The organism is Streptomyces sp. NPDC001634, from assembly GCF_040298185.1.
Taxonomy (GTDB): Bacteria; Actinomycetota; Actinomycetes; order Streptomycetales; family Streptomycetaceae; genus Streptomyces.
Window position 1 is genome coordinate 1 of record NZ_JBEOZU010000056.1, and the last position, 54,198, is coordinate 54,198.

Consider the following 54,198-nt stretch of genomic DNA (forward strand, 5'->3'; position numbering starts at 1 on the left):
CTCAGACAACGTGATCGACACTGCGGAAGGCCCCGGATGCGACACCCGAAAAGAGTAGCAACTTACCCGTGTGATTTGCGGCGCACGACACTAGCCCTCCCCCACGGGCACCCGCCATATCAGTGTGGTGCCGCCGTCCGCCGGGCTGGACCACTCCATCCTTCCACCCAGTTGTTGCGCTCGCTCAGCCATGTTGCGCAGGCCACTGCGGCGACCGTCGGGCGGGATACCCACGCCGTTGTCGGAGACCGTCAGCCACACCTCGCGCCCGTCGGTCTCGAGCCCGACCTCGGCGCGGTCGGCGTGCGCGTGCCGGGCGATGTTGGTCAGGGACTCGGAGAGGACGGCCACCACATGGTCGGCGATGTCCTTCGGCACCTCGGTGTCCAGCAGGCCCTCCATGCGCACGCTGGGTGCGAAGCCCAGAACCGGCGCGGCCTCGCCCACCGCCCGCACCACCCGGGCCCGTAGGCCGGCTCCGGCGGCGCCGTGGTCACGCGACCGCAGACCGAAGATCGTCGACCTGATGATCTTGATGGTCTCGTCCAGGTCGTCCACCGCCCGCAGCACGCGCTCGGAGGCCTCCGCATGCTCGATGAAGCGGCCCGCGCTCTGCAGGGTCATACCGGTGGCGAACAGCCGCTGAATGGCCAGGTCGTGCAGGTCCCGGGCAATGCGGTCACGGTCCTGGAGAACCGCTATCTGCTCGGCGTCCTTGCGGCGCTCCGCCAGCTCCATGGCGACCGCGGCCTGCGCGGCGAATCCCTGCAGCGGCTCGGTCTCCTTCTCGGAGAACACGCTCTGGCCGGCCGTACGGACCAGCAGCACAACGCCTCGCACGCCGTCGCCGGAGCCGATGGGAACGGCCACGGCAGGGCCCAGCCCGGCGAAGCGCGACGGAGCAGCCGAGACTTCCCCCCGGCCTTCGGACGGGAGGATCCCTGCCTCGCCGCGGGAGACATCCGGATCGGTGACCGGCGAAGCGGTGGAGAAGGCCTGTCCTATCAGGTTGTCGTCCACGGGCACCACGAGCCCGCGGTGCGCCTCCGCCTTGTGCCCCACGGCGAGTTCCGCAGTGAGCGCGTCGGTGTCCTCCATCGGAATCGCGACCACTGCCAAGGCCGCCGAGGTGATCTCCCTCGCCCGTTCGGCGATCAGCCCGAGGACCTCGGCCCGGTCACTGCCCGACATGAGGCTGTGGGTGATCTCCGCGCTCGCCCGCAGCCAGCGTTCACGCAGCCGGGACTCCTCGTACAGGCGGGCGTTGTCGATGGCCACGCCGGCGGCGACGGCCAGGGTGGACAGGACGGACTCGTCCTCCTCGTCGAACTGGGCCCCGCCCCGCTTCTCGGTCAGGTACAGGTTGCCGAAGACCTGATCACGCACCCGGATCGGCACCCCGAGGAAAGTGCTCATCGGCGGGTGGTGCGGCGGGAAGCCGTACGAAGCGGTGTGTTCGGAGAGCTTGTTCAGGCGCAGTGGTTCGGGGTGCCGGATCAGCTCGCCCAGGATGCCGTGGCCCTCCGGGTACGGGCCGATCCGGGCGATCTGCTCCTCGCTGACGCCGACGGTGAGGAAGTCCGACAGGCGTTTTCCGTCCGGGCCGATCACGCCCAGGGCCGCGTACTCGGCCTCGACCAGGACCGCCGCGGCCTCCACGATGCTGCGCAGCGCCTGCTCCAGGTCCAGCTCCCGGCCGACGGAGAGCACCGCCTCCAGCAGACTGTGCACCCGGTCGCGAGTGCCGCGGGCCGCATCCAGGCGGGCCTGCAGCTCCTCCAGCAGATCGTCCAGCCGCAGCTGCGGCATCCGCACCCGGGCGCTCTCGGAGCCTCCCACCAGCGATTCCTCCAAGCCCCTCAACCCGCCGAGGACCGACCGTCCTCGTCCGGGCCACGGTATACGGGCCGCGTCAGGAGACGGTACGGGGTCCGGCTCATTGGCCGGGGACGGGGGCGTGGCGGGCGATGGTGGAAGGGACAAACCCCCACCCGCCCTGTGACTTCAGTGCCCTTCCTGCCTCTGCCGGTCCTGGACCTGGGTGGCGATGACGGCGGCCTGGATACGGCGCTCCACGCCGAGCTTGGCCAGCAGGCGGGAGATGTGGTTCTTCACCGTCTTCTCGGCCAGATACAGCCGCTGGCCGATCTGGCGGTTGGTCAGGCCCTCTCCGATCAGGGCCAGGATCTCCCGTTCCCGGCCGGTCAGGCCTTCGAGTCCGTCCGGCTCCTGCTCCTCTTGCCGGCCTCCGCGCAGTCGCGCCATCAGCTTGGTGGTGGCACTGGGATCGAGCAGGGACTGGCCGCCGGCCACGGTGCGCACGGCGGACACCAGGTCCGAGCCCTGGATCTGCTTCAGGACATAGCCGGAGGCGCCGGCCATGATCGAGTCGAGCAGGGCTTCCTCGTCGTCGAAGGAGGTCAGCATCAGACAGGCCAGCTCCGGCATGCGCGATCGGAGCTCCCGGCAGACGGTCACACCGTCGCCGTCGGGCAGACGGACATCGAGCACCGCCACCTGTGGACGCAACGCGGGGACGCGCACCAGTGCCTGCTCCACCGTGCCGGCCTCACCGATCACATCGATGTCCGGCTCGTCGTTCAGCAGGTCGCGCACGCCGCGCCGTACCACCTCGTGGTCGTCCAGCAGGAAGACCCGGATCGGACTTCCGGCGCCGGGCTGCTCGCTGTCGGCCATCAAACTGCTCCCTGGTTCCGCGTTCCGCACCGATGTCCGCTCGTATGACGGCATCGGCCTCCGTGCCGAGATCTTTCCTGTATCCGGGCCGATGGGCCAGGGCCGGTCGGCCCTGTTTTCCACTCACTGTGACTGCCGGGAACCGATTGCAGCCACCACCCGGGCGAAGGTCCCGGTGGCCCCGCTCCTGGGGCCTGACGGCCCTGGGCCAGGACCGGTCCTCGTAGAAGTCTGGAGCCGCTGCGAAACGATCACAAGGAGCGGACAACATGACTGCCAACGACACCGGCGTCCCCGCCACCACCACCGTCGCCGTACAGGTGCGAGTGGAAGGCGATGTGGACGAGGAAGCCGTCGGGTACGTCCGGGAAAAGGTCCTCGCGGCCCTCGGTCGGCCGGGGGCTCCAGCCGTGAGCGGTGAGGTGAGGGTCGCCAGGGCGGTGGCGCACCACGCCGAGCGGCCCTGGTCCGCCGGGGCCGAGCTCGTCGTGGGGAACACCCTCGTGGTCGTTCATGCCCAGGAGGCCACGGCACATGAACTGGCGGACCGGTTGCAGGACAGGCTGCGCAGCCAGATGGACCGGGTTCTGCACCGCAAGGAGGCGGTCCGCAGGTCGGCCACTCCGCCTCCGTGGCGCGGCGGCCGGACCGGCAACGGTCGGGTTTAGGGCCTCATGGTCCCCGGTGGTAGACGGGTCGCCCCCGATCAAGGGCCGAACGGCCCTGGCGCGAGGAGCTCCGGTGCCGTTCCAATGACCTGATCGAGCCTGTCCGTGGCTTCCGCCTCGCCGGCTGCCACGGACGGGCAGCCTCCCACGTGTTGAAGGGACGACGCACATGCCGCACCGGCGCACCGGCCGTCACCACGACGACAGGCCGCGTAACCGCCTCGCCGCGCCGGCCGAAGACGCACAGCAGTGAGCAACGAAACCGCACGGAAGCCCCTCATGACCTCCGACACCCCACAGCCCCTCATCGCCGGGCCGCGCCGAAGCATCGAGCTGGACAGCGACGAAGCATTGCGGCTGCTGGGCAGCGTGTCCTTCGGAAGAATCGTCTTCACCCGCCACGCGCTGCCGACCATCCGTCCGGTCAACCATGTCCTGGACAACGGCGACATCGTCATCCGCACTCACGAGGGCGCGGCCCTGACCGCGCGCGCCGGGCAGGCCGACGGCCAGGGCGTCGTCGTGGCATACGAGGCCGACGCCATCGACCCGGACACACACCTCGGCTGGAGCGTGGTGGTCACCGGTTACGCCCACCTGGTGACCGATACGGAGGAACTGGCCCGCTACCAGGCTCTGCTCAGTCCCTGGGTGAAACAGACCATGGACTACGCGGTGCGCATCCGCGTCGACCTGATCACTGGCGTCCGGCTCATCGCCGACGATGGGGCCAACGATGGGGCCGACGACACCTGATCACGGACCGCGGAGCCGCCACGGGCACGCCGCGCAGCGCCTGTCACGCAGGCGAACCCTGTCAGTCGTGCGGAACCACCGCGACCGGTGCCCCCGCGTGGTGCAGCACAGCTTGGGTGACCGGGCCGACGGCGGCACCGACAGGCATCCGGCGCTCGCGCCGACCGACCACGATCAGGGACGCGTCGCGCGAGGCCTCCGACAGGTGCGAGCCGGCGCTGCCGATCACGGCCTGTTCCGTCACCTCGACGCCGGGGAACTTGTTCCGCCAGGGATCCAGAGCCTGGGCCGGCATGCCCCTGGTCGGCTCGGCGCGCAGTTCGGCGTTGAGGGCGCTGTCATTGCCGTCATAGGACAGCGCCGGGCTCCAGCCGTGGACGACGCGCAGCCCCGCCGCACGGCGTGAGGCGGCGTCGAATGCGAACCCGATCACCGTGTCGTTCGGGGCCGCCAGGTCAAGGCCGAGAACGACGTCGCGGAACGGTGTGGTCCCGGACGCGCTGTCGAAAGCGACGGGCAGCTGTTCGTACCCGGGGCGCAGGCCGTCCCGCACGAGAACGACGGGCCGGCGGCTGCCTGCCACGACCGCGAGAGCGACGGACCCGACCAGGAACCCGGCGACGCCGCCGAGGCCGCGCGAACCCAGCACCAGCAATTCGGCCTCTTCGGCCGCCGAGAGCAGGGCAGGGACGGGCTCCTCGCAAACACGGTCGACCGTGATCCGCAGGCCGGGGTGGCGGTGCGCGATCTTCGCTTCGGCCTCGCGCAGCATGTGATCCGCCCAGCGGCCCTGCGCGTCAGGGCGCAGAGCCGGCTGAGGAATTCCGCCCAGGGGCGCGTACATGTACGGCTGCCACCGAAGAGCGTGGACCAGGCGCAGCGGGACGTCGCGCAGCAGGGCTTCCCGAGCCGCCCAGTCGGCGGCGGTGAGGCTCTCGGGGGAGCCGTCCAGGCCTGCGGTGATGGTGCGGGGCATCTCCGACCTCCTTTACAGGTACGAATTCAGTGTCGACGCCCGGCAGTTGGGGCAGGAGAGGCCTCAGGTCCCTGCGTGGGGGCCGGATGGCCCAGGCGGGGGCGACCGTGCGGCGCAGGTGAGCCGACGCGCCATCTGGCGATCAGCGAGCGTCCTCGCCACCGTTGAGCCGAGTCGGCCGACGCAAGCGGGGGAAGAGCTGATGCCGGACACCCAGCAACGCCTGGATGACCTCGACGAGGCAGCGCGGCGCATGCTCGAGGAAAGCCGCCGCATCAACAGCGATCACGCGGACACAAGCCGACTGTCAACACCGCCTCGCCCATCCCGGCCGTGCTGCTCAAACCCCTGATCGACGACTTGGCGAAAGGGCTGAGAGCCGCACGCGAGGAGCGGCTTGGAAAACTCCTCGACGCCATCCACGAACTTCCGAAACCGCCACTCCGCATCAACCCGGCCAAGCGCGTGCATGAGCAGGGCACCCGTCTGGGGAACCGCCGGCCCGGTACCGGGCTCATCCCGTAAGGGCGTTCCGACAGCAGCAGCTGCTTGCCCCCACAGGCCGGCTCACAGTGCCCGCAGACCGTGCTCTCGCAACTGTTCCCGGACCCGTTCCGTCAGCTCCGGATCGGGCACGGGGGTGTCGCCCAGCGGGAAGTCGATGCCGAGAGCGTCGTACTTGTGGGCGCCCAGTTTGTGGAACGGCAGGACGTCCACCCGGTCGACGTTGCCCAGCCCGGCCAGGAAGGCACCGAGGCCGTCCACGGCGGACGGGTCGTCGGTCCAGCCGGGGACGAGAACATAGCGGATGTACACGGGGATGCCCAGCGCGTCCAGCCGGGTCGCGAAGCTGAGCGTGGGGGCGAGGTTGCCGCCGGTCAGCCGTCGATAGGTGCCGACGTCGAAGGATTTGATGTCGAGGAGCACCAGGTCGGTGTCGGCGAGCAGCGCGTCGTCCGCGCGGGCTCCCAGGAAGCCGGAGGTGTCCAGGGCCGTGTGCAGGCCCAGTTCCTTGCAACGGCGGAGCACCGCGCCGGTGAACGAGGGCTGGAGCAGAGGCTCTCCACCGGTGATGGTCACTCCCCCGCGCGCCGTGGTGACGAAGGCCCGGTACTTCGTGATCTCCGCCATCACCTCGTCGACGGTGGTCTCCCGGCCGTCCCGCATGTGCCAGGTGTCCGGATTGGCGCAGTACAGGCAGCGCAGCGGACAGCCACTGACGAACAGCACGAAGCGGGTCCCGGGACCGTCCACGCCCGTGGACAGGTCCCAGGAGTGCACCTGGCCGGTGAGCGGTCCCGACGCCGGGACCGCCCCGCGTGCCGCCGGGTTCGCCGCGGGGTTCACAGCGATCCGTGGAAGGTACGGCTGATCACGTCGAGCTGCTGCTCGCGCGTCAGGCGGACGAAGTTGACGGCGTACCCGGAGACCCGGATCGTCAACTCCGGGTACTTCTCCGGGTGTTCCATGGCGTCCTCGAGCGTCGCCCGGTCCAGGACGTTGACGTTCATGTGGAATCCGCCCGAGCTCATGTAGGCGTCGAGGATGCCGACAAGGTTCGCGGCGCGCTCGGCCGGGTCGTGGCCGAGTCCCTCGGGGGTGACGGTCGAGGTGAGGGAGATGCCGTCGCGGGCCTGCTCGTACGGGATCTTGGCCACCGAGAGCGCGGAGGCGACCATGCCGTGCCGGTCGCGGCCGTTCATCGGGTTGGCACCGGGCGCGAAGGGGGCTCCCGCGGGGCGGCCGTCGGGCGTGCTGCCCGTGTGCTTGCCGTAGACGACGTTGGAGGTGATCGTCAGCACGGACTGGGTGTGTTCGGCGTCCCGGTAGGTCGGGTGCTTGCGCACCTTCGCCATGAAGGACTCCACCAGATCGACGGCGATGGCGTCCGCGCGGTCGTCGTTGTTGCCGTACGCCGGGTAGTCGCCCTCGACCTCGTAGCCGACGGCCGGCCCGCCGGTGGCGTCCCGTATCACCCTCACCCGCGCGTGCCTGACGGCGGACAGGCTGTCGACGGCGACCGACAGTCCGGCGATGCCGCACGCCATGAAGCGGTGGACGGGGTGGTCGTGCAGCGCCATCTCGACGCGTTCGTAGGCGTACTTGTCGTGCATGTAGTGGATCACGTTGAGTGCGTTGACGTACGTCTCCGCCAGCCAGTCCAGCATCCGGTCGTACGCCACCCACAGTTCGTCGTAGTCCAGGTACTCGCCCGTCAGCGGGGGCATCTCGGGCGCGACCTGCTCGCCGGTCATCTCGTCCCGGCCACCGTTGATCGCGTACAGCAGGGTCTTGGCGAGATTGACCCGCGCCCCGAAGAACTGCATCTGCCTGCCGACCGCCATGGCCGACACACAGCAGGCGATGGCCGTGTCGTCGCCGGTGCGCGGGCGCATCAGGTCGTCGGACTCGTACTGGATGGAGCTGGTGTCGATCGAGACCTGGGCGCAGAACCGCTTGAACCCCTCCGGCAGCCGTGGCGACCACAGCACGGTGAGGTTCGGCTCCGGGGCAGGCCCGAGGTTGTACAGGGTCTGCAGGAAGCGGAAGGAGGTGCGGGTGACCAGCGTGCGACCGTCCGTGCCGATGCCGCCGATGGACTCCGTCACCCAGGTCGGGTCGCCGGAGAACAGCGCGTCGTACTCGGGCGTGCGCAGGAAACGCACGATCCGCAGCTTGATCACGAAGTCGTCGACCAGCTCCTGAGCCCGGTTCTCGTCGATCGTCCCGTCGTCGAGGTCCCGCTGGAGGTAGACATCAAGGAATGTCGAGGTGCGGCCCAGCGACATCGCCGCGCCGTTCTGCTCCTTCACGGCGGCCAGGAAGCCCAGGTAGAGCCACTGGATGGCCTCGTGGGCGGTGGCGGCGGGGCGGGAGACATCGCAGCCGTACGAGGCGGCCATCCGCGTCAGCTCGCCCAGCGCGCGGATCTGTTCCGCCAGCTCCTCGCGGTCACGCATGACGTCCGGGACGGAGGGCCGCTTGTCCAGCAGGGCCCGCTCGGCCCGCTTGGCCTCGATCAGCCGGTCGGTTCCGTACAGCGCGACGCGCCGATAGTCCCCGATGATCCGGCCGCGGCCGTAGGCATCGGGCAGCCCGGTGATGATCCCCGCCTTGCGGGCGGCCCGCATCTCGGGGGTGTAGGCGTCGAAGACGCCGTCGTTGTGGGTCTTGCGGTAGGTGCCGAAGACCTTGGTCACGAACGGGTCGGGCTCGTAGCCGTACGCCTTCAGCCCGTTCTCGACCATCCGGAGGCCGCCGCCCGGCATGATCGCCCGCTTCAGCGGGGCGTCGGTCTGCAGCCCGACGATCAGCTCACGGTCCCGGTCGATGTATCCGGGAGCGTGCGCGGTGATCGTGGAAGGGGTGGCTGCGTCGACATCGAGGATGCCCTTGCGCCGCTCCTCGGGGAACAGGGCGCTGACCTTCCGCCAGACGGCGAGAGTGCGTTCGGTCGGACCCGTGAGGAACTCCGGGCCGCCCTCGTACGGTGTGCAGTTGGCCTGGATGAAGTCACGTACGTCGATGGTGTCACGCCAGCGTCGGCCGGCGAAGCCGCGCCAGGCCTCGGCGGATGCATCCACGTCTGGGCGGGTTGCCACGGTCATCACTGCCTCCGCATCGTTCGCGACACCGCCCACGGAAGGCCCCGGGCGGCTCCGCTGACGATGCTCCTCGCCCGTTGCCGACCGGGGCAGGGCCTGCGGGAACCCTCCCCGCGCCGTCCGGCCCTCGCGTCGTGGGGCCGTTCGGTCCATGTCACATTCGGCGGTGCCCGGTACTCGAACGTGAGGGGCCACCGTTCCCGGCCTGACCGGAGAGCGGCCCGGGGAGGCGTGGCGGTGAAGGGGACCGTCCGGCCCTTCCGCCGCGCCCACCGGCCCGGATTTCCTCGGACCATGGCCCAAACTCCCCTCAGGTCCGAGCCCCGCCACACCGAAGGTGCCGTCGGCGGGACGACCGTCGTCGAGCTGCGCGGTGAGATCGACATCCTCACGGCACCGGCCCTGGGGGCGCACCTCGACGACCTGTCGGCGGCCGCCCGCCCCGACCTCGTGCTGGACCTTCACGCCGTGTCCTTCATCGACTGCGCGGGGCTTCGGCTGTTGTGCCGGGCGCGGAACCGCGTCATGGAACGGCACGGCCGGCTGCGCCTCGTCACGGACAGCGACCGATTCCTGCGCATACTGAGCGGCGCGGGACTTGATGGCGTCTTCGAGTTGTACGACCGCCTGCCGGAAGCCCTCGCTGCCGTGCCCGGCGGGGGCCTCTCCGCCGCTTCCGCTTGAGCGGCTTCGGCGAGTTCGGCTCGAACGTTCGACGAAGCGGCCTGCTGGAGCACGGGAACCGGCTGGGCCGAACGGCCCAGCACCCGCCTGTACTTGGCCCGAACGGCCCCCGGCCTCCGTCTCGTCGGCCCATGTCACGGCACCGCTCGGGCTGCCACCTTCCTGTTGTGGCAACGAGGAGGTGCGGAGAGATGCGCAACGGCAAGCTCGCGAAGAGGAAGCGCAGGCGAACGAAGGTCCGGCTGTGGCGGTGGCGGAGCAACCCGATCCGGCGACGCGACGACGTCCTCGAGGCATGGCTCCTGCTGGCGATATGGGCGCTCATTGCGGTGGGCGGCACAGTGGCCGGCATGGTGACCGCCCATGCCGCCGACCAGGTCTTCGCCCAGCAGCGGGCGGAGCGGATCCCCGTCCGCGCTGTTCTCCTCAGCGATGTCCCGCGCACCGTGACCTCGGGCATCGGAAGAGACCTGATCTCGGCAAGGGTCCGCTGGACGACCTCGGACGGCGCCACGCACAACGGCATGACGCTGGTGAGCACTGGGAAGAAGGCCGGCTCCACGGTCAGGATCTGGATCGACGGCCAGGGGAAACCGAGCACCCAGCCGCCGGCCCCCGCCAAGGCGGCCGTCGAGTCGGCACTCATGGGAGCCTCGGCTGCCCTCGCCCTGAGTGGCGTGGTGTTCGGCGTCGGGAGCGCCGGGCGCTGGTACCTCGACCGACGGCGCATCGAGCAGTGGGACAGGGAGTGGAACGTGATCGGCCCACGGTGGGGGCACAAGACCAGCTGAGCATGGCGACTGGGCCACCGTGCAGCTCGCACTTGGATGCGCGGCCGATGCCCGGCTCGGCCTGAGTGCGATGACGGACGCCGGACCCCCTCGGCTCCCCCACCCGTTTCGGACTGCCTTCGGCCCAGCTCAAGTGACCGGACGTCCGGAAGGCCGCGCCCCACCCGTACTCATGTCGGGCAGGGCGCTCGCCGGTCGCCGGATCCTCCGTTGCTGAAACGACTGAAGGGCAACGTCACCGCCTGGTCGGGGTCGCCGCTTCAGTCGTCCGACTGAAGCGCGAGCGGTACGCCGGTAAGGCCACCTACCGGCTGGACTGCGCGGTGCCGTTCATCTTCGCCTGGTTCTGCGCGAGGAGCGCCTGCACCTCCTGTTCGACCTCTTTCGGGTCGACGCCGAGGGCACGTCCCATATGTGCCGACCACACCTCCGAGCGGATGTTGGTCTCGAAGTCCAGGTCGGCGCGAATCTTCTCGCGGGCCGCCTGGCGGTTCTGGCTCACCATCACGAAGGTGGACAGAAAGATCGCCTCAAGGCTGACGATCATCGTGAGCAATCCGAAGGGATACGGGTCCCAGACCGCCGAGTGGCCGAACAGCCCCTCGTTGAAGGCGATCCAGACCATGAACCACACCGCGTGGATGTAGACGAACAGCATGGTTCCGGAGAAGGTGGTGATCGCGTCCGCGAGCCGGTCCTGGGTACCGCGCATCCGCGCGACGATCTCCTGCTCGTTCCGGAGCCAGATGTTCGACCCATTTATCGCAGAGCCCATGATCACTCCTCGGTTCGCTGTCCACGAGATTCCGCTGGCAGCGTACGCGCCGCGCGATCGTCGAACGTACGTCAATCAACTGCGAACGACGCCGCATGCGTAGGGGCAAGCCACGCGTTGAGGCGTTTGACGGAAGTGGGCCGAGTCACACCGCGGCAGGGTAAGGGCTGCGCCGCCTCGGGCCCCTTCCGCCGCGGGCGGGTAGTCTCCGAACGAGAAGGCCACGAGCATGGCCAAGTCGACGGCCCCCCTCTGCTCCGGCGAGGGCTCCTGGCCGTAGTCGTGGGAGTCGTCGCGTTGGCGTGGCCCGGCATCACCCTGGCGGTGTTCGTCGTCGCCTTCTCCGTCTACGCCCTCCTCGCCGCCGGTATCGATCTCAGGCGCGCCTTCAGCAGTGACCGCGCCGGCCCGGCCCTCGGACATCTGCTGCTGGCCCTGCTGTCCTTTGTCGCGGCCTTCGGCGCACTGACGTGGCCGGGGGTCACGGGGCCGCACCGGCTTGGTCCTGCCGATCGTCTCGAACGTCCGGTCAAGGCGCTCCAGCCGGAGCATCTCCGCCTCGGTGATGTCCCAGACGTCCAGGACTCCACCGCAGCGCGGCAGGGTGAGGGGCAGCGTAAATGACAAGGCCGGCCCATGCTGCGATACCTACCCCGGCGGGTGTCAAGCCCCCTCAGTACGACCCGAAGCGCGCGGGAAGGCCGCGCATCCTGACGTACGGCCACGCGCGCGGCGCGCGGTGATCCGCCGGGTCCCGCTCGGCGGCTAGGTGGGAGTCCGGGGCCCGGAGCCCCGCGAGTTGAGCCGAATTGATGGTTCCCCACCGAGAACTCACGGGGGCGTTCCTGCCAAGGCCGGGGTCCGACGCATAGGATCTGGGGAACCGGCGGATGCATGGCTCGGCTTCTGTCTCCACAACTTCCGTGTCACCGGTTACCGGTAGCGGTTGTCCCGCCAATGCTGATCGCACTCACGCGCGACATCATGATCATGAGATCTCAGGACCGCCTGGAGTCCCCATGACCGCATCGCCCGCCCCCGAGCGTCCCACCTTCACCCCATCGGCAGAGCTGTTCCCCTTCACTTCCAGGTGGTTTGCCAGCTCGGTGGGCCGTGTCCACTACGTCGACCAGGGACAGGGACGGCCCATCCTGTTCCTCCACGGCAACCCAACCTGGAGCTTCTTGTACCGCGGGATCATCACCCGGCTACAAGACCGGTTCCGCTGCGTGGCCGTGGACTACCCCGGCTTCGGTCTGTCCGATCGACCGAGCGGGTACGGCTATACCCCCGCTGAGCACATGCAGGTGGTCGGCGAACTCGTCGACCACCTTGGGCTCGAGGACCTGATCATCATGGGCCAGGACTGGGGTGGGCCGATCGGAGTGGCCCTCGCCACCACCATCCCGGAACGGGTGAGCGGCTTGGTGTTGGGCAACACCTGGTTTTGGCCGGTCGACCTCCCGGCGACCCGGATCTTCAGCCGGGTCATGTCGAGCCCGCCACTGCAATGGGCCATCCTGCAGCGCAACTTCTTTGTGGAGCGGCTGATCCCGGCCGGCGCCGCGCGCCGGCTCACGTCCGCAGAGATGGACCACTATCGGGGGGTTCAACCGAGCCCGCAGGCGCGCGTTGGCGTGGCCGAGTTCCCACGGCAGCTGCTGGCGGCCAGGCCGTGGCTGGCAAAGCTCGCCGCCCAAGCGCCGGCCCTGCTTTGGGCCAAGCCGGTGCTTCTGGTCTGGGGCATGCGCGATGTGGCCTTCCCGCCCAAGGCCGCACTGCCCCGTATGCGTGCCACGTTCAGCGACGTGGTACTGGTCGAGCTGCCCAGGGCGCGGCATTTCATCCAGGAAGATGCGCCGGAGGAGATCGGCAGGGCTGTCCTCGAGCGGTTCGGCTGATTGACTGGTCGATTCTCCACCCCATGCGCTTCGATCACGTGTCGTGTCGCTGGGCCCCCAGAGAGCCGGTGCCGCAGGCAGGGTCGACCAGGCGTATGCCCGCGGCGATACCGAGGCGGTCGAGCAGCGCATCGTCAGCGTCAGGATCGGTGCCCTGGTTGCGGTCGTCCAAAGCGACGACAACCGGGCTGCCCAGGCCGATGCCGAGTGGACATGGTGGGCCCGCCGGACCCGGCGGAACGGCCGTCGGAACACACGGGTTGCGACCTCTTGGCGGAGAGTACTGAGTTCGCGTTTCGGGCCGATGGACAGTCAGCTTGTGCTTGGGTGAGTCCAATCGGCAACACACCTCTCAGCCACAAGGAGCGAGCGCCGCGATGCGGAAGTCGTAGTACGCAGCACACGTCTAGCTGGCCCTGGGCATGCTGAGCTTCCTGGCGCTCGACAAGCAGTTCCAGCTTTCCGGGACGCGGCTGTTCACGTTGTTCTTCTGGTTCTACAACGCGGGCATCGCCGTCACCGTGGGCATGATGGGCGTCCACGGGTGCCTGACCGTGCTCGGCGACAATGTGCCGGAGGCCGTCGGCATGGCGGTTCGACGGCGATTCAGGCGGTGCGCTTGATCTGCCGGAAGCAGAGCGCAGAGAAGATCGCCGCGGCGACGAGGTAGATCCCCGCCTCGATGAACTGGAAAGGCCAGTAACGGCTGTTGGGCTGATAGGTGGCACCGACGTGGAGGTCCTGTGCCGCCAGGCAGTCGATCGTCTGCGTGTGCTTGCCGGGAGATAACTACCCGCCCAAGGCCGCCGACCTCATCGGCCGCGACTTCACTGCCGCGGCGGTGAACACGAAGTACGTCGGCGACATCACTTATCTCCCGCTGGCCGGCGGGAAGTTCCTGTATCCGGCCACGGTCATCGACCTCGCCTCCCGGCGCCTGGCCGGCTGGGCGATCGCCGATCACATGCGTGCCAAACTGGTCACCGAGGCCCTGGCCGCGGCCGAGCAGTGCCGCGGCAGCCTCGCCAGCGCCATCATGCACACCGATCACGGCGCCCAGGGCGGATTCAATCGGTCGTTGCAACACCTCGTCCTCGGAGGTGTTGATGGGCAGGCCAGCAGGGTGGATGGCGGCGTTGACCGGGCGGTCGCCGATGAAGTCGCCTGGTGCGCCGGCGCTTCGGCGGGAAGTAGAACGTCAGTTCTGGCGGGAGATCGCGAAGGGGGTGCTCGCCGAGGAGGCGGCAGCTGCGGTCGGCGTATCCCAGGCGGCGGGTTGCAGGTGGTTCCGGCACGGTGGCGGCATGCCACCAATGGATCTTGCTCCGCAGTCCGGCCGGTACCTGTCCTTTCACGAGCGTGAAGAGATCGCGATCCTCAAAGCGCAGGGCATCGGAGTCCGGGAGACCGCGCGTCGTCTCGGCCGTGATCCGTCGACGGTATCCCGGGAGCTGCGGCGCAACGCCGTGACCCGTGGCGGCCGGCTGGACTACCGGGCTTCGGTCGCGCAGTGGAAGGCCGACCTGGTGGCCCGGCGCCCGAAGACAGCGAAGCTGGCCGCGAACGACCGGCTGCGGGATTACGTGCAGGAAAGGCTTTCCGGCCAGGTCAGCCGCCCGGACGGGACGGCACTGGGGCCGGAGGGCCCGCGGTGGAAGGGGAGGAACAAGCCGCACCGCGGCGACCGCCAATGGGTCATGGCGTGGAGTCCGGAGCAGATCGCGGACCGGCTGAAGGTCGACTTCCCCGATGATGAATCCATGCGGATCAGCCATGAGGCGATCTACCAGGCCCTGTTCATCGAAGGCCGGGGAGCGCTCAAGCGCGAGCTTGTTGCCTGCTTGCGCACCGGCAGGGCCCTGCGGGTGCCCCGAGCCCGGTCCGAGCGCAAGGCGTGGACCCACGTCACGCCCGAGGTGCTGATCAGCGAACGGCCGACCGAAGCCGACGACCGCGCCGTACCGGGACACTGGGAGGGCGACCTCCTGATCGGACTTGAGCGATCGGCAATCGGCACGCTGGTCGAGCGCACCACCCGATTCACGGTGCTCGTCCACCTGCCCCGCCAGGACGGCTACGGCGTCGTCGCCCGTACCAAGAACGGGCCGCCGCTGGCCGGTTACGGCGCGGTGACGATGAAAGATGCGCTTGCGGCGACGATCGGCACTCTGCCCGAGCAACTATGGCGGTCCCTGACCTGGGACCGGGGCAAAGAGCTTTCAGCGCACGCCCAGTTCACGATCGAGACCGGCGTCCCGGTCTACTTCGCCGACCCGCACAGCCCCTGGCAGCGCGGCACCAACGAGAACACGAACGGCCTGCTGCGCCAATATTTCCCGAAGGGAACCGACCTTTCTCGATGGCCGGCGGAGGATATCGAGGCGGTCGCAGCCACGCTCAACAGTCGCCCCCGCAAGAGCCTCGGTTGGAAGACACCCGCCGAAGCCCTCAACGACCATCTACTATCGATCAAATAAGCCGGTGTTGCATCCACTGGTTGAACCTGGCCAGTACACGAGCAGAGCGTTCGCCGACGCCTGCCGCAGGGCGGGCGTGATCCAGAGCATGAGCGCTGTCGGCAGCTCGGCAGACAACGCGCTTGCCGAGTCCTTCAACGCCACATGCAAGAGGGAGACCCTCCAGGGCCGCAGTGCCTGGGCCGACGAGCGTGAAGCCCGCCTCGACCTGTTCCGCCGGCTGCACCGCTACAACACCCGACGGCGCCACTCCAGCCTCGGACAACGCAGCCCCGTCACCTACGAGACAGCACTCGACACAACATCAACTACCCTGGCCCAAGCCGCATAGCCGGTGTCCAAGATTCCGGGTCAAGCCCCGTGCCGGCGCTCTCCCCGAACCTGACCGAGGCGAGCTTGATCACGACCATGATGGGACCGGTCGGCCACCATCACCGTCGTCCTGTCCCCCGGGCCCGGGCGCGGCCACCCTCGTCACCCGCTCGCCCCGATCAAGCGGGACCGAGCCGACATGCTGCGCTTTGCGGAGGTCATCGCCGCCGAGCGGGAGCTGCTGCGAGCCAACGCCACCGGCTTCGGCCTTCAGGCAGCAGGACTGGCGCCGGGCGCGCGGCTCCCTGATCCCTCCCTTCGCGAGCCCTGACGAGCAACGCCGTCCTTCCCATGACCAGCCCTTCCAGGAGGTATTGCCGTGGCCGTGCACGACATCGCTTACGTCGAGCTGTACACGCGGGACAAAGTGTCCGCCCTCGACTACCTCGTCTCGGCCATGGGCTTCACCAGGGTCGCGGACTCGGTGGAGTTCGACCGCAGTTCGGTGCTGCTGAGGCAGGGCGAGGTGCAACTCATTGTCACCTCCGGCCGAGGGATCTGGACATTCCTCGACGAGCATGGCGATGGGGTCGCCGATATCGCGCTGATCTGCGACGACGTAAGGACAACGAGCGATGCGGCAGCTGCGGCCGGCGCCACGGTGACCACCTTCGCGAAGCGCGGCCCGGTCGTTTCCGGGGTCGGCGATGTCTGCCACACCCTTCTTCCGGCGGACGACTCCGCGACCGGCCTCCCCGTCGGCCACAACTGGGTCGTGGCGCCCGGGGCGCCCATGCGGCCGACCGGCCGGATCCAGCGCCTCGACCATGTCGCGGTTTGCCTCGAGGGGGCAGCCTGAAGAAGTACGCCGACTTCTACCGCGACACCTTCGGTTTCTCCCGCCACCCCTCGGACTACGTTGCCGTCGGCGACCAGGCGATGGACTCGATCGTCGTACGCAGCGAGTCAGGTCGCGTCGTCCTCAGGCTGGTCGCACCGGATCCGACGAAGGAGCCCGGGCAGCTCGACGCCTTCCTCGAGCGCAATGGGGGTCAGGGAGTGCAGCACCTGGGGTTCCTGGTTGAGGACATCATTTCCGCGGTGCGGGAGTTCCGGGCCACGGGGGCGGAGTTCCTCTTCGCTCCGGAGACGTATTACGACATGCTCTCCGAACGGATCACCGATCTCCAGGAGGAGGTCGCGGAGCTGAAGGACGTGCAGGTGCTCGCCGACCGCGACGAGTGGGGCCACCTACTGCAGCTCTTCACCGGATCGCCGTATCCGCGCAACACGCTCTTCTTCGAGCTGATCCAGCGCTGCGGCTCCCGGGGCTTCGGCAGCGCCACCATCCGGGCCTTGCAGGAATCGGTGGAGCGCAACCCGCTCCGCGCCGGATGAGCACCAGGAGTACTGCTGCCATTGCCGACCTGTTCATGCATCTCCGGGCGCACCCGGCCGAATCCGGTCGGTGTCGCACCCATGGCGTACCGCACGCCTCCCCACCGGAGAGCGAGGTCACCACGGCCCGTGCCGCCAGCCGGCTCACGTACTGGTCGTGAGTGCATACACGGTGGTCGCCGAACAGCTCTCCCCCGCGCGCGGCGCCGTAGAGTGCGTCGTCGGCCGGACGGGTCGGCCCCGGCGGTTTCATGTGCCTGCGTGCCGGCGAGTGTCGTGGGATCGGACGGGCAGGTACGACGAAAGGCCCGTACAACGCACCTGGCGTGTCCGGGCCCTTGGGATGTGGTCAGCCCTCGATCCAGCCGTGGCCCTTTGCGAACTGCAACAATCCGGCGCGGATCTGGACGATCTGGGTACCGGTCAGTGATGGTGCCACCTCCAGCAGCACCTCGGTCACGTCCCTGGTGTACTCGTCGTGGTCGAGTACATCGCACATCGCATCGTCGCCGGCCGTCTGGCGGGCCGCGGCGGACCTTGGCGGCGTGACCGGGGCGCCATCGGCGTTCTTGGCGAGTTGCACGGCCGACGCCTTTGGTCCCCGATCTCCCTCCTCGATCTCGAATTCGACCGCTGTACCGGGGCGGATGTAGGACTCCGGTATGAGCATGTCGTTCACATGGAGAAAGACGTCCTCTCCGCCGTGATCGGGCGCAATGAAACCATAACCCCTCACGCTGTCGAACCGGACCACACGACCAGCAACCATGCCAACCCCCAACAACTCGGGCCCCTTGCCCGACAGTACCTGGTTGGAGATTACTAAGCTTGAACTCGGGTTGTCATAGTGAGTCATGCGGGGTGGAGGGTAAGAGGGCATCTGATCCAGGTAGTTGGTGTTCCGCCATGCTTACGTGATCTGCGGCATTGGCGGTCGTTGTGCGAGGTGTGAGTGCTCGTCGTCCGTACCGCAGTGACGTGCCGGCGTCCGCTGGGCCTTGATCGAGCCGGTCTTCACCCCCTGGCGGGCGAGCCGGACCGGGCTCTGCAAGCTGCTGCTCGACGACATGGCCGCGGCACACCCCAAGGTGACCAAAGTCTGGGCCGAGGGCAGCGACCAGAGCAGCATCTTCAACCATGGCGCCGGACTGGGCAGCGATGTGGAGGTGGTGCAGCGACCACAGGCGAAGGCATTCCAGCCGCTGCCGAAGCGGTGGTGATCGAGCGGACCTTCGGTTGGTTGATCCAGCACCGCCGCTTGGCGCGGGACTTCGAAGCCCTGCCGCAGAGATCCCGGGCGGTGATCGCCTGGGCGATGGCTAACAAGATGTCATGTGAGCTCCCCGGAGAATCCGTGTCCTGGCGCCCGGACGCCCTCTCGTCGGTCACGTCAGCGGAACCGGAATCGACAGCGCCGGGGCAGTCGCGGTGCGGTACCCCGGCGCAAAAGGACTTCCACCCTCATGTGCAGCTTGGCACAGTCGGTTCAATGACGAAGCGTCGGACCGGGATGGACGACCTGCAGCAGGCCATCATCGCGCGTCTCCGGGAACCGATTGGTCGCGCTGGTCAAGGTATTGGGCGAACTCGAGCCAGGTGGCGGCGTATCGGCGCGCAAGGCTTCCCACCAGTGCCCCGCAGTGCGGCGGTACGGCGGAGGGCAGACCGGACCATTCCGCGGACGCGTTCTCCTGCAGGAGCCGGAGCAACTGCCGTCCCTCTTCCTTGAAGCGCAGCGACGGGTCCCGCGCCAGCTTCTCGAGCACCACACCCGGATCCGGCTGTGCCGGCCGAACGTCGCGTTCGCGTCTTCGAGGCTCCTTCCGGGAGGAGACCACGACGTCGCCATGAGCTTCGGGCGTGGCCGTGGGCGCTGGAACTGGGCTTCCAGAGGTTTTGGCGGCTTCCGGCCTCCTCGGTGCGGGCGGTTCACCGGACTGGATGCGTTTACGGACGTCGCTCGCCGTGGCCGGTGAGATGCCCGCGAGCCGCGCCACCTCCCGTAAGGAGGCGTGCGGGTACTCGGCCATTACTTCGGCGGCCCGCCAACGCCCCTCGACGCTGTTCAGCGGGCGTATGCGCCCGTCGCGGCCGATGCGCGCGTTCAACTGCGGCAGGGCGTCAGTTGAACGGCGCCTGATGGCGGCCACGGCCTTGGCTCCCAGGCCCGAGGCCTGCGCGATGGCCCGGTCGGACATCTGCGGATGCGACGCGATGATCCGGGTCGCAGCAGCGCGCCGGTCGGCCTGCGACAAGGGGAGGCCATGCGCGACATTCGCCTCGACCGCACGTAGGAAGGCGTCTTCTGCGGAGCCTTCGAAGAATTCGACATCGATGGTCTCCTGCCCTCGGACCAAGGCGGCCAGGAGGCGGTGCATACCGTCGATCACGCGCATGTCGGACCGGCGAACCAGGATGGCCGGAAGCGGTCCGTCGACTTCGGCCAGCCGATTGACATGCTCTTGGTCCAGCCCCTCCGAGCGGGGAGACTCGCCAGGCAGGAGCATTGCGATCGAAACAGGGATGATTCGCGGCTCACGGACTTCGGCTGGCTGAGTGTGATCGCTGACGAGATGATCACTGGCCCGCATGACCCGCCGGGCCCTCGTACGGCCGGCCGAGCCGCAATGCCGGCGTGACCGCCTGCTGCCCTCCGGCAACTCCAGCAGGTCCAGCGCGTCATCGACCGCCCTCGTCAGGTACGCGGTCGCAAGCAACGTCGCGAGCTTGTGAGAGTCACCGTGCCGCTTGAGCAGGGGGACGCCTTGCCGTCCACGCCGTATCGCGAGCAACTACCCCACGCGATGCCGTCGCTCGCCCCTCTCCCGGCTGATCACTTCGGCAGCTGCGCCGAACGGCAATCACGACCGGCCACTCCGCTCCAGCCACACCGAAGGCGCCGAGCTCCACGGTGAACATGGCCTTGAGGAAGGTCAGGCGCACCATCGTGCATCCCTCGCTTCGCCTCAGGAACGAGGCGGCGGCACCCTCACCAAGTGGGAGAGCCTCATGCTCAGTTCGCGGAACACACTGCTGTGACGCGGTCTGCCGGCGGTTGCCGTCGGAGTGATCGCCGAAGCGTGGCCCGCTCCCACGTCGCCGCCGCCCGACAGGCCGGCATCCATCGCGTCCTTCCAGGAGCGTCGCATCCTCAAGGACCTCGGCGGCGCCCAGTCGGTGGGCGTCTGAGCTGGGCGATGTCCAGGACGCCGCGGCCCGCGAGCGCCCTGCCCGACGTGAATACGGGTAGGGCGCTGCCGCGTGACACAGCATCAGGCGAACGGCCGGACCGGGCGGTCGAGGACTTCCACGGAGCGGACCAGCGGCCCGTTCCGGCCGGTCACCGACGACGAGCCGACCGGGCTCTCACCCTTCCGGCCCCGGGATCACCGGGGCGACTGCGGGCGCGGGGGCCGGGCGGTGTCCATGACCGCCGCTCTCCCTCGCTGCCTCGTCTTCTGCCACTTGACGCAACCATCTACTACCTGCCGCCTTACGCGCCCGGCCTCAACCCCGTCGAAGGCATCTGGTCCCTGCTGCGGCGGGACTGGCTCTCCAACGTCGCTTTCAGCACGCCAGAACACCTCATCCCAGCGCATTCGACGCGGCCTGCGCCACATCCAGTACTGCGGCGACCTCATAGACGGCTGCCTCGCCGAAACGGGCCTGATCGTCAACACATGACCACCACGACAACACGTTCAACCTCGTAGGCCCAACGATTGGGATGGGGCGACACACCTGGCCATCACGCAAAAATAGGCACTGAACGTGCAATATGGTGCAATATTGCATATTTAATCTCTCCGTAGGAGGAAAGCCATGGCGGGCAAGCCCAGCATTGTCTTCGCCCACGGACTCTGGGCGGATGGGTCGTGCTTCAACAAGCTCATCCCCACGCTCCAGGCTGAAGGGCACGAGGTGTTCGCCTCACAGCACGGCCTCGACTCGCTCGAAAGCGACGTCGCGTGCGTCAACTTCACGCTCAACCACGTCCCCGGCCCGATCGTGCTGGTCGGTCACTCCTACGGCGGGACCCTGATCACCAAAGCGGGTACCCACGACCGCGTCGGCGCTCTGGTGTACATCGCCGCGCTCGCCCCGGACGAGGACGAGACGTCGCAGGCACAGCAGGACAAATTCCCCCGCACGCCCATCTTCGAGCACGTGGACGTCGCTGACGGCCGCGTGTGGCTCAAGCCCTCGGGCGTCCCGCACTTCTGCGGCGACCTCCCGGAAGCGGAGCAGAAGCTCGTCCTGGCGACGGGCGCTGTGCCAGTGGCGGACCTGTTCAACCAGCAGGTTCCCGGCACCGCCTGGCGGACGAAGCCAAGCTGGTACATCGTCGCCAACGACGACCACACCGTGCACCCCGACCTGGAGCGGTCCGCCGCCGAGCGCATGGGCGCCAATATCCGTCCCGTGGACAGCAGCCACGTTCCCATGCTCTCGCATCCTGAATTCGTCCTCGATGTGATCCGTGAGGCCGCGGAGTCCCTCGACGCCTAGGGCCTATCTGACGGGTTGCGTGACTCGCTTTCTTGCACGATCGTTCCGGTCGATGTGGGGCGGGGTGACCTTTCAGATGAGGAATGGGCGTGTCTGGAACCGTATTTACCGAGGAGGGTGAGCCGGGGTGGGCGGTGGCAGTGTCGCCGACGGGTGATCAACGGGATTCTGTTCCGGCAGCGGCCCGGCCTGCCGTGGCGGGATCTGCCGCCACGGTTCGGCAAGTGGAAGACCGTGCACGACAGGCACCGGAGGTGGTCGGCGGACGGCACGTGGGAGAGGATCCTGCAAGCCGTCCAGGCCGACGCCGATACCGAGGGCAGGATCGACTGGTCCCTGGTCGGCGTGGACTCCACGGTGTGCCGCGCTCACCAGCACGCCGCCGGCGCCCGCAAGAAGGCGCCACGGAAACCCGGCAAGCGCGCCCGCCCCGCCCAGCACCGTCCCGATGAAGCCCTCGGCCGTTCACGCGGCGGGCTCAGCACGAAGATTCACCTAGCCGGTGACGGCGGGCTGCGCCCCTGGCTCTGCTTCTCACTCCCGGCCAGTGGGGCAACCTCCGCAGCTGATCCCGGTCCTGGAACGCGTGCGTGTTCCCCGTCCAGCCGGTGGGCGCCCTCACACCCGGCCGGACCATCTGAGCGGCGCCAAAGCGTACAGCTCGCGGGGCAACCGCCGTTACCTGCGTCGCCGCCAGATCGGCCACACCATCCCCGAGCCGGAGAACCAGCGGGCAAACCGGCAGCGGCGCGGCAGCGCAGGAGGCCGGCCCACCAGCCTCGATGCGGCGCGGTGCACCCGCAGGAACGAAGTCGAGCGCCTGATCAACAAGCTGAAGATCAACCGGGCCGTGGCGATGCGTTTCGACAAGCGGGCTTACGTCTTTCACGGGACGGTCACCCTCGCCGCGATCAGGCTGTGGCTCCGGTGATGACCTCGGCTTCAGGGAGCGGGGCGCGGCCCTTCGTGGTCCCCGCCTCGATCAGGTAAGCCCGAGGAGCCGGTGTGCCCGCGCCCCTTCGTGAACCATCGGGCTGCGTGCCGCGTCCTCCTGATGCGCGGCCCGTGCCGGGGCGGGCGTTGTGCGAGGGAGAGCAGGGGACGGATGACGGGTGAAACGATCGGTATCGGGCTGGCCGTATTGGCGGGCCTGGTGAGTCTGTGGACCAGTGCCCGGGAGGCACGGCTGCAGATGCGGCTGAGCCGCTACGGGCTGCACGCCGAGGGGGTGGTGGTGGACCAGGAGCATCGGCCGGGGGACGATTGTTCGACGCCCGTCATCGAGTTCACCGACCGGCAGGGTCGGCCCGTCAGGTTCCGGCCCCCCGCGACGGGGACGGGGCTGGCCCTCGGAACCCATATACCGGTCGCCTACCTGCCCGAAAAGCCAGGAAGCGCAAGGGTATTCACCCGGAAGTACCGCCTATCACCGATGGTCGGCCTGTTCTTCGGAGGCATGCTCTTCCTCGGCGTCGCGATTGGGTGCGTGCTCACGCGCTGAGCTTGTTCTCCCTCCTCGTTCTCACTAACGGATTCACCGCCAGACCCGTCACGGGACCCATCGGACACGCCCTAGGCCAAGCCGACAACGACCGGCCGCAGCGCAACACGCAAGGAGGCGGCCCCGGACCGACCGGGCCGCCTCCTTGCAACGACATCACGCTTTCAAGTTCAGTACCACTGGACCAGCCGCAATCCCGCACCACTTACCGTGCTGTCGCCAGAGCGGAGGAACTGACAGCGCCAATCGGCTCCGCCTGCCAAGATCCGGACCATACGCGGGCCAACACCGCTTCTCGGGCCTCAACATCCGCCGTTTCCGCTGGTCAATGGGGTATCGAGCCTGTACCACCAGCAGACGAGGAATCCGCTGTGGACGCTCACGCAATTCTGCGAGGCCGCACTCGCCTCCGGCTACATCAGCGCCGAGGACTTCGACCGCACCGTCCAGCCCGCCGCCATGGTCGGCCAGATGTAGATAGATACAGCCAGCCCCCAAAGAGGGGCACGCGTCGGGTTCTGAACTCCACCACGAGCTGCGAACGCGACGACCAGTCACCGAACACTTCCCGGGCCTCCCTGCAACGCCCGGGAAGTGACGGGGAGGGCGCGACCACCGGACACTGACGGCAAGGGCGAATTGGCCATGCGGCTCAGCAGACGCCAGGCCGGCCAATTTTGTCGGGTCGCTACAACAATACGCGACCTCAGCTCACCGCGGTTGTTCCCGGGTAAGGTCGCCGGCTTCGGAGTTGGCATCGGTCACGACGTCATCGTGCAAGAAGGTTCGACGCGGGCGTCCGAGCAGCCGAAATGCACCTCTAACCTGACCTGACGTTCCGTCAGCAAGTCAGCATTGGGTCAGCATCAGCCTGAGTAAAGCTGCCCACAGATGCCCACACCCTGGAATGGCAGACAGGTCCCCGAGGCCTCTTCCGTGTGGGGAGCCAAGGCCTCGCCAACGGAAGGACGACTCGCAAGCGAAGTGGAGCGACACCCGCGATCCGAGCGACCGGGCCCCTCCTTTTCCCCAGGTCAGCGCACCCTTCCACGCGGCTTCAGCGGCACAGCCGGCAGTTCCGGCGCGGGCAACGGATCGCCGTCGTACCCCTTGACCTCACCGAACCTCATCCCAGTCATCCAGTCCGAACGGGCCTGTGCGATGTCCTCCTGGGAACGCCCGATGAAGTTCCACCACATGATCAGCTCCTCCTCGAACGGCTCGCCGCCCAGGAGCATCAGACCCGCGTCCGACTCTGCGCGCAGCGGCAGTTCGGTGCGGCCGCAGCCGAGGTAGAGCATCGAGCCCGGCAGGAGCGGCACACCGTCGACATGGGCCTCGCCGGACATGGACAGGACCGCGTACTCGAAGTCGGCCTCCAGCGGCAGCCGTACGTCCGCGCCACGCGCCAGCGTGAGGTCGGCGCCCACGATCGGCGTGTACGTCGTACCGGGCGACGTCGCGCCGTCGACCTCGCCCAGGATCAGCGTGGCCTTGAGGCCGGGCGCCGTGACCACGGGCAGCTCCGGGTGGTATTCGAAGCGCGGGTCGGTGTGGCGGTGGCTGTCCGGCAGGGCCACCCACAGCTGCGCGCCGTGCAGGAAGCGCGCGTGTGACTTCGGGCTCTCCTCGGAGTGGCTGATCGCCCGGCCCGACGTCATCAGGCCCAGCTGGCGCGGGTGGATGGTCTGGAGGCTGCCCGTCGAGTCGCGGTGCAGCACCTCGCCCTCATGCAGCCAGCTCACCGTCTGCAGTCCCATGTGCGGATGCGGGGGGACCTGCATGCCCGGCTCGTCCGCGATGTCGTCCGGACCGTAGTGATCGACGAAGCACCACGCGCCCACCATGCGGCGGCCCAGGTTGGGCAGCAGTCGGCGGACTTCCGTCGACTCACCGAGCTGAACCCGGCGCGGACTGAGGAGCTCGCGCACCGGCTCCGCCACCACGAACCCGCGGCCACCGCACACGGCGGGCACCGCCTCGCGATCAAGATTGCTCATGTCGCACAACCTAGCCCTGCGCGGGCGCCCACGTCAGGCCATCCGCTCCCCCATCGAGGCGCTCTTGAATCGCACTTGACGTTGGGCGCTTCGCAGGACGTCCGCGGCCTGGCGATTGCGGTCCGAGCGGCCCGTCGGCCGAGTCGACCCACCGGCCGGCCGGTCAGTAACCCAGCAGTGAGAAATAGTAGCCATGGATATAATAGCCATGTACTGTATTTGGCATGAGCTCAGCACCCGAGGGCGCAACGCCCGGCTTCCTCGTCTGGCGGCTGTCGATGAAGTGGCGCGTGGCCGTCGACCGGGCGGTCGCACCCCTGGGCCTGACCCATGCCCAGTACTCGCTGGTGGCGACGTTGTCCGGGATGCACCGCAGCGGCCGGCGTCCCAGCCAGCGGCAGCTCGCCGATCACACCGGACTCGAGGCGCTCTACGTCTCGAAACTCGCCCGCACCCTGGAAGCCGCCGGTCTCGTCGACCGGACCCGTGATCCGGCGGATCCCCGGGCCGTACAGCTCTCGCTCACCGCGCGAGGGCAGGACGTCGCACGGCAGGCTATCCAGGTGGTCCAGCGACTCCACGATCAGCTCCTTCAGCCGCTGGGCGGCCTCGACAGCGCCCGTACGAAGGACTTCACGCGTGAGCTGCGGACCTTGCTCGACGCGCCACTCACCGGCACCGAAGAGGAGCAGTCATGACCACACCCACCCCCGTCGTCAACGGTCAGCTCGTAGGCCTCACCCATTACGCCGGCCGCGCCCTGCTGGAGCGCGTGCTCGCTCGCAGCGGCACCACGTTCAACCAGTCGGCCGCGCTGCGGGCGCTCGCGGACAACGGTGGGGACATCGAGCGTTCCTCACTCGTACGCCTGGTGCGGGATGCACTCAAGGTCGACGAGGCGGCCGCCCGGGCGGCCGTCGACGGACTCATCGGCGACAAGCTGCTGGAAGCGTCCGCCGACGGCCGCGTGTCGTTCACCGACCGCGGCCGGGAGCTTTTCGACGGCATCCAGGCCGGTGGCAAGGAGGTCGCCTCCCGGCTCTACGCAGGCATCCCCCGAGAGGACCTGGAGACCGCCGGGCGCGTACTGGCGCTGGTTCTGGAGCGCGCGAACGCCGAGCTCGCCGCCGTATAACCGGCCCCCGCCCACCTTCCGATGGGTTGTGGAATTTTCAACCAACCTTGGCCGTTGCACGCCCCGTGAGGAGGTCTTCAGTGGAGACGACGTACTACGACCACGGAGCGCCCGCGGAGCGCTGGGAGCGGGCGCAGATGTTCTTCGACGCCAAGGACTACTACGCCGCTGCGCGAGTCCTGGAAGGGCTGGTGGAGGAGGTGCCGGAGCAGACAGGGCCCCGGCTGCTGCTGGCGCGCGCCTACTACCACTCTGCCCAACTGCGTCGCGCCGAGGCCGAGTTGAACAGCATCGTGGAGCGCGATCCGGTGGAGCACTACGCCCGGCTGATGCTGGGCCGCACGCTCCAGCGTCAGGGACGCCATGACGAGGCGCAGTCGCATCTGCGGATCGCCTCGGCGCTCGCGGGCGACTTCACGGAGGTGTGATCCCCCGGGAGCCCGGAGGGGACCGACGGCCCGTGCCCGGGTGAACCGGGCACGGGCCGTCGTGCGCGCGTCGCGGTGTCCGCCGCCAGGCAGCAGCGCCGCCGTCCCGATGGCCCGCTCGACCACCATGCGGCTGCCCACGGCCCCGGCCGCGTCCTCGTCGCCCGCCGCCCTGCCGTGGGAACGACGGCCGTTCGCATCGGGGCACCCGGTGGACATCGGCGGGCTTCTCCGGGCTGGGACGGACTCGGGCCACGGCCTTGGCAGTTGGCCGTGGTGGTCCAGTAGTCGGAGGCGTGTGCCGGAGAGTTCCCGGGGATGTTTGTGACCTGCGCCACCACTGCACCCGGCCCGGCCGTCCCGTCCGCCGCGCGATCCGGCTGTCATGCTGGCGCAATGGCATCCGAACCCGCCCGAACGAACCCGTACGACCGCCCGATCGCCGAGCGGGTCGAAGAACTCCTCGCCGCCGGTGGCCCGTTGCCGATCGTCGCCGCCGGTGATCCGGTGCTGCGCCAGGGGACCGAGCCCTTCGACGGCCAGCTGGAGCCCGCGCTGCTGGCCCGCTTCATCGAGGCCCTGCGCGAGACGATGCACGCGGCCCCCGGTGTGGGACTGGCGGCGCCGCAGGTCGGGGTGGCGTTGCGGATCGCGGTCATCGAGGATCCGGCGCCCGTGCCCGAGGATGTCCGGGTGGCGCGTGGGCGGGTGCCACAGCCTTTCAGAGTGCTCGTCAACCCGTCGTACGAGGCCGTCGGCGCCGAACGGGCCGCGTTCTTCGAGGGCTGTCTGAGCGTGCCGGGCTGGCAGGCCGTGGTGGCCCGGCACGCCCGGGTGCGGTTGCGCGCGCTGGACGAGCACGGGGCCACCGTGGACGAGGAGTTCACGGGATGGCCGGCGCGTATCGTCCAGCACGAGACGGACCATCTGGACGGCATGCTCTATCTGGACCGCTCGGAGCTGCGCTCGCTGTCGTCCAACGAGGCAGTGGCGGCGCGGTGGGCCCAGCCGACACCGGAGCGCGCGGCGCGGTCCCTCGGCTTCCGCCTACCCGGCTGACGCCCCGGGCCAGGGCAGTACGGCCTCGAGCCGGGCGCCCCAACCGTCCCGCTCGGCCCAGTTGTCCTCGAGGCGGGAGAGCAGGACCACGCGGGCGGGCACGCCCGCCTCCGCGTACGCGGCCAGCTTGTGGTGCCCGTCGAGCACGGTCCCGACGAGGAAGCGCTCCTCGTGCGCGGCCTCGACCCACCGGTCCTCGACCCAGCCGAGCACCAGGGCGGCAGGCCGGGCGCCGCCCTCGATCGCCACCCGGTGCCCCGCCACCTGGTCATCGTCCAGAGCGTCCAGCGGCTGCGACGGGAGTACGACGCCGTACGTCGGCACGGGCTCGGTGAGCCGGTGTGTCAGCTGGAAGTGCTCCGTACCCGGCCAGTCGACCGGATCGGGTTCCTGAGACAGGTCCGCTTCGGTGCGGTCCTCCCACCGCCTCACCCACCATGACCGTTCAGGCGTCGCGACGCGTTCCAGGGGCAGGTCGGCCAGGAAGACGCGGTAGTGCCCGGTCTCCAGCTCCTCCAGCAACGGCCTTGACGCATCGAGGAGTTCGGCGTCAAGCGCGTGGACGTCCGAGAGGGCGCCACGCAGCCGGGCGGCTCCCCGTACGGCCCGCCGGGCCGGCCAGTCCAGCAGCCGCAGGGCCGTCTCGCAGGTGTCGCAGATGGAGCCCACCCGGTAGAGCGGCTCGCCCCCGACGAACAGAGACCTGTTCCAGCGCGGCCAGCTCGAACCGGCGGCCGGAGCGTCGAAGTCGATCCGGATGCGTCCCCGCCCCTCGTCGAGCTCGAACCGTGCCCAGGACGGGGACTCGACGACCATGTCGCGAAGGTCGGGCGGAACCCGCCCGGCCGCCGTGACGCCCGCCCAGGCGCGCCGCGCGTTCCGCGTGTACTCCTCGGAGGTGGTCCACAGGGGCAGCAGCGGGTTGCGTCCGGTGATGCGGACGAGCGCATCGTGTACGTCGCCCGCCGGTTCGCCTCCCTTGCGCAGCCACCTGACCAGGTACGGCACCGCTGCGGGGTCCCCCATCAGTTCCAATGCCCTCGCGAACGCCGTGTGATCCAGGCCCGACACTCCGCCCACGCGCTCCGCGAGGGCCCCGGTCCAGCGCCGCTCCCCCAGCCGACCCAGCGCGAGGGCGGCGCGGCCTCCCAGGCCGGTCCTGTCCAGGACGCCCGCGAGGAGCGGCGCGAACGACGGGTCGCCGGACAGCCCCATCGCGTCGACGACGGGCTCCATCATGCCGAGATCGTCGACGAGGCCGCGCAGCACTCCCGCGGGGATCCGCAGTCCGCGCTGCACGGCCGTCGCCAGCACATCTCGGGCATGTTCGCCGCGGGCGCGCTCCAGCAGCCGCAGGAGCGCCGGATCGCCGCTCTCGCCCAGGGACCGCAACAGCCATGTCAGCAGGCGCCGCTGTTCGGGCCCGGCAGCTCCGTACCGCTCCTCCACGGCCTCGACCAGGTCCGGCGGCGGATCGGAAGCGAGCGTGCCGAGCGCACCCCACACGTCGGGGCCCGTCAGGGCACGCTCCAGCCGCTCCCCAGTACCCGCGTCCACCGTGTCCTCCCCTGTCCACCGTCGGCAGGCCGACGGTAGACGACCAGGTCGGCAGCGGCGCGCGAATTATCCGCGGTACGCCTCCAGCAGCCGCAGCCACACCTCGCTGATCGTCGGATACGACGGGACCGCGTGCCACAGACGGCTGATCGGGACCTCGCCGGCGACGGCGATGCTCGCGGAGTGGATCAGTTCCCCGACGGCGGGGCCGACGAACGTGACGCCCAGCAGGGTCTCGCTGTCGAGGTCGACGACCATACGGGCACGGCCGCGGTAGCCGTCGGCGTACAGACCCGCACCCGCGGCCGACGCCATGTCGACGTCCACGGCGCGGACCCGGCGGCCCGCCTGCTCCGCCTCCGCCAGGGAAAGACCCACGGCCGCCGCCTCCGGGTCGGTGAAGACCACCTGCGGCACGGCCGCGTGGTCGGCGGTCGCGGAGTGGGCGCCCCAGGCGTCCGTCTCCAGCAGGGGAACGGCCGCGGCGCGGGCCGCGATCGCCGCGCCCGCGATACGCGCCTGGTACTTGCCCTGGTGGGTGAGGAGCGCGCGACGGTTGACGTCGCCGACCGCGTACAGCCATTCGCTGTCCGTGACTCGCAGGCTGTCGTCGACCGACAGCCACGATCCGGGCTCGAGACCGACCGTGTCGAGGCCGATGTCGTCGGTGCGGGGCGCCCGGCCGGTGGCGAAGAGGATCTCGTCCGCCTCCAGACGGTCCCCGGCGTCCGTGACGACCACGAGGGTGTCGCCCTCGCGCCGCACGGACTCGACCGAGGTGCCGAAGCGTACATCCGCACCGGCCTCCGTGAGCGCCTCGGCGACCAGTTCCCCGGCGAAGGGCTCCATGCGGGACAGCAGGCCCTTGCCGCGGACCAGGAGGGTGACCTGGGAACCCAGGGCCTGCCAGGCCGTGGCCATCTCGGTCGCCACCACACCGCCGCCCACGACGATCAGCCGGCCGGGCACCGACTTCGAGCTCGTCGCCTCACGGCTCGTCCACGGGTTCACCTCGGCGACCCCCGGCAGGTCGGGGAGCAGGGCGCGGCTGCCGGTGCACACGGCCACCGCGTGCCGGGCGGTGAGCACGTGGTGCTCACCCCCGGGGCCGGTCACCGTGACCGTGCGCGGCCCGGCCAGCCGGCCGTGCCCCCGGTACACGTCGGCCCCGATGCCGTCCAGCCAGGCGACCTGGCCGTCGTCCTTCCAGTTCGAGACCTCGTAGTCCCGGTGGGCCAGCACCGCCGGCGCGTCGAGGGCGCCCTGCACGAGGTGGGCGAGGCCCGGTACATGGCGCGCGTCGGCGCGGGCGATCACCGGGCGCAGCAGGGCCTTGCTGGGCATGCACGCCCAGTACGAACATTCGCCGCCGACCAGCTCGCTCTCCACGACCGCGGTGGAGAGACCTGCCGCACGGGTGCGGTCGGCCACGTTCTCCCCCACGGGCCCGGCCCCGAGCACCACGACGTCGTACGCGATGGATTCCGTTTCCGTCATGGGGCCAGTCTGGTTGTTGGTGTGCGCGCGGGCCACCCGGGTACGCGCGCGGAATACATGACTCTGCGTCGCCGTTGTGCACAGCGGCTCAGCCCCGACACCAGGAAGAGGGAAACACGCCATGAGCAACACCGTGGAGCTCACCAAGGAGAACTTCGATCAGACGGTCACGGACAACGACTTCGTCCTGATCGACTTCTGGGCGTCCTGGTGCGGGCCGTGCCGTCAGTTCGCCCCGGTCTACGAGAAGGCCGCCGAGGAGAACCCGGATCTGGTGTTCGGCAAGGTGGACACCGAGGCGCAGCCCGAGCTGGCCGCGGCCTTCGGTATCCAGTCGATCCCGACGCTGATGATCGTCCGGGACCGGGTCGCCGTGTTCGCTCAGCCGGGCGCGCTGCCCCAGACCGCCCTCGACGACGTCATCGGGCAGGCCCGCAAGCTGGACATGGACGAGGTCCGCAAGGCGGTCGCCGAGCAGCAGGCCAAGGCCGAGCAGAACGGCGAGTAACCACTGGCCGGGCGACCGGTGACCGTTGGCTGGGCAGCAGGGTCACCACTGGCCGGGAAAGGGCCGTTGACCCGCGTTCGGGCGGGCGACGGCCTCTTCCGCTGCGCCGGGCCGCCATGCCTGCCGTGTGCTCAGCTCGATTCGCGGTGCACGATCCGTGCTCCGAGCACCTCGTGCGCCTCGGGCACACCCCCGGGATCGCGTACGACCCGGTCGACCAGCTCCGCGAGATCGCGTCCGGACGGCAGTTCGATGTGGACCGTGCTCAGCCGCGGCCGCAGCAGCCGGCCGAGCATCAGGTCGTCGGCGCCGACCACGGCCGTCTCCTCCGGAATGCCCACGCCCTCGTCCTGCAGGGCGCGCATCAGCAGCATCGCGTACTCATCGTTGTACGCGAAGACGGCGTCGAGGCCGAGGGAGCGCCAGCGCGCGGCGAGTCGGGCGGCGGCCTCCTCCTCGTAGGCGAGCAGCAGTTCGGTGACGGTCGCGTCGGTGCCGTCCAGGGCACGCCGTACGCCTTGGAGCCGGGGTTTGGAGAAGAACCCCAGGCCGGGCTCCTGCGGGATGACGACGCCGACCCTGCGGCGGCCCCGTGCCAGCAGGTGCACCCCGGCGCTGTGGCCGACGCCGTCGTGGTCCAGGAGCAGCGCATGGGCGCCCTCGACGCGTTCGGGGCCCAGGGTGACGACGGCGCGGGCGCCGGAGCGCTTGAGGACGTGCACGCCCTGCGGGCCGAGGCCGCCGCCGGGCACGATGACCGCGACCGGGCGCAGTTCGGCCCAGGCGCGGGCGGCCTCGTCGCCGCGCAGGCCGATGCCGCCGTACTGCACGACGGTGTAGTCCAAACGGCTGAGCGCCCACTGCAGTTCGTTGAAGAACTGACTGTAGAGGGGGCCGACCGGCACGTTCGGAGAGGGCATGAGCACCATGCGGCTGTGTCCGGCGCGCAGGCTGCGGGCGGCCGCGTGCGGGACGTACCCCAGCTCCTCGGCGGCCTCGTGGACGCGGCGGCGCGTGGGTTCGCTGATGCGCACTGCGCTGGTGTTGTTGAGGACGTACGAGACGGTCGCGCGCGAGACACCGGCCAGGCGTGCCACATCGGCACTCGTCGGCACGGCGGGTGGTGCGGGCGACGAAGGGACGGGCTGTTCAGGTATCTGCACCATGACGTACCGCATCTTTGCAGAACGGCCGCGGAGGCCGCCGCCCGGGTGCGATCGAGGCGAACCGCCGCTCCCCCCAAGGAAGTTGTGCATTCGGTTCCGGATGCCGCGCCCAGAGGTTACCGTTCAGTAGACGACGTGTCTGCGGAGGTGTCCCCCATGGCTTCCGACCGTACTCCGGGCCTGGCCGAGTGCGCCCGTGCGCTCGCCGCCGGCGAGGTGACCTCCCGCGAGCTCGTGGAGCGCGCGCTGGCCCGGATCGAGGCGACCCAGTCCTCGGTGAACGCGTTCCGGGTGGTGCGCGCCGAGGCCGCGCTCGCCGAGGCGGAGTCGGCCGACAAGGAGCTGGCGGCCGGGATGCGGCGGCCGTTGCTCGGGGTGCCGGTGGCCGTCAAGGACGACATGGACGTGGCGGGCGAGCCGACCGCGTTCGGCTGTCGCGGCGACTTCCCGCCGGTGACCGAGGACGGCGAGGCGGTACGACGGCTCCGGGCGGCCGGAGCGGTGATCGTCGGCAAGACCAACACCTGTGAGCTGGGACAGTGGCCGTTCACCGAGGGTCCCGCCTTCGGCGCCACCCGCAATCCCTGGCATCCCGGCCACACCCCCGGCGGCTCGTCCGGCGGCTCGGCGGCGGCCGTCGCGGCGGGCCTGGTGCCGGCCGCGCTGGGATCGGACGGTGCCGGGTCGGTCCGCATCCCGGCTGCCTGGACGCATCTCGTCGGCATCAAGCCACAGCGCGGCCGGATCTCGACCTGGCCGCGCCCCGAATCCTTCCAGGGCATCACGGTCAACGGGACACTCGCCCGGACGGTCGCGGACGCGGCACTGCTCCTGGACGTGACGAGCGGCAACCACGATGGCGATCTGCACCGCCCGCCGGCCCTCGACGTCTCGGCCGCGGTCGGTCGCGACCCGGGCCGGCTGCGGATCGCGCTCTCGCTGAAGCCGCCCTTCACGGCGATGCCCACGCCGCTGGATCCCGGTATACGGGAGCGGGTGCGCGCGCTCGGGGAGCGGCTGGCCGCGCTGGGGCACGTGGTCGAGGAGGCGGAGCCGCGCTACGGGCAGATCGGGCTCACCTTCGTGCCGCGGGCGACCGCAGGACTGGCGGAGCAGGTACGCGACGCGCCGTTCCCGGAGCTGCTCGATGCGCGCACCCGTGACGCCGCCCGCCTGGGCCGGCTGCTCGGCGGGGCGCCGCTGCGCGTGGCGCGGCGCGCGGAGGCGGCGCTGCACCGGCGCGTCGGGGCGCTCTTCGCGTCGTACGACGTCATCCTCGCGCCGACGACGGCCACTCCCCCGCCGCGTATCGGGACGCTTGCGAACATGAACGGCTGGAACACCGACCGGGCGATGATCGCCGCGTGCCCGTACGCCTGGCCGTGGAACGTGCTGGGCTGGCCGGGCGTCAATGTCCCCGCAGGCTTCGTCGACGGGAGCACCTCCCCGGCCGGGCGAACCCGGGACGTCGGGGGAACGCTGCCGGTGGGCGCCCAGTTGCTCGGCCCGGCGAACAGCGAGCCGCTTCTGGTGTCGCTGGCGGCCCAGTTGGAGGCGGACCTGCGGTGGCACCAGATGTGGCCGCAGAACGGGAACGAGGCGCCGACCGCGGCCGCCTGAATCCGTACTCCTCCGGCGTGGCGTCATCTCACGTCACCCCTGTCGACGGGGCAGTCCCCGGATTCAGACGCATCGCTGTTACCGGCTGCTGTTGTCTGTCAACATCGTGCCGAGGCATAGCGGACGGGGCGCGGGGTGTCCCCAGGGACGGCGTGTCGCTCTCGACCACCCCGGTTCCACTCCGGAATCGTCCTCGGCCAGCTCCACGTACACCCCGGCCGACCCCTCGCCCAGCGCGAACCGCACCAGCTCGTCGCTCATGAACTCCCCCCTCGTCGCACGGCGTTGTGATCCCGGCCTCCGGAACGTACCCTCCTCTGCGCTCGGGTACATCCATGAGGCGCCGCCAGGACCTACGCTGTGACCATGGACGATGCGTCGATGGTGGGCTTGATGGGACGTGTCACGGGAACCGTCGGGCCGGGGCTGGTCGGCGAGGTGATGGTCCGGGTGCGCGGCGGCGCCGAACACTTTCTCGCGTATGCCGCGAACGGGACGGCCCGCATCGAGCGGGGCACGGTGGTGATGGTGGTGGAGTACCTGCCGCCGCGCACCGTGTACGTCGAGGCTGCGTACGACAGTTGAGCTCGCCTCCTCGCAGGTGAGAGTGTCCGCATCAAGATTGCAACAAGGATTCGTCAGCGTCTTCACCCCCGTCTTGCGCAGGCGCACACTCCTCTTCGTTCGGTGCCGGCCCGGCACCAGGCAAAGGGGGCGTATGCCGATGGTCATCGGCGTCGTCGCGGGGGCTGTCGTCCTCGCGCTGGTTTTCGTCGTTGGGGTCTTCAAGCTCATGTGGCGTGTCGCGGAGCCCAACGAAGCACTGATCATCTCCGGTTCGAAGCATCGGACCGAAGGTCTCGAAGAAGGCATGGGTTTCCGTATCGTCACGGGACGCGGCACGCTGGTGCTGCCGGGTGTGCAGGCGGTACGCAAACTCTCGCTCGACCTCAATGAGACCGAACTGCACGTGGACTGCGTGACCCACCAGGGCATTCCGCTGAAGGTGCGGGGCGTGGTCATCTTCAAGGTCGGCGACGACTTCGTGTCGATCGCCAACGCGGCCCGCCGATTTCTGGACCAGCAGAAGCTGATGTCGGAGCGCGTGCACAATGTGTTCGCGGGTCATCTGCGCTCGATCGTGGGCGGGTTGACGGTCGAGGACATGATCCGCGACCGGGAGAAACTCACTGGGCAGACCCGCGCCGCCTGCGGCACGGAGATGGAGAAGCTGGGCCTGATCGTGGACTCCCTGCAGATCCACGAGATCGAGGACCCGACGGGCTACATCCAGAACCTGGCCGCCCCGCACGCGGCGGCGGTGCAGCGGGACGCGCGTATCGCTCAGGCGGAGTCGAACCGTCTCGCCACCGAGGCGGAGCAGCAGTCGTTCGCGCGGATGGCGGAGGCGACGCGGGACAGCGAGATCCTGCAGGCCGGCTATCAGGCCGAGCGCGACAAGGCGGCCGCCAAGGCGCGCCAGGCCGGTCCGCTCGCGGATGCCGCGGCCCGGCAGGAGGTCGTGGTGCAGGAGACCCGGGTCGCGGAGCTGGAGGCGCACCGCCGCGAGCAGCAGCTCCAGGCGGACGTCCGCAAGCCCGCGGACGCGAAGGCGTACGAGAAGCGGACGCTGGCCGAGGCCGAGCGTGACGCGCGGATCTCGGCGGCGCAGGCCAAGGCGAAGGAGACCGAGCTGGCGGCCGCGGCGGAGGCGACCCGGGTCAAGACGGCCGCGGGCGCCGAGGCCGAGGCGACCAAGACGCGGGGTGCGGCCACGGCGGCGGCTACCCGCGCCACCGGTGAGGCCGAGGCGGCGGCGTCCCAGGCCAGGGGGCTGGCGGAGGCCGAGGCGACCAAGGCCAAGGGTCTCGCGGAGGCGGAGGCCATCAAGGCGCGTGCGGCGGCGCTCGCGGAGAACCAGGAGGCCGTGGTCGCCCAGCAACTCGCCGAGAAGTGGCCGGAGATCGTCCAGGCGGGCGCCTCAGCCTTCGGCAACGTCGACAACATGGTGCTCCTCAACGGCGCCGACGGCATGGCCGAGATGTTCGCCAAGGCTCTGACGATGGGCGGCACCGGTCTGGGGCTCGCTCGTCAGCTGCTGTCCTCGATGAACCAGAACGGGACGCCGGCGAACGGCACCGCCGCGCTCAACGGGTCCGCGCCGCCTCGCCCGGAGAAGGTGACAGTGGAGAAGGACGAGGAGTGAACCCGGGCGGTGAGCCGCTGAGGGGCTGAGGCTTCGGGCGTACGGAATCGGTTTCCGTACGCCCGAAGTGCTGTCCGGGGAAGGGCTCAACCCGCGCTGTAGGAGTGCAGGGCGCCGACGGTGCGGCGCACGGCTGCCGTATGTCCGAACAGGCCCGGGAGCCCGCCGGTGTGGAGGAAGACCGTGCGCCGGCCCGAGCGGATGTCGCCGTCCCGGACGGCAGCGATCAGTCCGGCCATGGCGCGCCCGGTGTAGACGGGGTCCAGGACGATTCCCTCGGTGGTCGCGGCCAACTGCATTGCTTCCAGGACGGGTTCGTGCAGGACTGCGTATCCGGCGCCGACCTGGTCGGTACGGATGCGCAGGGAGTCCGCGCCGATACTGCGCCCGGTGAGGGCGCCGGCGAGGTCGGCGACGGTGGCGGCCGGATCGGCCACCGCTCCGCAGTGCACGCCGAGAACGCGCCGCTCGCCCACTGCACCGATCAGTCCGGCCATGGTGCCGCCGGAACCGAGCGCCACCACTACGTGGTCCATGTCGGGCAGTTGGGCGAGCAGTTCCTCACCGCCGTCCACGTATCCTCGCGCTCCCAGGGGACTCGAGCCGCCGAAGGGGATCGGATACGGGCGGGCTCCGTCGCGGCACAGTCGTCGGCAGACGTCGTCGGCGACGCCGGCCAGGGCGCTGGGCACGCCGTCCCCGGCCCAGAAGATCCTCGCTCCGAAGAGGCTGTCGAGCACGAGGTTGCCGGAGCCGTCCGTGGCGCTGTCGGGTGTTCCGGGGAAGACGAGCACGACGTCCAGTCCCAGTCGGGCGCCGGCGGCCGCCGTGAGCCGGGCGTGGTTGCTCTGTGCGGCACCGGTGGTGACCAGCGTGTCCGCGCCGTCCGCGAGGGCGGCCCCCACGATCCATTCCAGTTTGCGGACCTTGTTGCCGCCGCCTCCGAGTCCGATGAGGTCGTCCCGCTTGATCCAGAGGTCGTCCTCACCCAGCCCGAGCGCCGCCGCCAGCCGGGGCAGGGGTTCCAGCGGTGTGGGCCACGTCGAGAGGGCGATCTTGTCACTCATGAAGTCTCCAGGTCGGGCGGAACGTGCCGGGCCTGTCCATCTTCCCGAAGTGACTCCTGGAGATGGATCGCGGTGTCACCGCCACCCGCGAGAAGCCCCGAATTTATGCATTGCCAAATGACAGGTCGGCCGCCTTGAACTCATCCGGTTATGACGGCGCCACCCCACCCGAAGAGGCGCACATTGCACAGCGCCAAATACCGGTAGTATTTTCAGACCGCATTACGCCAGCACACCGGTTTGCGCAGGTGGTACGACCCTTTCCAGGGGGGCCGATAAATGCGCTCCGTCGTATGAGTGAATGGATTATCGTTCTCTTGTGATGTTGGTCGCCCCAATGGGTTACTGAGGATGTCAGATGCGGGTGTGAATACCCCGCCGCTGAGTCAGCGGGAGATCTCGCCTCCTGCTGAGTTCGTCGAGAATACGGGAGAAACAAGCATCCGCCTGGTCGTGGTTCGGGGGCGACATCACGACCTTCGCGCTCAACCAGGTTGAGTCCACGCCGATAGCGACGCGGTGCTCGATTGCGGCATTCCCCGCCTGTGGGACATCACCCGGCCAATCCGCGTGCGAAGCCGCTGCCGGATCCTTTTGTCTCTCCGCACGGCCCACGCCGGCAAATCCCCTCGGCCGGCGTGGGCCTCGTCCCTCCACGACCTCCCGTCCATCACACGACCGCTCGTCCGTCACACGACAGCAGCGAAAGGACACACCATGGCCAGCATCACCTCGTTCACCACCAGCAACCCCGGCTCCGCGGGACAGACGTTAACGGTCGTCGGCACCGGCCTGTCGACCGCCAGCAAGGTCAACTTCGGAAACAAGTCGGCCACCGCGACCGTCGTCTCCGCCACGCAGGTCACCTGCACCATCCCCTCGCTGTGCGCCGGGCAGTACAACGTCAACGTGAGCGTCGGAACGACGACCACGAACTCCCTCCCCTTCTTCTACGCGGCCACCCCGGCCGTCGCGAGCGTGAGCCCGAGCACCGGTCCGGGCACCCCCACCCCCATCACCATCAACGGCAGCGGCTTCCTCAACACCTCCGCCGTCACCTTCGGTGCCATCGGCGCGGGCACCGCGGTGACCGTGGTCAACGACGGCCAGATCACCGTCACACCCCCCGCGCACGGCACGTTCACCGGCAGCCTGGACACCGTCGACGTCACCGTCACCACGCCGGGGGGCACCAGCGCCGTCAGCCTGGCCGACCAGTTCACCTACTACGCCGCCCCTGCGGTCAGCGGCATCAGCCCCACCTCGGGGCCGGCCGGCACGAACGTCACCGTCACCGGAAGCAACCTCGACAGCGTCAGTGACGTGACCTTCACGCTGACCACCGGAGGTACCCCGATCTCGGCGAGCAGCTTCACCTCCGTCTCCGCCACCCAGCTGATCGCCGTCGTCCCCGCCGGTCTCACCGCGGCATCCATCTACGACATCCAGGTCGTCACACCCGGCGGCACCAGCCCGGCCGTGGCCGCCGACCAGTTCACCGCAGCCTGACCCTCCACTGCCCAGGAACTGCCGCTCGCGCGGCAGTTCCTGGGCAGCACTCGGAGCGCATGGACCGCTGCGCCCTGGCACGGCTCGGCGCCAGGGCGCGGCGCGCCCGCCCCTTCACGTGGACAGGAGTACGTCATGGCGCCGATCATCAACAACATCAGTCCGAACCAGGGCCCGGCCGCGGGGGGTACGGCTGTCACACTCACCGGCAGCGGCTTCACCAACGCCTCAGCGGTGAAGTTCGGGACGACCGCGGCACAGTTCGCCACGGTCAGCGACACCAAGATCAGCTGCACCGCTCCCCCGGGATCCGGTGCGGTCGCAGTCACCGTCACCACCTCGAGCGGTACCAGTAACAGCGTCACTTACACCTATCAGGCCACCCCCGTGATCAGCTCGCTCACTCCCAACCAGGGCGCCACCGCAGGTGGAAACACCGTCACCCTCAACGGCACGAATCTCTCGGGTGCCACCGCGGTCACTTTCGGCACTCTCAACGCCACCATCACCGGAAACACGAGCACACAAGTCACCGTGGTCGCTCCCGCCGGAGGGGCCGCGCCGGTCAACGTGTCGGTCACTACGGCCGGAGGCACCAGCACGTCGCTGCCGTATTACTACGTCCCCCTCCCGACCGCCAACAGTGTGGACCCCGACCTGGGCCCGACGGCCGGACACAACACCGTCACCATCGCCGGATCCAACCTCACCCTCACCAACGCCGTGCGCTTCGGTTCCGTCGCCGCCACCGGCGTCGTCGTGATCTCCGACGGTCAGATCACCGCCCAGCCCCCCAGCGGCACCGGAACGGTGGGCGTCACTGTCACCACGCCCGGCGGGACAAGCCTCCCCGGGATCGACAACCCCACCTACACCTATGTCGGGCCCCCGGTGATCAACACACTCAGTCCCAGCCAGGGGCCGGCTGCCGGCGGCAACAGCATCACCGTCTCCGGCGTCAACCTGACCTACACGGACAGCGTCACCGTCGGCGGAACGTCGGCCTCTTTCGTCACGGTCTCCGACAGCCAGGTCGTGGTCACCGCCCCCGCAGGCTCAGGTACCCGCGCCGTCGTCGTCCGCGGCCCAGGGGGCACCAGCAACAGCGCGTCCTACCAGTACACGTCGTGACTCCCCGTCAGCCTCGGACACGCCGTACGGCGGCATCCGCCGTATGAGCCAGGCGGTCGTCCCCGCCGAGCGCGAACTCGTCGGCGACCTCGTCAAGGGGCCCGCCAGATGTTGTCGAAGGCCTGTTTTTCGATGGTGCGCCGTTGTCGTACGGCGGTCAGTTCCGTCACCGCGTCATCGACGGCGGCCAGCACCGTCTCAGCCGCTTCGTCCATCACCTCCGGGAGTCGTCCGCTCGGGGTGTCGCGGATTCCGACGGCCGTCGCGAGCGCGGCGAGCACGGGCTCCCCGGAGTTCCATCGGTCCGCCGCCTCCCGGCGGGCCTGGGAATCGACCAGCACCGCCTCACCTGTCCAGGAGGGCAGCCAGCGGCGGTGCTGTCGCGCGAACAGCCCCTCCTCCTCGAAGGCGGCCAGATACGCCGAGGACAGACCACGCCCTCTGCGCCACAGCCGGTCCTCGACCGACTCGTACGGCATCTGCCGGACGAGTGACGACGCGGCATCACGCAACAGACGATCATCGGTCACCGGCGGGTCGGCCGGCACGATGAGGTCTCCGTCCAGCGTGAGGGCCCGGGCGTCGATGAGATCGAGCAGCTCGGCTCCCGCGAGCGCGAGCGACAGGTCACCGGGCTCGGCATGACGGCCGGGGGCGGCATCCAGAGCGACGATCAGCAGGTCCCGTGCAGTGGTCATACGTGGCTCCACGTCAGAGGCATCGGTGGCAGTACGTCGGCTGAGCGGACGCTCCAACAGCCCGACAGTAGCGCGGCTGCGTCAGGAGCGGTCGGTCGAGGCCGGAGCGCCGTCCGCCGGCGCGCAGCGCGGTCCGGGGACGCCATGCCGGACGACGGTCCCCATGCGGTGCGGGAAACCGATGCGCAGGACACCGGCTGCGACGGCAGCCGTGAGGACCACGACGGCGGCCAGGATCAGGGCCTGGTGGTAGCCGTGGCGGAGCAGCGGGGCGACAACCAGGGGGCCGATGATCTGGCCCACGGAGTACCCGGCGGTCAGGAGGGCGACTGAGCGGGGAAACCGCAGATGGGCGCCCGCGGCCAGGGCGAGGGTGCTGACGCCGATGAACGTCGCGCCGAAGAGGACGGCAGACATCAGCGCCGCTGCCACTGCGCCGGTCAGGGCGGGCAGGGCGATCCCGACCGCCTGGATGACGAGCGCGGCGACCAGCAGGTCGGGGCGGGACCAGCGGCGTCCCAGCCGGGCCCACACCGCCGAGGACGGTACGGCCGCAAGACCGACCAGCACCCAGGCGCCGCTGCCGACCCAGCCCGCGGAGCTCTGTCCGATTGCGGCGGCGAGGAAGGTGCCGGCGACGATGTAGCCGATGCCTTCCAGGGTGTAGCTGACGAACAGGGCGCTGAACCAGCGGTGCGTGCGCACCTTCGGCCTGGCGGCCGCCACGGTCCCGGTGGGTGCGGGGGCTTCCTCGGGACACAGGGTCCAGGAAACGGCGGCGAGGACCGCGCAGAGCGCTGCCGAGGCCCACCAGGCGGTCTGCCAGTCGGAGCCGGTGCGCAGCGCGAGGACCAGCAGCCCGGACAGGGCGATACCCGCGCCGACTCCGCCGAAGGCCCAGCCGGGCAGGTGGGCGGGGTGCTCCCTGAGATGGCTGAGGAGGGAGCTGACGGCGATGACGAAGATCAGGGCGCTGGCGATCCCGGCCGACAGACGCAGTACGAACCACGCGGCGGTGCTGTGCGTGGTGGGCATCGCGGCCAGGGTGGCGGTCAGTACGAAGAGTGAGCAGCGCAGGACGAAGGCCGAGCGGACCAGTGCGGGGACGAGGATGCCGGAGAGGGCGCCGAGGAGGTAGCCGATGTAGTTGGCGGTGGCCAGGCTCGCGCCGGCGCCCGCGGACAGCCCGGCCTGCGTGTGCATGAGAGGAAGGATCGGGGTGTACACGAACCGGCCCACGCCCATGCCGGCGGCGAGCGCCGCGGCAGCCCGGGCGACATGGACCCAGGGCGAGCGGGGTGAGGTGCCTGTCGCGGCGGGTGAGGTGGCGGTTCCGGCGGGAGAAGGGCGCTGGATACGCGCACTCATGACGCACTCGTGGGGGAAGCGGGGCCGTCGGTGGGCCCCGGGTCGTTGGGGTGGGGTTCCAGTGCGGTGACGGTGAGGGTCATCCACGGGCGCAGCGGCAGCGTGCCGAGCACCTTCTCATGGAGCTCTTCCTCGTCGGCGGCACGCCAGATGCCGTAGCTGCGCAGCTCGCCGACCGGACGCCACAGCCGTACGAGGTTGCCGGTGGCGGCCAGTTCCCCGGCGCGTACGGCTTCGGCGGCGCGCCGGCGGTCGACCTCTTCCTGGCTGGTGCCCTCGGGAACGGTGGTGGTGATCTCGACCAGGAACTCTCGCATCGTCTTCCTCCAAGGAGCCGCGCGCTCCGAGGGAGCGGGCACGCCGGCGGGTGCCATGGGTTCCATCGTGGAGCTGTCACCTGAGCAGTCGCCACGACCGGCTGCCTTGCTGCTGAGAGGCGCGGCCTCCCACCGACGTAGCATGGCGCGCGTGGAACTGCGCCAACTGCGGTACTTCCTGGCGGTCGCCGAGGAACTGAACTTCGGCCGGGCCGCCGAGCGGCTGCTGATCGCCGGCCCTTCCCTGTCGCAGCAGATCAAGGCGCTGGAACGCGACCTCGGCGTGCGGCTGTTCGACCGGGACCGGCGCTCCGTATCGCTGACTCCGGCGGGCGCGGCCCTGCTCCCGCACACCCGTGATCTGGTGGAGCGGGCCGACGATCTCAAGCGCCGCGCCCGTCGTCTGGGCGGCTCGGAGCCGGTACGGCTCGGTTACGTCAACTGGCTGCCCCCGGACCTGGCCGCCCGCACCGCCGCGGTGGCCCAACTGCACGTCGACGCCTGGGTGGCGCCCTCCCACACCCAGGCCGCCCGGGTCGCGGACGGCAGTCTCGACGTCGCCGTGTGCTGGGTGCGGACCGAGGACCTGGCACGACAGGGCCTCAAGGCCCGGCTCATCGGCGCCGACCGGTTGTACGCCGTGTCCACCGGCGCGGACGACAGCGACGTACGGGTGCAGGACACGACGGTTCTGCTCGACGACGACGCCACGTCCTGGGCGTCCTGGAACGACTTCGCCCAGCGGCTGTCCGGGGAAACCGGCGCCCGAACGGTCCGTATCTCCGACGGCGGCATCACCGGCCCCGCGTTCTTCGACCACGTCCGCCGCAGCCGCCGCCCGGTCGTCAACTCCCCCAAGGGCCAGACCACTCCGCTCCCGCCCGACCTGGTCCGGCGCCCCCTGATCGGGCCGAAGGTCTACTGGACCTGGTCCCTGGTCTGGCGCGGCGGCGAGGAGCGCACCGCGGTCCGGGCGGTCGTCGACGCCCTGACGGAGGGCGTCGGCGACCTCGGCATCAACGCCCCGGACGCCTGGCTGCCGGACGACGACCCCTACAAGCGGTGACCGCCCTTTGCACCCCCTACGGGCGGTGACAGCCCCTCAGCTCGAAATCCCTGCAGCCAGGAACGTCGAGACGGCCGCGGTGAATGCCTCGGGCGCCTCCCGGTGGATCAGATGGCCGACCGGGATGGTGACCACGCTCCCGCGGGGAACCCGGCGCGTCAGTTCGGCGATGCCCTCCTGGGGCATATGGCTCCCTGGGCCGCCGGCCAGCGCGAGGGTCTCGGCGGTGATCTCGCCGAGCCGCTCCAGCCAGCGGGGATCAGGCCGGTCGAGCTGCCGCCTGACGGCGAGCACCATCTCCCAGTCGAAGGTCAGGTCGCCGTCCGGACGGGCCGGGGTGGTCGGCCGGCGGGGCCGGGGGACCGGAACGTCCTCCAGGACGAGCCGGCTCACTCGCTGCGGATGGTCCTGGGCGAGCAGGTAGGCCACGACCCCGCCCAGGGAATGGCCGATGAGGTCCACCGTGCCGAGTCCCTGGGCGTCCAGGAACCCGAGCACATCGGCACGCATGAGCTCGAGGGAGTACTCCCCCGGCCAGTCGCTCCGGCCGTGCCCGCGGAGATCGAGGGCGTACACCCGCCGGCTGTGGGCGAGGACCGGCGCCACCTCGTCCCAGGTACCGGCGTCCTCGCCGAGGGCATGCAACAGGACGAGCGGCGGGGCGAGCGGCGGGCCCGACACCTGACAGGCCAGCCGGATGCCTCCCACATCGACCGAGTGGTGATCAACCATGTCCGGAGGCTATGCCGCAAACCCGGTCCCGCCGACCGCCGTTCACCAGCAGCCGAAACGCGAGGGCCGTGCCGCCGGCGGAGCGGATGCACCTCCGCCGAGGCGCCCCGATCCTGGTAGGAGGGGGAAGACCGCAAGGAGGGCACGATGTCCGTGATGGACAGGCTCAAGCAGATGCTGAAGGGCCACGAGCAGGCGGGCAAGGGCATCGACAAGGGCGGCGAAGCCGTCGACGAGAAGACCCGGGGCAAGTCCGGTCAGGTCGACAAGGGGCCGGACGCACTCAGGGAGCAGCTGCGGTCCCAGCAGGAGAAGGACACCCCTCCGGAGCCGTAATCACGGGGGCTGCGTCCGCGTGCGCGCCGGGAGGCTCTACCGTGTGCCGCGTGACTGCCTTTACCGATGAAGACGTCCCCGGCCGCTACGGACCCTCCGCGACCACCGAAGCCGACCCCCGCCAGGTGGGGCGGGTGCGGACCGAGTACTCCCCCGCGCACGACGGCGACCCCGACCCCGGGGAGATCGTCTGGACGTGGGTGCCGTTCGAGGAGAACGACGGGCGCGGCAAGGACCGCCCCGTGCTCGTGGTCGCCCGTGAGGCGGCCGGCACGCTGCTCGCCGTGCAGCTGTCGAGCAAGCGGCACGACGGCGACCGGGAGTGGGTGCCGATAGGCAGCGGGCCCTGGGACCGGTCGGGGCGCGACTCGTGGGTGGACGTGGACCGCGTGCTGCGGCTGCACGAGGACGGCATGCGGCGCGAGGCGTGCGCACTCGACCGGATGCGGTTCAACCTCGTGGTGCACCGGCTGCGGGAGCGGTACGGCTGGAACTGAGACCCGAGGTCAGGGGGCGGGGACCTATGCGAAGACTCGTTCGAACGCGGCCCGTGTCGTCGTACCGGGAGTGCGGTCCAGCACGGCGAAGACGACCTCCCCGAAGTACCCCTCGAACCGCCCCTTGACCAGGAGCTCGCGGAACGCCCCGGCCACCTGCGCCGGGTCGTTCCGGAACACCCCGCAGCCCCATGCACCCAGTACGAGCCGCCGGTAGCCGCAGGCGGCCGCCGTCTCCAGGACCCGCTCGGCCCGCGCAGCGAGGGCGCGGGGCAGCTCCGTGGCGCGCTCCGGCGCCCTGCTCAGCACCACGCCGGCGTTCGGCGCCGCCGCGGTCAGGAAGCCGACCGCGTAGGGCTCGTCGAGCAGGCGTCCGCGGTCGTCGCGGAACACGGGCACGGCGGGTGAATGGATGACCCGGTCCGTGTAGAACGGGTCGCGGTGCGCCCGGTGGTGGTCGTAGAACTCCCTGATCTCGCGGACGCACGTGTACAGCGCGGAGGCACGGCACAGGGCCTCCTCCTGGGCCTGCGCCCCGTTCAGGAAGCCGCCGCCCGGGTTGCGCGCGGAGGCGAAGTTCAGGACGGCCACCGGTTCACCCGAACGGGCGGTGAGACGTCGGGCGGCTTCCAGACTGCTCTCCCCGGTGACCTCGAAGAGCGTGCCGACGGGTGCGGCCTGCGGTGTTTCCACCGGGTCCGGTCCGAACATCCGCGTGGCGGCGCGAGCGGCCTCGACCGCCGCGGCGATGGTCACCGTACGCCCGTCGGACGTGCGGTAGCTCCCCGCCGCGACGATCTCCTCCGTCTGCTGTGCGATCCCGCGCAGGCGCGCGCTCACGGCGCCACCCCCGTGGGCGCCGCGAGTGCGTGGCGCGCGGTCCCTCCCGACGCACCGCCGATCTCCCCCGTCGTGCTCATGAACGCATGGTGAGCGATGCTGGTCGTACGCCGCAACAGAGTTTCCCGGCCCCGAAACCACCGTCCTCGATCTGGAGTACAGCCGACAAGTAGTCCGGAAGGGAACGATATGCACCCTTGTGCGAATGCGCTTGAGGGTCTTGGGTGGGACGAGCGTTGCCGACCCGGCCCATCGATACCGGGGCGGCGGCATGGTGGAATCTCAGGAGGATCCCGACATGTCCGATTCGGTGAGTGACTGTACGGAGCCCCGCTCCGCTGTCACCGAGGCCGAGGTGGAGGCGCTGGTCCGCGGCATCTGTTTCAAGACCGGGCCACCGCGCTCCCTCGGCGTCGAAGTGGAATGGCTCGTCCACGAGCTGCGGAAACCGTGGCTCCCGGTACCACCAGAGCGTCTCCGAGCGGCCTACGCCGCACTGCGGACCCTGCCCCTGCGTTCGACGCTCACCGTCGAACCCGGCGGCCAGCTGGAGCTCAGCTCCCCTCCGGCCGCCTCCCTGATGGAGTGCATAGGGTCCGTCTCCGCCGACCTCGACGCGGTGCGCGCCGTGCTCGACCCGGCGGGTATCGGGCTCAGCGGCTACGGCCAAGATCCGTGGAACCCCCCGCGACGCTATCTCCGCGAACCGCGCTACGACGCCATGGAGTCCTACCTCGACCGCACCGGTCCCGAGGGACGGTCGATGATGTGCTCCTCCGCCTCCGTCCAGGTCTGCCTGGACGCCGGTCACGAGGAGCCCGGCCCGCTGGGGGTCGGACGGCGCTGGTGGCTGGCGCACCAGCTGGGGGCCGTACTGGTCGCCGCGTTCGCGCACTCCCCGCTGTCCCGGGGCCGGCCCACGGGCTGGCGCTCCACACGGCAGTCGCTGTGGACCGCCATGGATCCGGGGCGCAGCAGCGCTCCGCTCCTGGACGGCGACCCGCGCGCCTCCTGGGCCCGGCATGTGATGGACGCACCGGTGATGTGCGTCCGGGCGGAGACCGGTCCGTGGCGCGTGCCGGACGGCATGACCTTCCGGGAGTGGATGCGGTCCGCCGACCCGCCGGACCGCGGCGACCTCGACTACCACCTCACGACCCTGTTCCCGCCGGTCCGGCCCCGCGGCCACCTCGAACTCCGCATGATCGACGCCCAGCCGGGCGACGACGGATGGATCGTGCCGCTCGCCGTGACGACCGCGCTCTTCGACGACCCCGAGGCCGCCGAGACCGCCTACCGGACGGTGAAGCCCCTTGCGGAGCGGGCGGACGCGCGGCCCGCTCCGTGCAATCCGCTGTGGGTCGCCGCGGCCCGCGACGGTCTGACCGATCCCGAGCTGCACGAGGCCGCCGTCGTCTGTTTCGCGGCCGCGGCCGAGGCGCTGCCCCGGCTCGGCGCCACCGACGACGTCCGGCGTGCCGTCGCGGAGTTCACCGACCGCTATGTGGCCCGGGGCCGCTGCCCCGCCGACGATCTGCTTCTCCAGTTCCACGGGAAGGACACCCGTTCCGGCGGGGAGGACACCCGGTTCCACGGGAAGGACATCCGCACATGACCGACGAACGGTCACCGATCGACCCCCATCAGATACGGAAGCGTGCGCTGGATGCGCTGACCACGGCCCGCGAGCGGACCGCGCTCCTGACCACCTGTGTCGAGGACCCCGACCTCATGGCCCAGCACTCCCCGCTGATGTCGCCGTTGGCCTGGGACCTCGCGCACATCGGCAACCAGGAAGAGCTGTGGCTGCTGCGCACCGTCGCGAGGCGCGAGGCCATGCGGCCCGAGATCGACGGGATCTACGACGCCTTCGAGCACCCGCGCGCCGAACGGCCCTCGCTGCCGCTGCTGCCGCCCGACGAGGCCCGGCGCTACGCCGCCGAGGTACGCGGCCGGGCCCTGGACGTGCTGGAGAGCACGCCGTTCGAGGGCCATCGCCTGACGGAGGCGGGCTTCGCCTTCGGCATGATCGCCCAGCACGAGCAGCAGCACGACGAGACGATGCTGATCACCCATCAGCTCCGCAAGGGGCCGCAGGCGCTCACGGCACCCGATCCGGAGCCCGTGCCGCCGTACACCGGTCCGTCCGAGGTGCTCGTACCCGGTGGCCCGTTCACGATGGGCACCTCCACCGAGCCGTGGGCGCTGGACAACGAACGGCCCGCGCACCAGCGTGTGGTTCCCGCCTTCCACATCGACGCCACCCCGGTGACGAACGCCGCCTACCAGGCCTTCATCGAGGACGGCGGCTACGGCGACGAGCGGTGGTGGACCCCGGAGGGATGGGCTCACATCCGCACGCACGGCATCGACGCCCCGCTGTTCTGGCGCCGCGAGGGCGGGCAGTGGCTGCGCCGGCGCTTCGGCGTCACCGAGGTCGTACCGCCCGCCGAGCCGGTACTGCATGTCTGCTGGTACGAGGCGGACGCGTACGCGCGCTGGGCGGGGCGCCGGCTGCCCACCGAGACCGAGTGGGAGAAGGCGGCCCGCCACGACCCGGAGACGGGCCGCTCCCGACGCTATCCGTGGGGCGACGCCGACCCGGCGCCCGAGCACGCCAACCTCGGGCAGAGGCATCTGCGCCCCGCGCCGGTCGGCAGCTATCCCGCGGGTGCGTCACCGCTCGGCATACGGCAGTTGATGGGTGACGTGTGGGAGTGGACCGCGAGCGCCTTCCTGCCGTACCCGGGGTTCACCGCATTCCCGTACAAGGAGTACTCGGAAGTGTTCTTCGGGCCGGAGTACAAGGTGCTGCGCGGCGGTTCGTTCGCCGTGGACCCGGTGGCCTGCAGGGGCACGTTCCGCAACTGGGACTATCCGATCCGGCGGCAGATCTTCTCCGGCTTCCGCACGGCCCGGGACGCCTGATGTGCCGTCATCTCGCCTTCCTGGGACCCGAGGAGCCGCTCGGCCTGCGCCTCGTGGAACCCCCGCACAGCCTGTACCGGCAGTCGTGGGCACCGCGGCGGCAGCGGTACGGGACGGTCAACGCCGATGGTTTCGGCGTGGGTTGGTACGCCGAGGGGGATCCGGTACCGGCGCGGTACCGCCGCGCCGGGCCCATCTGGGGCGATCAGTCCTTCGCCGATCTGGCGCGGGTCGTACGCTCGGGCGCCTTCCTCGGCGCCGTCCGGGACGCGACCGTGGGCAGTGCCGACGGGGAGGCCGCGGCGGCGCCGTTCGCCGCGGGCACCTGGCTGTTCAGCCACAACGGGGCCATCACCGGATGGCCCGGATCGCTTGCCGCCCTCGCACAGTCCCTGCCGCCGGCCGAACTGCTGTCACTGGAGGCACGCTGCGACTCGGCGCTCGTCTGGGCGCTGGTGCTCAGCCGGCTGCGCGCCGGGGACGAGGAGGGGCAGGCGCTGGCCGACACGGTGCTGGAGGTCGCCGCGGCGGCCCCCGGCTCCCGGCTCAACCTGCTGCTCGTCAACGGCGGGACGATCACCGCGACCGCGTGGGGCGACACCCTCTGGTACCTCACCGAGCCCGGCCGCCGCACCATCGTGGCCTCCGAACCGTACGACGACGACCCGCAGTGGCAGGAGGTGCCCGACCGCACGCTGCTCGCGGCCACCCGCACCGACGTCCTGCTGACCCCGCTCAAGGACCTGCGCGACCACATGGCATCCGCACCCCCCGAGGAGCCCAGCACGTGAGCCCGTTCCTTCTCACCCGTACCCTGCCCGAGGACGCCACGGACGCCGAGCTGCGCGCGGACGTGCTGCACGGCCTCACCTGCACGCCCAAGACACTGCCGCCGAAGTGGTTCTACGACGCACACGGCAGCGACCTGTTCGAAAAGATCACCGAACTGCCGGAGTACTACCCCACGCGCGCCGAGCGGGAGATCCTGATCGCCCGCGCCGGGGAGATCGCGGCCGTGACCGGCGCGCGCACACTGGTCGAGCTGGGCTCCGGCTCGTCCGAGAAGACCCGGTACCTGCTGGACGCGCTGACCGGACTGCACACATACGTGCCGGTCGACGTCAGCGAGAGCGCCCTGACCCAGGCCGGGCACGCGCTGATCGACGAGCGGCCCGGCCTGAACGTCCACGCGCTCATCGCCGACTTCACCGGCGGCCTCACCCTGCCGGGCACCCCAGGGCCGCGGCTCGTCGCGTTCCTGGGCGGCACGATCGGCAATCTGGTGCCCGCCGAGCGCGCGACGTTCCTCAAGTCCGTACGGTCCCTGCTGGCACCCGGGGACACGCTGCTGCTCGGTACCGACCTGGTGAAGGACGAGTCGGTACTGGTGGCCGCGTACGACGACGCGGCCGGAGTGACGGCCGAGTTCAACAAGAACGTGCTGACGGTCGTCAACCGTGAGCTGGGCGCCGACTTCGACGTCGACGCGTTCGCCCACGTGGCCCTGTGGGACGCCGAGAACGAGTGGATCGAGATGCGGCTGCGCGCACGTTCGGCGCAGACCGTGAAGATCCCCGCACTCGACCTGGCGGTCGACTTCGCGGCGGGTGAGGAACTGCGCACGGAGGTGTCGGCGAAGTTCCGCGAGGACGGAGTACGTCACGAACTGGCCACTGCGGGGCTGGATCTGACGCACTGGTGGACGGATGAGGAGGGCAGGTTCGCACTGTCGTTGAGCATGGCCCGCTGACACCTCGACCGCGGCCCAGGTAGGCGAGGCGGGTGTCGCCCGGCCCTGCGCGGCGCCCGCCGCCATGACCGCGCCACCCGCCTCGCCCGCGATCGCCGGGGCGAGGGTGGTCAGCCCCCGATGTCTCGCGGCCCGCCGTGCCATGCGGCACGGTGGAGTGACGTGTGACATAGCCGCCACGCGGAGAGGAGCAGCAAACATGACCGATCACACCTACCGGGTCACCGAGATCGTCGGCAGCTCGCCCGAGGGCGTCAACCAGGCCATCCGCAACGGCATCGCCCGTGCCTCACAGACCCTGCGCAACCTGGACTGGTTCGAGGTCACGCAGGTCAGGGGCTATATCGACAACGGGCAGATCAAGCACTACCAGGTCGGTCTGAAGGTGGGCTTCCGCCTCGAGGACGGCGAGTGACCGCACCGGGGCCTCACACACGCCCCTCACGCTCCTGGGCGTCCTTCAGCACGGCGGAGGAGGACGCCCAGCGGGCCCGTACGACCGTGAAACCGGCCCGTTCGGCGTCCTGGCAGACGAGTTCGTCGTCATCGACGAGAACGCGTATCTCATGGCCGCGGGCCAGCTCGTGGAGAATCTCCAGCTTGGTGACGCGGGCGGGCCTGCGGTCGCCGTTGGACCGCATGTAAAGACGCCCCTGGGGCAGCCCATGGGCGGCAAGCCAGTCAAGAGTGTCGCGCCGGCAGCGCGCGGGCCGCCCGGTCAGATAGACGATCTCGCAGTCCTCCGCGCTCTTCCGCACCAGCGCCGTGCCCTCCACCAGCGGCGGGTCCTGCGGCGCTGCGGCGAAGAACGCGGCCCAGTCACGCGGTTTCGTCTCCAGGAAACGCTGCCGATGCGCGGTGTCGGCGAGGGTGTTGTCGAGATCGAATACGGCGACCGGTCTGCTGTTGTTCGTCACGCGGCAACTCTAGAGAGCGCCTCGGCGACGGCAGTGACCCGGGGGCGGGCTGTGACCGGCCCTCGCGACGGCCTGCCTCGCTCCGCGCGCGTTTCCCTCAGCCGCCCGGCCGCGCGGGCTCCGGCGGCCACAGACCGGGCGCCAGCAGATTGGGCGCGTCGGCCGATGTCTCGCTGACCGGGTCGACGGTCATCTGGGCCGGCCGGCATGCCCCACTCCCCCGCCATGGCGGCGTTCACCCGCAGGATCGTTCCGTCGGTCGTGCAGTACGCGGTGGGCAGTGAAAGCCGGTCGAAACGGGGACGCGTCACCGACGACATGGGCGCTCACTACGTATGCAAGTAGTACGGGGCGGACCAGTGCCACTCGAACGGGGGAACGCCACCCACAAAGGGGTGACCGGCACCTTCGCCCTAACCCTCTGACCAGGCCTTTATCCATCTCCCTGAGTACAACTCACCGACTTCAGCACTGAGTCACGACGGATTCTCGTACAGCAGTGGTATATGACCCAACCATGGCCAATCCTCACGTTGCGGACCACGCGCCGGCACCGACGAGTCAAGGCGTCAGCGCACTAGCGCCCGTCACCGTCCCCAAACGAACCGGGGGCGGCGGGCCGCGCGTCCGTCGCCCCCTGCTCAGCCGGCTCCTGCCCGGCGCCGGGCCGGCACTCGCCCTGTTCGCCGCCATCCGCGTCGCCGGTATCGCCGCGATCGCCGTGGTGAACCACATGGCCGGCCACCCGCTGCTCAAGGGACTGGCGCACTCGTGGGACTCCGCCTGGTACCAGCACATCGCCCGGTCCGGCTACGGCACCTACGTCCACATCCTCCCCACCACCGGCGCCGTCCAGCGGGACTGGGCGTTCTTCCCGCTCTACCCGGGACTCATCCGCGCCCTGTACACTGTCCTTCCGGTCACTCCTGGTTCCGCCGCCCTGCTGATCGCCTGGGCCGCCGCGGGGGCGGCAGCGTACGGCATCTATGCGATCGGCCATCATCTGTACGGACGAGCGGTCGCCACCGCGCTCGTCGGCGTGTGGGGGGCCCTGCCGCACTCCGTCGTCCTCAACATCGCGTACACGGAGCCTCTGTTCGCCGCACTCGCCGCCTGGTCGCTGTACGCCGTGCTCAAGGGGCGCTGGCTGTGGGCGGGTTCGCTGGCCGCCCTCGCGGGCCTCACCCGGCCCACCGGCTTCGCCGTGGCCGCGGCGCTGGGCATCGTGGCGGTGCACGAGATCATCAGATGGCGTGGGCGTGTTCCCGTCGGGCTGTGGATCGGCGCCGCGATCGCCCCCCTCGGCTGGGTGGGCTTCGTCCTGTGGGTCGGCGACCACACCGGCGATCTGCTGGGCGGCTACTTCACGGTGCAGCGCGCCTGGGACTCCCGCTTCGACTTCGGTCTCGGCTCGCTCCACTTCCTCAAGGGGCTGCTCCTGCACGGCGGCCGGGTCGTCTACCCGATGGCGCTGGTGATCGTCGCGGCGGCCGTCCTGCTGTTCTGCCTGCTGTGCTTCGAGCGCGTCCCACTGGCGCTGATCGTCTACGCCGGGATACTGCTCCTGGTCACGGTCGGCGGTTCCGGCCCGTACGCGTCGAAGCCGCGCTTCCTGGTGCCCGCGTTCCCCCTGCTGATCCCGCTCGCACTGGCCTTCGCGCGGACCTGGAGGACCCGGCCGAAGAAGGCCTTTCTGCTCGGCGCGTCCCTCGTTTTCGTCTCCGTCGCCTACGGGACCTACCTGATGGCGGGTAACCCCACGCCGCTGTGATCCCGTCGGCCGGAAGCCTGCCGGTCGACGCGACGGCTTGACCGGTACGGCGGCAGCGGCGGCCCGGTGCCGGTCGGGAGCCGGGCCTGTCCCGCTGCCGGCAGTCCCCAAGCCGACCGAGGTCACCGTGGGGCGCCGAGGCGAGCCGGGCTCCACCCCTGCCCTGCCGGTCCGGGGCACCCGCACAGCTTCCGGCAGCCGGCATCCGCTGTCGGTACACGGTCTGCGTCTGCTGATAGGCCGTCAGACCCTCCGGACCGAGTTCACGGCCGTGGCCGCCGGCCTTCACGCCGCCGAACGGGGCCGCACGCCGCTTCGCGGACACGGGCGGAGCCTCGGCGCACACCGCTCGCCCACGGCCCCGGCACCCGTCCGAGCTCCCCGATGCATGGGTGGCGGGGATCGGAGGGGGCGAAGCGCGCACCGTGTTCGTCGCCCACGCCGGCGCCCTGCTCGACGGGACCACGACGGGGCGGGCCCTGGTACTCAACAGCCTGCCCGACCATGACGCGCTCCCGCGCCCCGAACCCGGCGAACGGCTGGCCGTGCTGGCCGACGCACCGGAGGGAAGGTTCGGTACGGTGCCGGTGGCCATCGGGGGAAAAGCCTCAGGGCGGAGTCCGGCCGCCCGGGGGGACACCCAGCTGGTGTGGGCAGCCCTGGTGGGCGCGACAGCGGCCCTGCTGTTTCTGCTCGGACGCCGCCGCGGCGGTCGGCCGCACCGCAACACCTGAACCTCTCCCCGGCCCCGACCACCGGCGCGGCTCCGGCTCCCGGCTCGCTCGTCCTGTTCTCGCCTGGCTGCTCCACCGGACCCGACGGCGAGCAGGACTGCTCCTGGCAGTGCCGTCTGCCTCTGGACTGGCGGCCGCAGGAGCCCGACGGCACCCGGGAGGCGCGGCTGAGCCGACGGGGCGCGCCGGCCGGGACTCTTCGGGTCGACCCGCCGCGCCCCGGCCTCGTGGCCCGCCTGTGGCGCACCGTACGGTTCGCGGCGACCTTCGGCCGCGACAAGCGCAACGCCACATCGCCGGTGAACCGGTAC

At 70.1% G+C, this 54,198-nt stretch carries 57 protein-coding genes and 4 pseudogenes (1 of these 61 only partly in view); 41 read left to right on the top strand and 20 right to left on the bottom strand.

Annotation, left to right across the window (positions count from 1 at the left end; genetic code table 11):
* Window positions 1-90: 90 nt before the first annotated feature.
* Complete coding sequence (locus tag ABT186_RS30675) at window positions 91-1,809, bottom strand: sensor histidine kinase (RefSeq protein WP_351235634.1); 1,719 nt, start codon at window positions 1,807-1,809, stop codon at window positions 91-93.
* A 195-nt stretch (window positions 1,810-2,004) separates the two neighbouring features.
* Window positions 2,005-2,697 carry a response regulator gene (locus tag ABT186_RS30680; RefSeq protein ID WP_351235611.1) on the bottom strand — a complete coding sequence of 231 codons (693 nt, stop codon included), beginning with the start codon at window positions 2,695-2,697 and terminating at the stop codon, window positions 2,005-2,007.
* Window positions 2,698-2,966: 269 nt separating this feature from the next.
* Here ABT186_RS30680 and ABT186_RS30685 point away from each other — a divergent pair, with 269 nt between their 5' ends.
* On the top strand, window positions 2,967-3,365 hold the full coding sequence (locus ABT186_RS30685) for a hypothetical protein (protein WP_351927804.1): 399 nt from the start codon (window positions 2,967-2,969) through the stop codon (window positions 3,363-3,365).
* A 279-nt stretch (window positions 3,366-3,644) separates the two neighbouring features.
* Window positions 3,645-4,121 (top strand): pyridoxamine 5'-phosphate oxidase family protein, encoded by a 477-nt coding sequence (locus tag ABT186_RS30690; protein ID WP_351235615.1) that lies wholly within the window; start codon window positions 3,645-3,647, stop codon window positions 4,119-4,121.
* A gap of 61 nt (window positions 4,122-4,182) precedes the next feature.
* On the opposite strand, the gene ABT186_RS30695 is transcribed toward ABT186_RS30690, so the two are convergent.
* Window positions 4,183-5,097, bottom strand: coding sequence for a universal stress protein (locus tag ABT186_RS30695; protein ID WP_351927806.1), 915 nt, complete (start codon window positions 5,095-5,097; stop codon window positions 4,183-4,185).
* 333 nt (window positions 5,098-5,430) lie between these two features.
* On the opposite strand from ABT186_RS30695, the gene ABT186_RS30700 reads away from it, so the two are divergent.
* Entirely contained in the window at window positions 5,431-5,622 is a 192-nt protein-coding gene (locus tag ABT186_RS30700; RefSeq protein ID WP_351235618.1) for a hypothetical protein, read from the top strand.
* A gap of 42 nt (window positions 5,623-5,664) precedes the next feature.
* Here ABT186_RS30700 and pflA read toward each other — a convergent pair whose 3' ends face one another.
* Complete coding sequence (pflA, locus tag ABT186_RS30705; protein ID WP_351235620.1) at window positions 5,665-6,444, bottom strand: pyruvate formate-lyase-activating protein; 780 nt, start codon at window positions 6,442-6,444, stop codon at window positions 5,665-5,667.
* The gene (gene pflB / locus ABT186_RS30710; RefSeq protein WP_351927808.1) at window positions 6,441-8,705 is read right to left on the bottom strand and encodes a formate C-acetyltransferase; all 2,265 of its coding nucleotides are present in this window, start codon (window positions 8,703-8,705) and stop codon (window positions 6,441-6,443) included. The genes pflA and pflB overlap by 4 nt, the downstream gene beginning before the upstream one ends.
* 291 nt (window positions 8,706-8,996) lie before the next feature.
* Here pflB and ABT186_RS30715 point away from each other — a divergent pair, with 291 nt between their 5' ends.
* Both ABT186_RS30715 and ABT186_RS30720 read left to right on the top strand, forming a co-directional pair.
* Window positions 8,997-9,386, top strand: a complete 390-nt coding sequence (locus ABT186_RS30715; RefSeq protein WP_351235624.1) for an STAS domain-containing protein — start codon at window positions 8,997-8,999, stop codon at window positions 9,384-9,386.
* 191 nt (window positions 9,387-9,577) lie between these two features.
* Complete coding sequence (locus tag ABT186_RS30720; protein WP_351235626.1) at window positions 9,578-10,177, top strand: Rv1733c family protein; 600 nt, start codon at window positions 9,578-9,580, stop codon at window positions 10,175-10,177.
* Window positions 10,178-10,481: 304 nt separating this feature from the next.
* Here the strand turns inward: ABT186_RS30720 and ABT186_RS30725 are convergent, their stop codons facing one another.
* Window positions 10,482-10,952, bottom strand: coding sequence for a DUF1003 domain-containing protein (locus ABT186_RS30725; protein ID WP_351235628.1), 471 nt, complete (start codon window positions 10,950-10,952; stop codon window positions 10,482-10,484).
* 135 nt (window positions 10,953-11,087) lie between these two features.
* On the opposite strand from ABT186_RS30725, the gene ABT186_RS30730 reads away from it, so the two are divergent.
* From ABT186_RS30730 to ABT186_RS30770, 9 genes and pseudogenes are all read left to right on the top strand, one after another.
* Complete coding sequence (locus ABT186_RS30730) at window positions 11,088-11,576, top strand: DUF308 domain-containing protein (RefSeq protein WP_351927810.1); 489 nt, start codon at window positions 11,088-11,090, stop codon at window positions 11,574-11,576.
* A 395-nt stretch (window positions 11,577-11,971) separates the two neighbouring features.
* A complete protein-coding gene (locus ABT186_RS30735; protein ID WP_351927812.1) occupies window positions 11,972-12,853 on the top strand; it encodes an alpha/beta fold hydrolase in 882 nt (293 codons plus the stop codon).
* 422 nt (window positions 12,854-13,275) lie between these two features.
* Window positions 13,276-13,476, top strand: a complete 201-nt coding sequence (locus ABT186_RS30740; protein ID WP_351927814.1) for a DUF2871 family protein — start codon at window positions 13,276-13,278, stop codon at window positions 13,474-13,476.
* Between the two features lie 185 nt (window positions 13,477-13,661).
* Window positions 13,662-13,913 (top strand): annotated as a pseudogene (locus tag ABT186_RS30745) (DDE-type integrase/transposase/recombinase); the annotation flags it as partial.
* Window positions 13,914-13,980: 67 nt separating this feature from the next.
* Window positions 13,981-15,330, top strand: a complete 1,350-nt coding sequence (locus tag ABT186_RS30750) for an IS30 family transposase (RefSeq protein WP_351927816.1) — start codon at window positions 13,981-13,983, stop codon at window positions 15,328-15,330.
* 31 nt (window positions 15,331-15,361) lie between these two features.
* Window positions 15,362-15,661: pseudogene (locus ABT186_RS30755) on the top strand (transposase); the annotation flags it as partial.
* A 180-nt stretch (window positions 15,662-15,841) separates the two neighbouring features.
* Window positions 15,842-15,973 (top strand): hypothetical protein, encoded by a 132-nt coding sequence (locus ABT186_RS30760; protein ID WP_351236018.1) that lies wholly within the window; start codon window positions 15,842-15,844, stop codon window positions 15,971-15,973.
* Window positions 15,974-16,021: 48 nt separating this feature from the next.
* On the top strand, window positions 16,022-16,501 hold the full coding sequence (locus tag ABT186_RS30765; protein ID WP_351927818.1) for a VOC family protein: 480 nt from the start codon (window positions 16,022-16,024) through the stop codon (window positions 16,499-16,501).
* On the top strand, window positions 16,480-17,040 hold the full coding sequence (locus tag ABT186_RS30770) for a VOC family protein (protein ID WP_351927820.1): 561 nt from the start codon (window positions 16,480-16,482) through the stop codon (window positions 17,038-17,040). Before ABT186_RS30765 ends, ABT186_RS30770 begins: the two co-directional genes overlap by 22 nt.
* A gap of 349 nt (window positions 17,041-17,389) precedes the next feature.
* Here ABT186_RS30770 and ABT186_RS30775 read toward each other — a convergent pair whose 3' ends face one another.
* Window positions 17,390-17,809 (bottom strand): cold-shock protein, encoded by a 420-nt coding sequence (locus tag ABT186_RS30775; RefSeq protein ID WP_351236022.1) that lies wholly within the window; start codon window positions 17,807-17,809, stop codon window positions 17,390-17,392.
* Between the two features lie 229 nt (window positions 17,810-18,038).
* Here ABT186_RS30775 and ABT186_RS30780 point away from each other — a divergent pair, with 229 nt between their 5' ends.
* On the top strand, window positions 18,039-18,260 hold the full coding sequence (locus ABT186_RS30780; protein ID WP_351927822.1) for a hypothetical protein: 222 nt from the start codon (window positions 18,039-18,041) through the stop codon (window positions 18,258-18,260).
* 312 nt (window positions 18,261-18,572) lie between these two features.
* Here the strand turns inward: ABT186_RS30780 and ABT186_RS30785 are convergent, their stop codons facing one another.
* Window positions 18,573-19,631, bottom strand: a complete 1,059-nt coding sequence (locus tag ABT186_RS30785) for a ParB/RepB/Spo0J family partition protein (RefSeq protein ID WP_351236020.1) — start codon at window positions 19,629-19,631, stop codon at window positions 18,573-18,575.
* Between the two features lie 475 nt (window positions 19,632-20,106).
* Between ABT186_RS30785 and ABT186_RS30790 the strand changes: the two genes are divergently transcribed.
* The 5 genes and pseudogenes from ABT186_RS30790 (at window position 20,107) to ABT186_RS30810 (ending at window position 23,050) form a co-directional block, all read left to right on the top strand.
* Entirely contained in the window at window positions 20,107-20,229 is a 123-nt protein-coding gene (locus ABT186_RS30790; protein ID WP_351927824.1) for a hypothetical protein, read from the top strand.
* A gap of 284 nt (window positions 20,230-20,513) precedes the next feature.
* Window positions 20,514-20,724 (top strand): annotated as a pseudogene (locus ABT186_RS30795) (transposase); the annotation flags it as partial.
* A gap of 138 nt (window positions 20,725-20,862) precedes the next feature.
* Window positions 20,863-21,549, top strand: a complete 687-nt coding sequence (locus tag ABT186_RS30800) for an alpha/beta hydrolase (RefSeq protein ID WP_351927826.1) — start codon at window positions 20,863-20,865, stop codon at window positions 21,547-21,549.
* Between the two features lie 54 nt (window positions 21,550-21,603).
* Window positions 21,604-22,480, top strand: a pseudogene (locus tag ABT186_RS30805) (IS5 family transposase).
* A 174-nt stretch (window positions 22,481-22,654) separates the two neighbouring features.
* Window positions 22,655-23,050, top strand: a complete 396-nt coding sequence (locus tag ABT186_RS30810) for a DUF3592 domain-containing protein (protein WP_351927828.1) — start codon at window positions 22,655-22,657, stop codon at window positions 23,048-23,050.
* Between the two features lie 1,034 nt (window positions 23,051-24,084).
* Here ABT186_RS30810 and ABT186_RS30815 read toward each other — a convergent pair.
* Window positions 24,085-25,050, bottom strand: coding sequence for a pirin family protein (locus ABT186_RS30815; protein WP_351236008.1), 966 nt, complete (start codon window positions 25,048-25,050; stop codon window positions 24,085-24,087).
* 224 nt (window positions 25,051-25,274) lie between these two features.
* On the opposite strand from ABT186_RS30815, the gene ABT186_RS30820 reads away from it, so the two are divergent.
* From ABT186_RS30820 to ABT186_RS30835, 4 genes are all read left to right on the top strand, one after another.
* Window positions 25,275-25,748: a MarR family winged helix-turn-helix transcriptional regulator gene (locus tag ABT186_RS30820; RefSeq protein ID WP_351927830.1), complete on the top strand. Its 474-nt coding sequence runs from the start codon at window positions 25,275-25,277 to the stop codon at window positions 25,746-25,748.
* Window positions 25,745-26,185, top strand: a complete 441-nt coding sequence (locus ABT186_RS30825) for a MarR family winged helix-turn-helix transcriptional regulator (RefSeq protein ID WP_351236004.1) — start codon at window positions 25,745-25,747, stop codon at window positions 26,183-26,185. Before ABT186_RS30820 ends, ABT186_RS30825 begins: the two co-directional genes overlap by 4 nt.
* A gap of 80 nt (window positions 26,186-26,265) precedes the next feature.
* Window positions 26,266-26,613, top strand: coding sequence for a tetratricopeptide repeat protein (locus ABT186_RS30830; RefSeq protein ID WP_351236002.1), 348 nt, complete (start codon window positions 26,266-26,268; stop codon window positions 26,611-26,613).
* Between the two features lie 396 nt (window positions 26,614-27,009).
* The gene (locus ABT186_RS30835) at window positions 27,010-27,672 is read left to right on the top strand and encodes a peptide deformylase (RefSeq protein ID WP_351236948.1); all 663 of its coding nucleotides are present in this window, start codon (window positions 27,010-27,012) and stop codon (window positions 27,670-27,672) included.
* On the opposite strand, the gene ABT186_RS30840 is transcribed toward ABT186_RS30835, so the two are convergent.
* Both ABT186_RS30840 and ABT186_RS30845 read right to left on the bottom strand, forming a co-directional pair.
* The gene (locus tag ABT186_RS30840; RefSeq protein ID WP_351927832.1) at window positions 27,661-29,229 is read right to left on the bottom strand and encodes a hypothetical protein; all 1,569 of its coding nucleotides are present in this window, start codon (window positions 29,227-29,229) and stop codon (window positions 27,661-27,663) included. The genes ABT186_RS30835 and ABT186_RS30840 overlap by 12 nt on opposite strands.
* Before the next feature lie 66 nt (window positions 29,230-29,295).
* Window positions 29,296-30,726 (bottom strand): dihydrolipoyl dehydrogenase family protein, encoded by a 1,431-nt coding sequence (locus ABT186_RS30845; RefSeq protein WP_351927834.1) that lies wholly within the window; start codon window positions 30,724-30,726, stop codon window positions 29,296-29,298.
* 121 nt (window positions 30,727-30,847) lie between these two features.
* Here ABT186_RS30845 and trxA point away from each other — a divergent pair, with 121 nt between their 5' ends.
* Window positions 30,848-31,234, top strand: coding sequence for a thioredoxin (gene trxA, locus ABT186_RS30850; protein WP_351236954.1), 387 nt, complete (start codon window positions 30,848-30,850; stop codon window positions 31,232-31,234).
* 131 nt (window positions 31,235-31,365) lie between these two features.
* Here the strand turns inward: trxA and ABT186_RS30855 are convergent, their stop codons facing one another.
* Window positions 31,366-32,400 (bottom strand): LacI family DNA-binding transcriptional regulator, encoded by a 1,035-nt coding sequence (locus ABT186_RS30855; RefSeq protein ID WP_351236956.1) that lies wholly within the window; start codon window positions 32,398-32,400, stop codon window positions 31,366-31,368.
* Between the two features lie 156 nt (window positions 32,401-32,556).
* On the opposite strand from ABT186_RS30855, the gene ABT186_RS30860 reads away from it, so the two are divergent.
* Window positions 32,557-34,020, top strand: coding sequence for an amidase (locus tag ABT186_RS30860; protein WP_351927836.1), 1,464 nt, complete (start codon window positions 32,557-32,559; stop codon window positions 34,018-34,020).
* A gap of 78 nt (window positions 34,021-34,098) precedes the next feature.
* Here the strand turns inward: ABT186_RS30860 and ABT186_RS30865 are convergent, their stop codons facing one another.
* Window positions 34,099-34,281 (bottom strand): hypothetical protein, encoded by a 183-nt coding sequence (locus tag ABT186_RS30865; RefSeq protein ID WP_351927838.1) that lies wholly within the window; start codon window positions 34,279-34,281, stop codon window positions 34,099-34,101.
* A gap of 105 nt (window positions 34,282-34,386) precedes the next feature.
* Here ABT186_RS30865 and ABT186_RS30870 point away from each other — a divergent pair, with 105 nt between their 5' ends.
* Entirely contained in the window at window positions 34,387-34,605 is a 219-nt protein-coding gene (locus tag ABT186_RS30870) for an NfeD C-terminal domain-containing protein (protein ID WP_351236960.1), read from the top strand.
* A 133-nt stretch (window positions 34,606-34,738) separates the two neighbouring features.
* Window positions 34,739-36,226: an SPFH domain-containing protein gene (locus tag ABT186_RS30875; protein WP_351927840.1), complete on the top strand. Its 1,488-nt coding sequence runs from the start codon at window positions 34,739-34,741 to the stop codon at window positions 36,224-36,226.
* Window positions 36,227-36,312: 86 nt separating this feature from the next.
* On the opposite strand, the gene ABT186_RS30880 is transcribed toward ABT186_RS30875, so the two are convergent.
* A complete protein-coding gene (locus ABT186_RS30880) occupies window positions 36,313-37,293 on the bottom strand; it encodes a D-cysteine desulfhydrase family protein (protein WP_351927842.1) in 981 nt (326 codons plus the stop codon).
* A gap of 717 nt (window positions 37,294-38,010) precedes the next feature.
* Here ABT186_RS30880 and ABT186_RS30885 point away from each other — a divergent pair.
* Window positions 38,011-38,802: an IPT/TIG domain-containing protein gene (locus ABT186_RS30885; RefSeq protein ID WP_351231831.1), complete on the top strand. Its 792-nt coding sequence runs from the start codon at window positions 38,011-38,013 to the stop codon at window positions 38,800-38,802.
* A gap of 135 nt (window positions 38,803-38,937) precedes the next feature.
* Window positions 38,938-39,933 carry an IPT/TIG domain-containing protein gene (locus tag ABT186_RS30890; RefSeq protein WP_351231830.1) on the top strand — a complete coding sequence of 332 codons (996 nt, stop codon included), beginning with the start codon at window positions 38,938-38,940 and terminating at the stop codon, window positions 39,931-39,933.
* A gap of 92 nt (window positions 39,934-40,025) precedes the next feature.
* Here ABT186_RS30890 and ABT186_RS30895 read toward each other — a convergent pair whose 3' ends face one another.
* From ABT186_RS30895 to ABT186_RS30905, 3 genes are all read right to left on the bottom strand, one after another.
* A complete protein-coding gene (locus ABT186_RS30895) occupies window positions 40,026-40,631 on the bottom strand; it encodes a GOLPH3/VPS74 family protein (protein WP_351231828.1) in 606 nt (201 codons plus the stop codon).
* 81 nt (window positions 40,632-40,712) lie between these two features.
* Window positions 40,713-41,876 (bottom strand): YbfB/YjiJ family MFS transporter, encoded by a 1,164-nt coding sequence (locus tag ABT186_RS30900; protein ID WP_351927868.1) that lies wholly within the window; start codon window positions 41,874-41,876, stop codon window positions 40,713-40,715.
* Between the two features lie 119 nt (window positions 41,877-41,995).
* The gene (locus tag ABT186_RS30905) at window positions 41,996-42,316 is read right to left on the bottom strand and encodes a muconolactone Delta-isomerase family protein (RefSeq protein ID WP_351231837.1); all 321 of its coding nucleotides are present in this window, start codon (window positions 42,314-42,316) and stop codon (window positions 41,996-41,998) included.
* Between the two features lie 142 nt (window positions 42,317-42,458).
* Between ABT186_RS30905 and ABT186_RS30910 the strand changes: the two genes are divergently transcribed.
* Complete coding sequence (locus tag ABT186_RS30910; protein ID WP_351927844.1) at window positions 42,459-43,382, top strand: LysR family transcriptional regulator; 924 nt, start codon at window positions 42,459-42,461, stop codon at window positions 43,380-43,382.
* Between the two features lie 36 nt (window positions 43,383-43,418).
* On the opposite strand, the gene ABT186_RS30915 is transcribed toward ABT186_RS30910, so the two are convergent.
* Window positions 43,419-44,114: an alpha/beta fold hydrolase gene (locus ABT186_RS30915; RefSeq protein ID WP_351231824.1), complete on the bottom strand. Its 696-nt coding sequence runs from the start codon at window positions 44,112-44,114 to the stop codon at window positions 43,419-43,421.
* A gap of 147 nt (window positions 44,115-44,261) precedes the next feature.
* Between ABT186_RS30915 and ABT186_RS30920 the strand changes: the two genes are divergently transcribed.
* Both ABT186_RS30920 and ABT186_RS30925 read left to right on the top strand, forming a co-directional pair.
* The gene (locus ABT186_RS30920; protein ID WP_351231822.1) at window positions 44,262-44,450 is read left to right on the top strand and encodes an antitoxin; all 189 of its coding nucleotides are present in this window, start codon (window positions 44,262-44,264) and stop codon (window positions 44,448-44,450) included.
* A gap of 50 nt (window positions 44,451-44,500) precedes the next feature.
* Window positions 44,501-44,947, top strand: a complete 447-nt coding sequence (locus ABT186_RS30925; protein WP_351927846.1) for a type II toxin-antitoxin system PemK/MazF family toxin — start codon at window positions 44,501-44,503, stop codon at window positions 44,945-44,947.
* Window positions 44,948-44,971: 24 nt separating this feature from the next.
* Here the strand turns inward: ABT186_RS30925 and ABT186_RS30930 are convergent, their stop codons facing one another.
* Window positions 44,972-45,787, bottom strand: a complete 816-nt coding sequence (locus ABT186_RS30930) for a TIGR02452 family protein (RefSeq protein WP_351927848.1) — start codon at window positions 45,785-45,787, stop codon at window positions 44,972-44,974.
* Between the two features lie 298 nt (window positions 45,788-46,085).
* On the opposite strand from ABT186_RS30930, the gene egtA reads away from it, so the two are divergent.
* The 5 genes from egtA to ABT186_RS30955 all read left to right on the top strand — a co-directional run bounded on the left by egtA (window position 46,086) and on the right by ABT186_RS30955 (window position 50,880).
* Window positions 46,086-47,402, top strand: a complete 1,317-nt coding sequence (gene egtA, locus ABT186_RS30935) for an ergothioneine biosynthesis glutamate--cysteine ligase EgtA (RefSeq protein WP_351231816.1) — start codon at window positions 46,086-46,088, stop codon at window positions 47,400-47,402.
* On the top strand, window positions 47,399-48,715 hold the full coding sequence (gene egtB, locus ABT186_RS30940; RefSeq protein WP_351927850.1) for an ergothioneine biosynthesis protein EgtB: 1,317 nt from the start codon (window positions 47,399-47,401) through the stop codon (window positions 48,713-48,715). The genes egtA and egtB overlap by 4 nt, the downstream gene beginning before the upstream one ends.
* Entirely contained in the window at window positions 48,715-49,506 is a 792-nt protein-coding gene (egtC, locus tag ABT186_RS30945) for an ergothioneine biosynthesis protein EgtC (protein WP_351927852.1), read from the top strand. Before egtB ends, egtC begins: the two co-directional genes overlap by 1 nt.
* On the top strand, window positions 49,503-50,465 hold the full coding sequence (gene egtD / locus ABT186_RS30950) for an L-histidine N(alpha)-methyltransferase (RefSeq protein WP_351231810.1): 963 nt from the start codon (window positions 49,503-49,505) through the stop codon (window positions 50,463-50,465). The genes egtC and egtD overlap by 4 nt, the downstream gene beginning before the upstream one ends.
* Before the next feature lie 199 nt (window positions 50,466-50,664).
* Window positions 50,665-50,880, top strand: a complete 216-nt coding sequence (locus ABT186_RS30955; protein ID WP_351231808.1) for a dodecin — start codon at window positions 50,665-50,667, stop codon at window positions 50,878-50,880.
* Between the two features lie 13 nt (window positions 50,881-50,893).
* Here ABT186_RS30955 and ABT186_RS30960 read toward each other — a convergent pair whose 3' ends face one another.
* Entirely contained in the window at window positions 50,894-51,382 is a 489-nt protein-coding gene (locus ABT186_RS30960; protein ID WP_351231806.1) for a phosphatase domain-containing protein, read from the bottom strand.
* A 517-nt stretch (window positions 51,383-51,899) separates the two neighbouring features.
* Between ABT186_RS30960 and ABT186_RS30965 the strand changes: the two genes are divergently transcribed.
* The 3 genes from ABT186_RS30965 to ABT186_RS30975 form a co-directional block, all read left to right on the top strand.
* Window positions 51,900-53,153: a putative hexosyltransferase gene (locus ABT186_RS30965; protein ID WP_351231804.1), complete on the top strand. Its 1,254-nt coding sequence runs from the start codon at window positions 51,900-51,902 to the stop codon at window positions 53,151-53,153.
* 392 nt (window positions 53,154-53,545) lie between these two features.
* On the top strand, window positions 53,546-53,887 hold the full coding sequence (locus ABT186_RS30970; RefSeq protein WP_351927854.1) for a hypothetical protein: 342 nt from the start codon (window positions 53,546-53,548) through the stop codon (window positions 53,885-53,887).
* Window positions 53,803-54,198, top strand: the 5' portion of a protein-coding gene (locus ABT186_RS30975; protein ID WP_351927856.1) for a hypothetical protein. Its footprint extends 243 nt past the window's final position; only the first 396 of its 639 coding nucleotides appear in the window; it begins with the start codon at window positions 53,803-53,805; the stop codon falls past the right edge of the window. The genes ABT186_RS30970 and ABT186_RS30975 overlap by 85 nt, the downstream gene beginning before the upstream one ends.

What these genes read in the sequence shown, in the direction of transcription:
- ABT186_RS30785 (WP_351236020.1), bottom strand. Translation starts at nt 19,631, where the DNA reads ATGCGGGCCAGTGATCATCTCGTCAGCGATCACACTCAGCCAGCCGAA.
- ABT186_RS30760 (WP_351236018.1), top strand. Translation starts at nt 15,842, where the DNA reads ATGCTGCGCTTTGCGGAGGTCATCGCCGCCGAGCGGGAGCTGCTGCGA.
- ABT186_RS30855 (WP_351236956.1), bottom strand. Translation starts at nt 32,400, where the DNA reads ATGGTGCAGATACCTGAACAGCCCGTCCCTTCGTCGCCCGCACCACCC.
- ABT186_RS30955 (WP_351231808.1), top strand. Translation starts at nt 50,665, where the DNA reads ATGACCGATCACACCTACCGGGTCACCGAGATCGTCGGCAGCTCGCCC.
- ABT186_RS30680 (WP_351235611.1), bottom strand. Translation starts at nt 2,697, where the DNA reads ATGGCCGACAGCGAGCAGCCCGGCGCCGGAAGTCCGATCCGGGTCTTC.
- ABT186_RS30820 (WP_351927830.1), top strand. Translation starts at nt 25,275, where the DNA reads ATGAGCTCAGCACCCGAGGGCGCAACGCCCGGCTTCCTCGTCTGGCGG.
- ABT186_RS30860 (WP_351927836.1), top strand. Translation starts at nt 32,557, where the DNA reads ATGGCTTCCGACCGTACTCCGGGCCTGGCCGAGTGCGCCCGTGCGCTC.
- ABT186_RS30900 (WP_351927868.1), bottom strand. Translation starts at nt 41,876, where the DNA reads ATGGGCGTGGGCCGGTTCGTGTACACCCCGATCCTTCCTCTCATGCAC.
- ABT186_RS30675 (WP_351235634.1), bottom strand. Translation starts at nt 1,809, where the DNA reads ATGCCGCAGCTGCGGCTGGACGATCTGCTGGAGGAGCTGCAGGCCCGC.
- ABT186_RS30845 (WP_351927834.1), bottom strand. Translation starts at nt 30,726, where the DNA reads ATGACGGAAACGGAATCCATCGCGTACGACGTCGTGGTGCTCGGGGCC.
- ABT186_RS30835 (WP_351236948.1), top strand. Translation starts at nt 27,010, where the DNA reads ATGGCATCCGAACCCGCCCGAACGAACCCGTACGACCGCCCGATCGCC.
- ABT186_RS30800 (WP_351927826.1), top strand. Translation starts at nt 20,863, where the DNA reads ATGGCGGGCAAGCCCAGCATTGTCTTCGCCCACGGACTCTGGGCGGAT.
- ABT186_RS30750 (WP_351927816.1), top strand. Translation starts at nt 13,981, where the DNA reads ATGGCGGCGTTGACCGGGCGGTCGCCGATGAAGTCGCCTGGTGCGCCG.
- ABT186_RS30685 (WP_351927804.1), top strand. Translation starts at nt 2,967, where the DNA reads ATGACTGCCAACGACACCGGCGTCCCCGCCACCACCACCGTCGCCGTA.
- ABT186_RS30870 (WP_351236960.1), top strand. Translation starts at nt 34,387, where the DNA reads ATGGACGATGCGTCGATGGTGGGCTTGATGGGACGTGTCACGGGAACC.
- ABT186_RS30865 (WP_351927838.1), bottom strand. Translation starts at nt 34,281, where the DNA reads ATGAGCGACGAGCTGGTGCGGTTCGCGCTGGGCGAGGGGTCGGCCGGG.
- ABT186_RS30775 (WP_351236022.1), bottom strand. Translation starts at nt 17,809, where the DNA reads ATGGTTGCTGGTCGTGTGGTCCGGTTCGACAGCGTGAGGGGTTATGGT.
- egtC (WP_351927852.1), top strand. Translation starts at nt 48,715, where the DNA reads ATGTGCCGTCATCTCGCCTTCCTGGGACCCGAGGAGCCGCTCGGCCTG.
- ABT186_RS30915 (WP_351231824.1), bottom strand. Translation starts at nt 44,114, where the DNA reads ATGGTTGATCACCACTCGGTCGATGTGGGAGGCATCCGGCTGGCCTGT.
- ABT186_RS30725 (WP_351235628.1), bottom strand. Translation starts at nt 10,952, where the DNA reads ATGGGCTCTGCGATAAATGGGTCGAACATCTGGCTCCGGAACGAGCAG.
- ABT186_RS30825 (WP_351236004.1), top strand. Translation starts at nt 25,745, where the DNA reads ATGACCACACCCACCCCCGTCGTCAACGGTCAGCTCGTAGGCCTCACC.
- ABT186_RS30720 (WP_351235626.1), top strand. Translation starts at nt 9,578, where the DNA reads ATGCGCAACGGCAAGCTCGCGAAGAGGAAGCGCAGGCGAACGAAGGTC.
- ABT186_RS30910 (WP_351927844.1), top strand. Translation starts at nt 42,459, where the DNA reads ATGGCGCGCGTGGAACTGCGCCAACTGCGGTACTTCCTGGCGGTCGCC.
- ABT186_RS30690 (WP_351235615.1), top strand. Translation starts at nt 3,645, where the DNA reads ATGACCTCCGACACCCCACAGCCCCTCATCGCCGGGCCGCGCCGAAGC.
- ABT186_RS30895 (WP_351231828.1), bottom strand. Translation starts at nt 40,631, where the DNA reads ATGACCACTGCACGGGACCTGCTGATCGTCGCTCTGGATGCCGCCCCC.
- ABT186_RS30890 (WP_351231830.1), top strand. Translation starts at nt 38,938, where the DNA reads ATGGCGCCGATCATCAACAACATCAGTCCGAACCAGGGCCCGGCCGCG.
- ABT186_RS30735 (WP_351927812.1), top strand. Translation starts at nt 11,972, where the DNA reads ATGACCGCATCGCCCGCCCCCGAGCGTCCCACCTTCACCCCATCGGCA.
- ABT186_RS30815 (WP_351236008.1), bottom strand. Translation starts at nt 25,050, where the DNA reads ATGAGCAATCTTGATCGCGAGGCGGTGCCCGCCGTGTGCGGTGGCCGC.
- pflB (WP_351927808.1), bottom strand. Translation starts at nt 8,705, where the DNA reads ATGACCGTGGCAACCCGCCCAGACGTGGATGCATCCGCCGAGGCCTGG.
- egtA (WP_351231816.1), top strand. Translation starts at nt 46,086, where the DNA reads ATGTCCGATTCGGTGAGTGACTGTACGGAGCCCCGCTCCGCTGTCACC.
- ABT186_RS30875 (WP_351927840.1), top strand. Translation starts at nt 34,739, where the DNA reads ATGCCGATGGTCATCGGCGTCGTCGCGGGGGCTGTCGTCCTCGCGCTG.
- ABT186_RS30715 (WP_351235624.1), top strand. Translation starts at nt 8,997, where the DNA reads ATGGCCCAAACTCCCCTCAGGTCCGAGCCCCGCCACACCGAAGGTGCC.
- ABT186_RS30810 (WP_351927828.1), top strand. Translation starts at nt 22,655, where the DNA reads ATGACGGGTGAAACGATCGGTATCGGGCTGGCCGTATTGGCGGGCCTG.
- ABT186_RS30740 (WP_351927814.1), top strand. Translation starts at nt 13,276, where the DNA reads ATGCTGAGCTTCCTGGCGCTCGACAAGCAGTTCCAGCTTTCCGGGACG.
- ABT186_RS30880 (WP_351927842.1), bottom strand. Translation starts at nt 37,293, where the DNA reads ATGAGTGACAAGATCGCCCTCTCGACGTGGCCCACACCGCTGGAACCC.
- ABT186_RS30905 (WP_351231837.1), bottom strand. Translation starts at nt 42,316, where the DNA reads ATGCGAGAGTTCCTGGTCGAGATCACCACCACCGTTCCCGAGGGCACC.
- ABT186_RS30965 (WP_351231804.1), top strand. Translation starts at nt 51,900, where the DNA reads ATGGCCAATCCTCACGTTGCGGACCACGCGCCGGCACCGACGAGTCAA.
- ABT186_RS30885 (WP_351231831.1), top strand. Translation starts at nt 38,011, where the DNA reads ATGGCCAGCATCACCTCGTTCACCACCAGCAACCCCGGCTCCGCGGGA.
- ABT186_RS30695 (WP_351927806.1), bottom strand. Translation starts at nt 5,097, where the DNA reads ATGCCCCGCACCATCACCGCAGGCCTGGACGGCTCCCCCGAGAGCCTC.
- ABT186_RS30920 (WP_351231822.1), top strand. Translation starts at nt 44,262, where the DNA reads ATGTCCGTGATGGACAGGCTCAAGCAGATGCTGAAGGGCCACGAGCAG.
- egtB (WP_351927850.1), top strand. Translation starts at nt 47,399, where the DNA reads ATGACCGACGAACGGTCACCGATCGACCCCCATCAGATACGGAAGCGT.
- trxA (WP_351236954.1), top strand. Translation starts at nt 30,848, where the DNA reads ATGAGCAACACCGTGGAGCTCACCAAGGAGAACTTCGATCAGACGGTC.